Here is a 57,671-nt window from a genome sequence, read left to right as displayed (position 1 = left end):
GAGCCGTGGCGGCGACGCTGGCCACTGGCGATCGCGGTGCGATCGGGGATGACGATGCGGAGGCGATGCGTCGGTCGGGTCTTGCGCATCTCCTGTCGATCAGTGGTCTGCACGTTACCGCCGTGGTCGGCGCGACAATGATATTGGTGCTGCGGTTGCTGGCGCTGATTCCCGGTCTGGCACTGCGTGTACGGCTTCCGCTGGTCGCGGCGGCGGCAGGTGCGCTGGCGGCGGTGGGATATACCTGGCTGACGGGGGCGCAGGTGCCGACGATACGATCGTGCATCGCGGCGCTGCTGGTGCTGGCGGCGCTGGCGTTGGGGCGCGAGGCGATTACGCTGCGTCTTGTCGCGGCGGGGGCGCTGGTCGTGTTGATCGCGCTGCCCGAATCGCTTGCCGGGCCCAGCTTTCAACTGAGCTTTGCCGCGGTGACGGCGATCGTGGCGCTGCACGAACATCGCGCCGTACAGAGATGGTTTGCGCGGCGTGAAGAGCGCTGGCCGGCGCGCCTCGCCAGGGGGCTATTGTCGCTGCTGCTGACCGGTATGGTGGTCGAATTCGCGCTGATGCCGATCGCGCTGTATCATTTTCACAAGGCGGGACTGTACGGCGCGGCGGCCAATATCGTCGCTATCCCGCTGACGACATTCGTCATTATGCCGGCCGAGGCACTGGCGCTGCTGTTTGATACAGTGGGACTGGGCGCGCCCTTCTGGTGGATTACCGGTGAAGCGCTGCATTTGTTGCTGGCGCTTGCCCATGCCACCGCAGGCGCGCCCGGTGCGGTGGCCGCGATGCCGGTGATGCCGTCGGGCGCGTTTGCCGCAATGGTCGGCGGCGGGCTGTGGGTGGCGCTCTGGCGAACCCGCTGGCGCTGGCTGGGCGTGGCCCCGGTGGCGGTGGGTGCGTTATGGGCGGCGCTTACCCCTGCGCCGGATATGCTGGTTTCGGCGGACGGGAGCCATCTTGCCGTTCGGACCGCCAATGACGAGATGGCACTGCTTCGCGAGCGGTCGGGCGATTATATTCGCGATGCCTTTGCCGCCACCGCCGGGTTCGAAGGCGACCTTACCCCGATTTCCGATCTGCCAGATGCGCGGTGCAGCAAGGACGTGTGCACTTTTCGGCAGAAATCGGGTGAAAGAAGCTGGACGATTCTTGCGACGGGAAGCGATTATCTGGTTCCGCGCAAAGCGTTGCAGCCCGCCTGTGCCGCCTCCGACATTGTGGTTTCCGATCGCCGGCTACCGCGCTGGTGCCGTCCGCGCTGGCTGATGCTTGATCGGCGAACGCTTGCGGCGACCGGCGGCGTCGCAATCAGCCTGATCGACAAGTCACTGCGCACCACGCGGCTGGGATCGGGCGACCATCCATGGGCCAATCCCCCGACGGTGATGCCGCCGCGCCCGTCGAAACGGACGCAGGCGAACCCTTAATAGCGGCGCAGCAACCCCGACAGTTTGCCCTGGATGCGAACCTGATCGGCGCCATAGCGTTGCGGATCATAGCTGCGATTGGCGGGATCGAGCCGGATCATCGCGCCTTCGCGGTGGAAATATTTCAGTGTCGCTTCATTTTCATCGACCAGCGCGACCACGATTTCGCCATCGCGTGCAACGTCGGTGCGGCGGATGAGTGCATAATCGCCGTCGAGAATCCCCGCTTCGACCATCGAATCGCCCGCGACTTCAAGCGCATAATGTTCGCCCGAACCGAGCAGCGCAGCCGGGACAGGCAGCATCTGCGCGCCTTCCAGCGCTTCGATCGGAACCCCGGCGGCGATGCGGCCGTGCAGCGGAATTTCGATGACGTCGTTGGCCGGTTGCGGCAGCGATGGCGTAGCGGCGGCCGGTTTGGACACCACGGCGGCGGAGGTGCGTGCGGCGCCCGAACGTTCGGGCATCTTCAACACCTCAAGCGCGCGCGCGCGATTGGGCAGACGGCGCAGAAAACCGCGCTCTTCAAGCGCACTGATCAGGCGGTGGACACCCGATTTCGACTTCAGGTCGAGCGCTTCCTTCATCTCCTCGAACGACGGGGAAACCCCGGTTTCGTTGAGGCGGTCGGCAATGAAACAGATCAGCTCGTGCTGTTTGCGCGTGAGCATGGGCGCCCTCCGTTGGGAACAGACGAAGAACTTCTAGGCAACGCCCGCGAACAAGTCAAGCGAGGGGAAGGATTTCCACCGAGTCGCCTTTCGCCCGGGGCGGATCATGCGGCGCACGGACGATCAGGCAGTCGGCGCGCGCTAGCGTTCGCTGCATCGACGAATCCTGAATTGCCGCGGCATGGACCGCCCCGTCGATGCGAGCGGCACGCATGTAATCGGTGCGTTCGCCATTGGCGGGGAGGTCCTCGCCCAGCGTAGCGACGGTGGTGCGCGGCGTGGTGTCGTTCGCGCCGCCGATGGCGGCAATCAGCGGGCGGAGGAACAAAGTGGCGGTGACGAAAGCGGAAACCGGATTGCCCGGCAGGCCGAGCACCACGGTGTCGCGCATCGTCCCCGCCATCATCGGCTTTCCGGGGCGAAGCGCGATGCGCCAGAAATCGATATTCGCGCCGCACGCCTCCAGCGCGGGGCGGACGAGATCATGGTCGCCGACCGACGCGCCGCCCGTCGTGACGAGGATGTCGGCATCAACCCCGCCGAACGCGCGTTCAAGGTCGGCGCTCGAATCGGGCAGAATGCCGAGGTCGATCACGTCGCACGGCAGATCGGCGATTAACGCGGCGAGCATCGTGCCGTTCGATTCGGGAAGCTGGCCGGGGCGAAGCTCACTGCCCGGCGGCACCAGTTCGTCGCCGGTGGCGGCGATGGCGACCCGCGCGGGTCGGCGCACAGGAAGGTCGCCATGGCCGCCTACCGCCGCGAGCGCCAACCGAGCAGGGCTTAGCCGCTCCCCGGCCGCGATCAGGCGGTCGCCTTGCGAAAAATCCAGTCCGCGCGGGCGGACGTTCCGCCCCCGATGCCCCGGCCCTTCGCCGTCGAGATAGAGCATGTCGCCGTCGCGACGTGCCTCTTCCTGCACCATCACCGTGTCGGTGCCGGGGGGCAGCGCCGCGCCGGTGAAAATGCGCACCGCCTGTCCTGTTTCGATTTTGGTATCATGCGGATGGCCCGCCGCGCTTTCGCCGACCACGCGCCACGGGCCGGGCAGGTCGGCATGGCGGATCGCATAACCGTCCATCGCAGAAAGATCGGTTTCGGGCTGGGTGCGGCGCGCGATAATGTCCTCTGCCGCCCAGCGCCCGGCGGCATCCTGCAGCGCGACCCGTTCGATTGCGGCGGGGGCGGCAAGCGCGAGCAGGCGGGCATATGCTTCGGCGACGGGGAGGAGCGGGGTGGTCATGCGCGCTGCTTGGCAGATTGAACGCGTATAGGACAGGGGGGCGCTGGTAACGAAGGCTTTGGGGCAGGGCTATGCGACTTTAACGGCGTGGCGCGCCGCGTCAGGCGGCTTGCCAGTCGCCCGACTTGCCGCCTTTTTTGGACAGAAGGCGAATGCCTTCGATTATCATGCCCTTATCGACCGCTTTTGCCATGTCGTATATGGTCAGCAAGGTGATGTTGACGGCAGTGAGCGCCTCCATCTCCACGCCGGTCTTGCCATCGGTGGCGGCGGTCGCGGTGGCGGTTACCCCGGTTTCGGTGAAGGCGAGGTCGATGGCAATCCGGGTGAGCGGCAGCGGGTGGCACAGCGGGATAAGCTCGCTGGTCTTCTTCGCCGCCTGAATCCCGGCGATGCGCGCCACCGCAAACACATCGCCCTTCGCCACGGCACCGTCGCGGATCGCGGAAAGCGCTTGTGCTGACATGGCGATGTGGCCGGTGGCGACGGCTTCGCGGGTGGTAACCGCCTTACCTCCGACATCGACCATGTGCGCGGCGCCGGAGGCATCGAGGTGAGTGAGATTGGCCATGAAGTGCGGAAAATCCGTTCGTGCTGAGCGTGTCCAGGCACGCTATTTGGCCACGGCGGCAGGAGAAAGAAAGGGCGGTCGCTTCGACTTCGCATGACGTAAGCGCGGCAGGGTCAGCCGATCAGGATGCGCGTTGCGGTTTCCACGTCGTCCTGTCGCATCAGGGCTTCACCGATGAGAAAGCAGCGGACGCCATGTTCGGCCATCGCGTCCAGGTCGGCGCGGGTGGTCAGGCCCGATTCCGCGACGAAGGTACAGTCGCTCGGCGCGCTGCTCACCAGTTCATAGGTGTGCTGAAAATCGACCGAGAAGTCTTTGAGATTTCGATTGTTCACGCCGATAAGGCGGGACTTCAGCCTCAGTGCGCGATCCATTTCATCGGCATCGTGCACTTCGACCAGCGCGTCCATGCCATGTTCAATCGCGGCGGCTTCGATCTCCGCCATCTGCGCATCGTCCAGCGCGGCGACGATGATAAGGATCGCATCGGCTCCCATCGCGCGTGCTTCGGCCACCTGCCAGGGATCGACCATGAAATCCTTGCGCAGCACGGGGATGTCACACGCGGCACGCGCTGCCTTTAAATACTCGGCGCTGCCTTGAAACCAGCGTTCGTCGGTCAGGACGGAGAGGCAGGCGGCGCCGCCCGCGGCATAGGCGCGGGCATGGGCTGGGGGATCGAAGTTCTTTCGGATCAATCCCTTGGAAGGCGATGCTTTCTTGACTTCTGCAATCAGGCCATAGCCGGTCGCGGCCTTTGCATCGAGCGCGGCGCGAAATCCGCGTGGGGCCGTTTGCGCCGCGATTCGTTCGCGCAAGCTGGTATCGCCGGTACGCGCCTTGGCTGCGATGACCTCAGCGCGCTTGGTTTCCAGTATCCGGTCGAGCATCGTGGTCATATATGAGCGATCCAGCGGTCGAGAAGCGAATCGGCAAGGCCGCTGTCGAGCGCCTCGGCAGCTTGTCCGGCCCCTTCGGTCAGCGATGCCGCACGGTTGGCGACCATCAGCGCGGCGGCGGCGTTGAGCAGCACCGCGTCACGATAGGGGCCGGACTCGCCTTTCAGCAGCGCACGCAGCGCGGCGGCATTGTACTTCGCATCCCCGCCGCGAATGGTGGTGAGCGGATGCACGGCAAGTCCGGCATTAGCAGGCGTTACACGGTCGGGCAGGCGTGCCTGACCAATGCTGGCGACGACGCTCGCCCCTTCGCAGGAAAGTTCGTCGAGACCCTCTTCGCCGGCGACGACTGCGGATGCTTCGGTGCCGAGCGCGGCGAGCGCAGCGGCGTAGACCGGAACATAATCGGGGCGCGCTATGCCGATAAGCTGACGCGTCACCCGCGCCGGATTGGCGAGCGGCCCCATCAGGTTGAAGATCGTTCGGCGCGCGATCTTGCGGCGGATTGGCGCGATGCGGGCCATTGCCGGGTGATGATTCACCGCGAAAAGGAATGCGATGCCGAGTTCGTCGAGCGTCGCCTGCGCATTGGCGGCCGCGCGATCGAGGTCGAGGCCAAGCGCTTCAAGGGTATCGGCAGCGCCCGATTTGCTGGAAGCGGCGCGGTTGCCGTGCTTGGCAACCGGAACGCCGCACGCCGCGACTACCAGACTGACCGCGGTTGAGACATTGAGCGTATGATGCCCGTCGCCGCCGGTGCCGCACACGTCGATCGCGCCCTCGGGTGCCTGTACGGGGATCATCCGGTCACGCAGTGCGCGTGCAGCCTCGGCAATCTCGATCGCGGTTTCACCGCGTTCGGACAGCGTGGTAAGAAACGCGATGATGTCGGCTTCCCCGGCACTTCCGTCGAGAATGGCCGCGAATGCCTCGCCTGCGCTTTCGTGCGACAGCGGCGTCGAGGCATCGGGAAGGACGGCCAGGCGGGTCATTCCGGAAGGTCGGCCTTCATCCCCGCGATCTTCAGAAAATTGGCGAGCAGGGCATGGCCATGTTCGGTCGCGATGCTTTCGGGGTGGAACTGAACGCCGTGAATGGGGAGCGATTCGTGACGAAAGCCCATCACGCTGGCATCGGCGGCGGTGGCGTTGACGCGCAGGCAGGGTGGCGTATCGGCAACGATCAGCGAATGATAGCGGGTGGCGGTAAACGGGCTGGGCAGTGCTTCGAACAGGCCGGTTCCGTCATGGTCGACCGGGCAGGTCTTCCCGTGCATCAATCCGCCGCGCACCACGCGTCCGCCGAAATGCTGTCCGATCGCCTGGTGGCCCAGGCATACGCCCATCAGCGGCTTGCCAGCATCGGCGCATGCGGCCACCAGGTCTAGGCTGATGCCCGCTTCGTTGGGCGTGCACGGGCCGGGCGAAATCAGGAATGCCTCGGCACCGCTCGCCAGCGCTTCGGCCGCGGTAAGCGCATCGTTGCGTTCGACGCGGACCTGCGCCCCCAATTCCATCAGATAATGGACCAGGTTCCAAGTGAAGCTGTCGTAATTGTCGACGACCAGGATCATGACCGGTGCCATAACGCTGCCTTGTTCCAGTGCAAGCCCCGGCGATGGAGCATTTGCGGACATCGGCCGTTCAGTTTTCGACGGGCACAGGCTGGTTAGCCGCGAACGGAAAAGGAAATGCGATGCAGCGGATGCTGTTTTTACTGGGTATGGCGGTTGCGCTGCCAGGCCATGCAATGGCGCAGGAAAAGTCGGAACCGCCGCACACGATTCGCAGCATCACCCTGTACGGCGATGAAAAATGCCCGCAGCCCAAGGACAAGGACGAAATCGTCGTTTGTTCGAACATGGGTGATTCGCCGTATCGTATCCCCAAGCAGTTGCGCGGCACGCCGCCCGATGTCCCGCACCAGAGCTGGGCAAACCGCGCCGCGATGACCGAAGAGGCGGGGCGGCATAATATTCCCAACAGCTGTTCGGCAGTGGGGACAGACGGTCAGACCGGATGCACCGCCCAGATGCTGAGCGAGTGGCGCGCGGCGCGCAAGGAAATCGAGGATTCGGAGAATGCGGGCCGCTGATCCGCGTTACTGGCCGTAATCGCCTTCGCCCGCTCGGCGAACCGCTTCGCGCGCCGCGGCCAGCAGGGCACCGGCCTTTGCCTCGCATTCGCGCTGTTCATTGGCCGGGTCCGAATCGGCGACGATACCGGCGCCTGCCTGAACATGCATCACGCCGTCCTTCACGATCGCGGTTCGCAGCACGATGCAAGAATCCATCGAGCCATCGGGAGAAAAATATCCCACAGCGCCTGCATAAGCGCCGCGTTTTTCGGGCTCCAGTTCGGCGATGATCTGACACGCGCGCACCTTCGGCGCGCCGCTGACGGTGCCTGCGGGAAAGCCTGCGTAAAGCGCATCAAGCGAATCGCGATCGTTGCGCAGCGTGCCGACCACATTCGACACGATGTGCATCACATGGCTATAAAATTCGACCGTATAGCTTTCGGTTACGCGCACGCTGCCTGACTGCGCCACGCGTCCGGTATCGTTGCGGCCCAGATCGAGCAGCATCAGATGTTCGGCGCGCTCCTTCGGATCGGCGAGCAGGCTGGCGCGGTTCGCTTCGTCTTCGGCCGCGGTTCGCCCGCGCGGGCGGGTGCCCGCGATCGGCCGGATGGTGATTTCGCCGTCGCGCGCGCGGACCAGAATTTCGGGGCTGGACCCGGTGAGCGAAAATCCCGGCAGGTCGAGATGATAGAGAAACGGCGAGGGATTGATCCGGCGAAGCGCGCGGTACAGTTCGAACGGAGGAAGCGGGAAGGGCGCGGTAAACCGCTGCGCGAGAACCACCTGAAAGATATCGCCCGCAGCAATATAATCCTTCGCCGCCGCCACCATTTCGCCATAGCGTCCGTCGGCGAGTTGCGGCCGCAGCGCCGGTTCGGGCACATCAGCGCGTGGTGCAGGCGGAAGCTTCGTCGTGGCGAGCCGCGCCGCAGTCGCTTCGAGTCGCCCGGCCGCTTCATCCGCGATCGCTTCCGCCGCCCGGTCGCCATCGGGCCAGGCGGGCGCGACCAGATACAGCGCATCGGCGAGGCGATCGAACACCAGTAATACTGTCGGACGAACGAACAATATGTCGGGCAGGCCAAGCGGGTCGCTGGCCGGTATCGCCAGCTTCTCGATCAGTCCGATCGTTTCATATCCGAAATAACCAACCAGTAGCGCAAGGGCACGCGGCAAGCCATCGGGCACGTCGGCGCGGCAGGATATGACAAGGTCGCGCAGCGCGGCAAGCGTAGGCTTTTCGCATGCGGTGAAGGCATCGCGATCGATCAGCCATCGTCGGTTGATCTGCGCACTGCCGCCTTGCGCGCGAAAGATGAGATCGGGGGCAAGGCCAAGCAGGCTGTGGCGGCCGCGCACCGACCCGCCTTCAACCGATTCGAGCAGGAAATCGCCGCGGTCCGGTTCCATCAGACGCAGCGCGGCGGCAACCGGGGTTTCGGTGTCGGCGATGCGCCGCTGCCAGAGGAGCGCCGGTTTGCCCGATTTCAGGCGGGCAATCGCATCATCGCGTCCGTTCACCACCGCCGGTCAGTCCGCCGCCGATGCGTTGCCGCCCAGTTCGGTGCTGATCTTGGCAACCGCCTGCGGGTTCTGCTTCACGCCGACATCGCGCCGGACCGCGCGGGCGAACTGATCGGCAAGTTCGTTGCCGATAATCGTTCCCAGTCCCTGCTGCGTGCCGTTGACCAGATCCTTGTTGTCCGATGCGTCCTTGCGGTCGATCTTGTCGAGCTTCACGACGAAATACCCCTGATTGTCCGGCGCCTGAATCAGCTTGGCATCGCCTTCGGTCATCGAAAACAGCATCACCACGGGCGGGGGCACCTTGCCCTGTTGGCGGGCGAGATCGCCGCGGGCAAGATCCACCTTTTGCGGCGGGGGCGCGGCGACGCCGCTATCGCGAACGGCCTGCGCGACCGATGTCCCCTTCTTGATCTTGGCCACCGCATCGGCAGCGAGCTTGCGCGCCTTTTCGGAAGCGCGATGTGCGATCAGGTCGCTTTCGACCTGCTGTTTGATGGCGTTGAGCGGCTTTGCCTGTTTTTGAACGACATTGCCCAGCGCCACGAGCGCGAAGCCGCCATCATCGCCCACCTGAACGAGTTGCGGCGAATCGCCCTGTTGCGCGGCGAAGCCCGCTTCGATGACGTGCGACAGCTGGGGGGCGGGCGCCTGATCCGGATTTTCGGGGTTGGTGCCGTTGGCAAGCACCGGCGGCGTTTTCGCCGCTTTGAGCGCACCATTGTCCTTGACGAGTTCATCAAAGGTCGAACCGTCAAGAATACCGTCGTTGATCTTGTCCTGAAGGTCGGCCAGCGCCTGCTGCACCTTTTGCTGCTTCAGTTCGCCGGTGAGTTCCGGCCGCGCTTCGGCAAGCGATTTGCCCGGCACGTTCACTACGCCGGTGACCTTGCCCACATACCAGCCCAGCGCCGCCTTGACCGGTCCGATCGCGCCGCCTTCCTTTGCCTTGAACGCAGCGGCGGCAAGCTCGTCCGAACTCTGCTTGGCAAGGTCGGCCTGCGTGGCGGTGTCGAAATGGCTCGCTTCCAGCCCGATCGCCTTGGCTGCCGCGTCGACCGATGTGCCCGACGCGATCTTCTGGGCGACCTGCTGCGCCTGTTTCTGGTCGGAAACCACCACTGCCTGCACAGTGCGTTTCTGCGTTGCCTGAAAGCGCGCTCCGGCCGCCTTGTATGCCTGCGCAATTTCCACATCGCTTGGCTGCGCCTGGCCGGCAACGCTGTCGGGCGTGACGATCGCATATCGGATCACCCGGCGCTGCGGGATCGTATAATCAGCGATGTTCTGTTTGTAATACGCCTGAATCTGCTTGTCGTCGGGCTTATCGCCCTGCGCAAGCGCGGCGGTGGGGATCAGGCCGATCGTGCCGTGCCGTTCTTCCAGCAGCAGCGCGGCGTATGGCAGCGCAATTTGTTTGGGAAATTGCCGCGCCCCGGCGGTGGGGGCCATCAGCCATTGGGCCATCAGTTCGCGGCGAATGTCGCCGCGCACCTGATCGGCAGTGATACCGCGCGCTTTCAGAAGCTGGTCGAACTGTTCCTGGCTGAACTTGCCGTCAATGCCCTGAAACGCGGGGATGCTGGCGATTTCGCCATCCACGACCTTCTGCGAAACGACCATGCCGGAATCATGGCCGAATTTATCGAGCGCGATGCTGTTAACCACCTGACCCAGCACCTGATCGACGCCGCCCTGTGCAATGAACTGCGCCATGGTGATGTCGGGATTGCGCTGGCGGGCGCTATCGACGGCCTGTTGAATACGTTCGCGGAACTCGTTGGTCGTTACTGCTTCGCCGCCTACTTTCGCCACCGTGTCGGCGGCGGGCGCGCCGCCGGTCATCGACGAACCGATGCTGGTGAGCCCGAAGGCGAGCGCGATCACCACCAGGCCGGTCATCGTGACGATCACGCCCACTTTTGAATGGGTGAGGCGACGAAGGAAACTGAGCATGAAGTGCCTTTGATGAAAGGAATCCGGATCGAAGCGCCGCTTTAGGGCGGTGGGCGTCCGCCTTCAAGCTTGTGCCGCGCGCACCCGGCGTTAGGGGTAGGGCCATCATAGCGGGGAGAGCAAATATATGGCGCGCCGGAAGTTCGTCGTCGGAAACTGGAAAATGCACGGGTTGCACGATCAGCTTCCCGAAATCGGTGCGATCGCGAAAGCCGCCGCCGATGCGCCGGGCATCGATACCGCGCTGTGCGTTCCCTTCACGCTGATCGAACGCGCGGCGACGGTGGCGGGACATATGCCGATCGGAGCGCAGGATGTGCACGCGGCCCAAAAAGGCGCGCATACCGGCTGCATCTCCGCCGCGATGGTGCGCGAAGCCGGCGCGCGCCTTACGCTGGTCGGCCATTCCGAACGGCGTGCCGATCAGCACGAAACGAGCCATGACGCATGGGCGAAGGCGGTCGCCGCGCATGAGGCCGGGCTGGACGTGATCCTGTGCGTCGGGGAGACGGAGGCGGAGCACGATGCCGGCCGCGCCGAACGGGTGGTGCAGGCGCAGATCGAAAAATCGGTGCCCGATCTGGCGCAGGCGGGCTGGTTCACGCTCGCCTATGAACCGCGCTGGGCAATCGGCACCGGACGCACGCCGCAGCCGGAGGATATCGCCGCGATGCATGCGATCGCGCGGGCCAAGCTGCGCCGGATGATCGGCGAGCAGGCGGATGCCATCCGCATCCTGTACGGCGGGTCGGTGACCGGCGCCAATGCGGGCGATATCTTGTCGATGGACGATGTCGACGGGGCGCTGGTCGGCGGGGCCAGCCTGACGGCCGATAAGTTCGTGCCGATTATCGAGGCGGCGTCGAAGCTCGGATGAGACCCTCGCGTGGCCGCGACGCCTTTACGATCAGACCGGATATCGTTCCTTTAACATGGCATATGCCGCGCGCAGGCCATAGGCGTCACCGCCCTTGGGCCTGCCGGGCTTCGCGCCGGGCCGCCATGCAAAAACATCGAGATGCGCCCAAGGCGTGTTTTCGGGCACGAATCGACGGAGGAACAGCGCAGCGGTAACCGCGCCCGCAAAGCCGCCTTCGGGCGCGTTGACCAGATCGGCGATATCGCTTTTCAGCATCTCGTCATATCCATCCCATAGCGGCATTCGCCATAGCGGGTCGCTTTGCGCATCGGCCGCACGCAGCAATGCCTCAGCAAGCGTATCGTCGTTTACGAAGGTGGCGGGAAGATCGGGGCCGAGCGCCACACGCGCGGCGCCGGTGAGCGTTGCGAAATCGACGATCAGTTCGGGCGTTGCCTCCCCGGCGCGGGTAAGCGCGTCACCGAGAATCAGCCGCCCCTCCGCATCGGTATTGGTATTTTCAACCGTCAGCCCCTTGCGGGTGCGCAGTACGTCACCGGGACGGAAGGAATCACTGGACACCGAATTTTCGACCGCCGGAACCAGCAGATGTAGTCGCACCGGCAGCTTTGCCGCCATGATGAGGTCGGCAAGCGCGATGGCGTGCGCTGCGCCGCCCATATCCTTTTTCATCAATTTCATGCCAGAACCGGGCTTTATATTCAGCCCGCCGGTGTCGAAGCACACACCCTTGCCCACGATCGCGATGCGCGGGTGCGCGGCATCGCCCCATTCGAGTTCGATCAGCCGCGGTTCGCGTCCTTCGCCCGCTGCCTGACCGACCGCCTGAATCATCGGATAGCCCTTCGCAAGGTCCTCTCCGGCAGTGACGAAAAGCGTGGCGCCATGTTCGATCGACAGCGCCTTGATCCGTGTTTCAAGATCGGCAGGGCCAAGGTCGCCAGCGGGTGTGTTGACGAGGTCGCGCACCGTCGCGGTCGCCTGCGCCAGCCGAACGGTTTCCTCGATCCGTGCCGGTTCGCCGGTCAGCAGGATTCGCGGCCCGGTTTTTCCCTCGTCCTTGCGATAACGTTCAAAACGGTACTGGCCGGTGAGCCAGCCCAACATGGCCGGACCTGGCTCTTGCCCCTCCACCCGATACTGTCCTTCAGGCAGGGTTTCGGCGCATTTCGCGAGGCACCAGGGGGTGAGCGCCTTCGCATCGGCGACCACTGTGACCACCGACCATTCGTCCGGGCGCTCGCCGGGCAGGATCGCACTCGCGTTGATTGACGGACGCAATTTTTGCGCCGCCACCGCGGTGCGATGCCGCTGTGGCTGAATACCCAGCCAGCTGTCGAACGTCTCCTTGTCGACAAGGTGGATGGCATGCGCGGGTTGTCCGCGGTCGGGCTGGAGAAGAGAGGAAAGATCGGTCATTAGACCAATCTATGGATCCACCTGCCTTCAGGATAGAGCGCGTACAGAAATTTCGCGATAACGGAACATCCCGGCGAGATAACGGTTCGTCGGGACTTGGGGCCCGGCCAATCCTGACCGGAACCGTTCAGAAAATCCGGAGTCGCCTGTGACCAATTCCGCCCTGACCGCAAGGGGAAATCCCAGCATTGCAGGCTGGATTGTCGGTGTGATTGTCGCACTGATCGGACTGGTGCTTGGCATTGGCGGCGCGTGGCTCGCCGTGCTTGGCGGATCGCTATATTATGTCCTCACCGGCATTGCGATGCTGGTCGCCGGCTTCTGGCTGGTCCGGGGCCGGATGATCGGTGGCTGGCTGTACCTCGGCGTGGTGGCGCTCACCATCCTCTGGTCGTTCTGGGAAGTGGGCATGGATGCATGGGCGCACGTCCCCCGCGATGTCGCCCCGCTGATCCTTTCGGTCGCGGTGGTCCTCGCCATGGCCACGCTGACCACGCGACCGGGCCGGTGGAAGCGCGCCGGTATCGGCGTTGCCATCGTGCTGATCTTCATGGCGGGTGAATTCACAATCCTGGGCATGAGCGGCGGCAACGGCGTTCTGGCGGCCATGCCAGCGCCGCAGGGACAGGGAATGCGCGATCCCTCCGCGATGCAGATCGGATCGGACTGGCCTGCTTATGGCGGCACCAACGCAGCGCGGCGCTATTCCCGGCTGACCCAGATCAACGCCGCGAATGTGGGCAAGCTGAAGCGCGCATGGGTCGCGCATACCGGCGACCTGCCGGACGATATGGGCGACAACAAGTACGGCGCGGAAACCACGCCGCTGAAGATCGGCAACCGGCTGTATCTATGTTCGGCGACGAACAAGATGCTCGCGCTCGATGCGGCGTCGGGCAAGACCGTTTGGACCTATGACCCCAAGGTGGGCAAGGACTGGATTCCCTATACCGCCGCCTGCCGCGGCGTTGCCTATTACCGTAACCCTCAGGCTCAGGCAGGCGATGCCTGTGCCGAGCGGGTGATCGAAGGCACGCTGGATGGCCGGTTGATCGCCGTCGATACCCGCACCGGCAGGCCGTGTCAGGATTTCGGCAATAATGGATCGGTCGATATCAAAAAGGGCATGGGTGCGGTGATCCCCGGCATGGTGGCGATTTCGGCGGTGCCGACGATCGTCGACGGCGTGGTCGTCACCGGGCATGAAGTGCTGGACGGGCAGAATGCCAAAGCGCCCTCCGGCGTGATTCAGGGGTTCGACGCGGTGACCGGAAAGCTGGACTGGGCATGGGACATGACCCATCCGGACTGGACCGGCTATCCGCCCGATGGCCAGACATGGACGCGTGGCTCGCCTAATAGCTGGACCACATTTTCAGGCGATAATCAGCTTGGCCTTGTCTATGTGCCGATGGGGAACGCTGGCGTCGATTATGTCAGCGGCTATCGCACCAAACCGATGACCCAGTTTTCTTCCGCTCTCGTCGCGATCGACGTGAAGACGGGCAAGCCCAAATGGACGTTCCAGACGGTGAAGAAGGATGTCTGGGACTATGATCTGGGCGCGCAGGGAACGCTGGTCGACTGGCCGGTGGGATCGTCGGGGCAAGGTTCGGTTCCGGCGATCATATTGCCTTCAAAACAAGGCGATATATACGTTCTCGACCGCCGCAATGGTCGCCCCCTGACCCCGGTCGCCGAATATCATGCGCCGAGCGGCGGCGTTGAACCGGCCGAACGCGCCACGGTGCAGCCGGTTTCGGGGTGGCACACGCTGCGCAAGGCGCCGCTTATCGAAAAGAACATGTGGGGCATGTCACCGATCGATCAGATGGTGTGCCGCATCAATTTCAAGCGGGCGAGTTACAAGGGGTATCTGACCCCGCCGACCGTGGACAAGCATTTCATCGAATATCCCGGCTATAATGGCGGTACCGATTGGGGCGGGATCGCGGTCGATCCGATGCGCGGTGTCATTATCGCCAATTACAATGACATGCCCAATTACGATAGGCTGCTGACTCGCGAGCAGGCCGACAAGCTGGGCCTGAAACCGCATGGTTCCGGGCCGAGCAAAGGCGGTGCGGGCGAGGCGGGGCCGCAGGTCAATACGCCGTACGCGATCGATGTGAATGCGGGCTGGCAGATGCCGACCGGACTGCTTTGCAAGGAACCGCCCTATGGCGGGATCCGCGCGATCGATATGCGCACGGGCAAGACGATCTGGGACCATCCGCTGGGCGAAGCGCGCAATAATGGTCCGTTCGGCATCCCCTCGCACCTGCCGATCACTATCGGGACGCCGAACAATGGCGGCACGGTGGTGACGGCAGGCGGCGTGGCGTTCGTCGCGGCAACGACCGACAATCTGATCCGCGCGATCGACATGCGCACGGGCAAGATATTGTGGAAGGACGTGCTGCCCGGCGGCGGACAGGCGACGCCGATGACGTATCAGGTCGGCGGCAAGCAATATCTGGTCATCATGGCGGGCGGACATCACTTCATGAAAACACCGGTCAGCGATGCGCTGGTCGCCTATGCGCTTCCCGGCTGACGGACAGTAAAAGAAATAAAAAAAGCCCGGTGCCGCAAGACCACGGCACCGGGCTTTTTCATGCGTGCGGGGAGGGTGTTATCCCGCCGGCATCACGAGATATTGTTCGAATTTGCCCTCGCTGCCCGGCTCCGCATAGGTGACCAGCAACAGTTCCTTGTCGGGATAGGTGATGACGTAATTGCGGTTCACATAGCCGCCGCGAAGTTTCGGGCCGCCGCGCGCTTCGAAACTTTCGGGCTTGCCGAGCGGGGCCAGGCTGGAAGCATAATCGCCCACCGCCTGATCGGTGAAATAATAATCGGCGTCTTTTGTCAGCATCGTGCGGTCGATGCTGCCCGATTGCAGGTCCGCATAGAGCTTTTTGGCGAGATCGAGCCGGTGGCCCTCGACCGCCGCATTGCTGTCGCCGGGGAGCAGCAGGTCCATGATGCCGTCGGTGATCGTGCCGGTCGCGCGGCCGAAATCGGCATTGTCGAGCGCCACCACGGCAAATCCCTGATCGGGGATGACGGTATTGCTCGACAGGAAGCCGACTGCTTCGCCGCCATGGCTGACGACCTTGTGGCCATTGCGTTCGCCGATCGAAACGCCAAGGCCATAACCGGTCGGGCTGCCGTCGGTCAGGCGAACGACTTTTTCCTGCTCCTCCCAGTCGGAAGCGGGCAGCACCGCACGGTTGATGCGCGCAATGTCCCACCGGGCAAGGTCGCTGGCGGTCATCGACAATTCACCCGCCGCCCACAGCCAGTTTTTGCCCGGTGCGTCTTCGGCGCGGACCGGCCCCAGCGCATAGCGGTGATAGCCGGTGGGAAAGCCGGGGCCGTATGCTGTGTCCTGATTGACCGGGTGCATGTCGAGCGGCTGAAAGATGTTCTTGCGCAGAAAGGTCAGCAGGTCCTCGCCCGACACCTTTTCGATGATCAGCCCCGCAACGACATAGCCGGTGTTCGAATATTGCCATTGGCTACCCGGCGCGAAATCGAGCGGTTTTTTCGCCCATTGGTCGAGGATTTTCTGCGGCGTGGTGTCATGACTCATCTGTTCGGGGCTGTAATCCTGCGGCCAATAATCCTGGATGCCCGAGGTGTGGCTTAAAAGCTGGCGGATCGTGATCTTGTCGGCGTCGGTGATGTCGGGAAAATATTTCGATACCTTGTCATCCAGGCTGAGCTTGCCCTGATCCTCCAGCATCAGCATCGCGGCGGCGGTGAACTGTTTGGAGATTGACGCGATCTGGTAGCGCGCATCGGGAGTCGTCTTTTTGACGTTCGGCCCCTGATTGCCATAGGCTTTGGCGTAGACGATCTTGCCGCCCCGCACGACGGCGATCGATGCGGACGGCACTTCGCTGGATGCGAGCGCGTCTGAAACGATCTTGTCCACTTTCGTCTGCTGATCGGCGGTGAGCGCCTGCGCCAGCACGGGAAGGGGAGTGAAGGCCAGCAGCGTGGCGGCGATGCGCGCGGTGCGGCGCGCGAAGGGGAGGGGTTTGCTCATGACTCCATACCCTGCCGATTTGCGCGTGGGCTTCAACCGGTAAAGCGTTCCACCAGCGCGGCCGCCGCCGCATCGACCTGTTGCCAGGTGCGTGCAAAGCCGTCCGCACCGCCATAATAGGGATCGGCGACCGGCTGTCCCTCTAGCCCCGGCACCATGTCGAGCAGGAGTCCGAGATGCGCATCGTGCGTTTCAGGTGCGAAGCGGCGCAGATTTGCGAGGTTTTCGTCGTCGAGCGCGAAGATATGGGTGAAGCGGGCGAAGTCGACAGGCGCTACCTGACGCCCGCGAAGGGTGGAGATGTCGACGCCGTGGTTCAGCGTCTCGGCCTGTGCGCGCTCGTCCGGAGGTTCGCCGACATGCCAGCCGCCGGTACCCGCCGAATCGACGATAAGGTCGAGCCCCGCGGCTTGCGCGCGCGCCCGAAGCGCGCCCTCCGCCATTGGAGAGCGACAAATATTGCCGAGGCAGACGAAGAGGATTGTGGGGCGCTGGTTCATGGCATGGGCTATGCCATGGGCCTCCCCGTCAACACACCCCGTTCGCACCGGACCAGTCGAAATGTGACTCTTTCTTGGCACCGAGAAAGGCGGTGCTTCGACAGCTCAGCACTAACGGTTGAAAATCGTCATCGCGGGCGGCGTGGCTGCGCGGCAAACCAGATTTCGCGTTATAAACCGACGGTTGTTGGATCGCCGCGTCGCTTCGCTCCTCGCGATGACAAAGGGGGGCTATTGCGCGACCGGTGCGCCGAACAGGTCGTGGTCGTCGGCGTCCTCGATCTCGACTGCGACGATGTGACCTTCGCTGAGGTGCCCTGCATCACGCAGATGGACTTCGCCGTCGATTTCGGGGGCGTCGGCCTGACTGCGGCCCGATGCGCCGCCGGTTTCGGCATCGACCGCATCGATAATGACGTCGAGCGTGCGGCCGATCTTTGCCTGTAGTTTGGCGGCAGAGATGGCGGCAGTTTTTTCCATCAGCCGGGCGTAGCGTTCTTCCTTCACTTCCTCCGGCACTGCGCCGGGAAGATCGTTGGCGACCGCGCCTTCGACGGGTTCGAAGCGGAAAGCGCCGACACGGTCGAGCTGCGCTTCGTCGAGCCAGTCCATCAGATATTGGAAATCCTCCTCCGTCTCACCGGGGAAGCCGACGACGAAGGTCGATCGGATCGCGATGTCGGGGCAGATTTCGCGCCATTGTTTCAGCCGACCGAGCACCTTTGCCTCATTGGCGGGGCGCTTCATCGCCTTTAGCACATCGCGCGCGGCATGCTGGAAGGGGATGTCGAGATAGGGGAGCACCAGCCCTTCGGCCATCAGCGGAATGACGCTGTCGACATGCGGATAGGGATAAACATAGTGAAGGCGCACCCATGGCGCGATCTTGCCCAGTTCGCGGGCGAGGTCGGTCATGTGGGGGACGACTTCGCTGCCCTTCCACTGGCGCGGCTCCTTGCGGATGTCGATGCCGTACGCGCTGGTATCCTGGCTGATGACCAGCAATTCCTTGGTGCCCGCAGCGACCAGCTTTTCGGCTTCGCGCAGGATTGCATCGGGGCGGCGGCTGACCAGATCGCCGCGAAGCGCCGGGATGATGCAAAAGGCGCAGCGATGGTTGCAGCCTTCCGAAATCTTCAGATAGCTGTAATGGCGCGGCGTGAGCTTCAGCCCGCTGTCGGGCACAAGGTTCAGATAGGCGCTGGGCGGCATCGGCGCTGCGGTGTGGACGGCGCCGACCACCTCTTCATATTGATGCGCGCCGGTGACCGCGAGCACTTGCGGGAAGCGGTCGCGAATTACCTCCGCTTCCTTGCCCATGCACCCGGTTACGATCACGCGGCCGTTTTCGGAGATGGCCTCGCCGATCGCCTCAAGGCTCTCTTCCTTCGCCGAATCGAGAAAGCCGCAGGTGTTGACGAGGACGACGTCCGCACCGGCATAGTCGCCCGACAGCTGATAGCCGTCGGAGCGCAGCTTTGTCAGGATCCGTTCGCTGTCGACCAGATTCTTGGGACAGCCGAGCGAAACCATCCCCACCTTGGGGGCCTCGGGAAGTTTGGTTGCCATGATTGGCGCGCGATGTAGCGAATTTGGCGGAAAAATCCAGTGGGCTTGGAAAAGCGCCCGGACGATTCAGTCGGGCCTGCGCCGGACTACTTCCACGATCAGATCGCCCGCCTGAAGCGCGGTGCATTCGGGGTCAGTGAACCCATAGGGTTTGCCATCGCGATAGATACGCATGCCAAGGCCCGTCGAGATGGCGGACAGCGGTTTGCCGATTTCTTCCGGCGCTGCAGCGCGCTCGTTCATCGCGACGCTGCCGCGGACCGAGGCGAGATCGGTGATATAGTCCGCGATATGGCGGCTGCCGGAAGAGCCGGCGAGCAACAACCCTGCGAAGCTGACCGGGTTGATGACCGTGGAAGCCCCCGCCTGACGCGCGGGAAGTTCGTTATCCTCCGCTTTCACGATAACGCTTACCGGCAAATCCGGAGCAAGATGGCGGGCGGTGAGCGTTATCAGGATCGAGGTATCGTCGCGTCCCGCCGCGACGATCATCGAACGCGCGCGCGAAAGTTTCAGGTCTTCCAGCGTCGCATCGCGGGTGGCATCGCCCTGAAGCACGTTGCAGCCGAGCGCTTCGGCGCGGGCGGCGGCGTCGGTATCGCATTCGATGACCACGATCTGACGCGGATCGGTGCCGCGCGCGATCAATTCATCGACCGCTTCAGAGCCCGTAGTTCCGAACCCGGCGACCACGACATGCCCGTTCAGGTTCCGCTGGATCAGCGACATGCGCCATCTCTCCCATGTGCGCTTGAGAACGAAATTATACGCGCTGCCCAGAAACAGCAGCACCGCGAACACGCGGATCGGCGTCACCACCAGCGCATCGAACATGCGCGCCCGCTCTGTAACCGGTGCGATGTCGCCATAGCCGGTCGTGGTGATCGATATCATCGTGAAATAGATGACGTCGAGGAAACTTACCTCGCCATCATAGGAATCGCGCAGGCCTTCGCGATCGAACCAGTGGACCGCGACGGCCAGGCCCAGCAGCGCAAGCACGCCGAGTACGCGCCATCCGATCGACAGCCACACCGGCATTGACGATCTGCGCTTCAGCGTGGCGGGCGTGCGGGGGTTCGGCATGGATTGGTCAGGCCGTGGCGTTCCGGTTCAGGGGGCGGGCGTCAGGCGATCGATCCCGCCGAGATAGGGCCGCAGCACTTCGGGGACGGCAACCGACCCGTCCGCCTGCTGATAATTTTCGACGATCGCGACAAGCGTTCGCCCGACCGCGAGACCCGATCCGTTGAGCGTGTGGACGAAGCGGCTCTGCTTTTCGCCCTCGGCGCGGAAACGGGCATTCATCCGGCGTGCCTGGAAATCGGTGCAGGTCGAGCAGCTCGAAATCTCACGATAGCGATCCTGCCCCGGCAGCCAGACTTCGAGGTCATAGGTGCGCGCGGCGGTGAATCCCATATCGCCGGTGCACAGCTTCATCCGGCGAAAGGCGAGGCCGATTTTGATCAGCATCCCTTCGGCACACCCCGTCATGCGTTCATGCTCTTCCTCGGACTGATCGGGGGTGGTGATCGACACCATCTCGACCTTTTCGAACTGGTGCTGGCGGATAAGACCGCGCGTGTCGCGTCCGGCAGCGCCCGCCTCGGACCGGAAACATGGCGTAAGCGCGCAGAAGCGCAGCGGCAGCGCCTGCGCCGACAAAATCTGGTCGCGCACGATATTGGTCAGGCTGACCTCAGCGGTGGGAATGAGCCAGCGGCCGTCGGTCGTGCGGAACAGGTCCTCGGCGAATTTGGGAAGCTGGCCGGTGCCGAACACCGCCTCGTCGCGCACGAGGAGCGGGGGCACGACCTGTTCATAACCGTGTTCGTCGGCAAGTGTATCGAGCATGAACTGGCCGAGCGCGCGGTGCAGCTTTGCCACGCCCCCCCGGAGCAGGGTGAACCGCGCACCGGCAATCGCCACCCCGGTTTCGAAATCCATGCCGAGCGCCGGGCCGATGGCGTCGTGTTCCTTCACTGCAAAATCGAACGCTGGCTTTTCGCCATGGGTCGCGACAAGCTCGTTCTCCGCCTCATCGCTTCCATCGGGCACATCGGCATAGGGAAGGTTGGGGAGCGCGTCGAGCGCGGCTTCGAGCGCTTCGCTGACCTCCCGCTCCTCGGCCTCCAGCCGGGGGAGGCGTTCCTTCAGCGCGCCGACTTCCGCCATCAGCGATTGCGCCTTCTCCTCGTCCTTTTGCGCCTTGGCGGCGCCGATGGCTTTCGACGCTTCGTTGCGTCGCGCTTGCCCTGTCTGAAGCTCGGTCACGATCGCGCGGCGGCGTTCGTCGAGCGCGACCAGCCGGGCGGCGATTGGTTCTGCGCCGCGCCGGGCGAGCGCTTCGTCAAATCCTTCGGGGTTTTCGCGAATGGTTCGAATGTCGTGCATGGGCAAAGGCTATGGCGGCGGTGCGCGTCGCGCGCAACCCGGCACGCAGTGCGCGCGTTGGGAAGGGCAGAAGTGTACCGAGTTTAAGGAGAAAGCGAATATGCGCATCCCACACGACGCGTTCGTGGTAATCGCCGATGGCCGAAAGATGTTGTTCCTTCGCAATGATGGCGACGACGAACATCCCAATCTGGTGGTCGAACGCAAACGCACGCAGGAAAATCCGCCGGATCGCGACCAGTCGACCGATTCCCCAGGCACCACCTTTTCCAGCTATGGCCATGGCCGCAGTTCGTACGAGGAAACCGATTTTCACCAGCTGGAGGAAGACCGCTTCGCGGCGGAAACAGCGGATTTATTGAAAAAACGGGCGCTGAACAATGATTTCGAATCGCTGATTATCGCGGCGCCGCCAAGAACACTGGGTGAATTACGCAAGCATTATCACAAGGAAGTCGAACAGCGGCTGACCGGCGAGCTTGACAAGGACCTCACCGGCCATCCGCTTGACGAGATCGAGAAGCTGCTGGTGAAGAGCTGAAGTCGGGACGCTGTTCCGGCATTTAAAAAAACCGCCGCGCAGGGTATTCCGCGCGGCGGTTTTTTAATGCCGGGCTGCATTGATTTAAACCCGTCGCGACGCAACCTCGTCGTTGCGAGGTCCCGCAAGAGGCGGCAATCCGGACAGCGCCATTAACCGATGGGCGCGGAGTCGCTGCGCCTCGCGCAATGACAAGGCGATCAAAGTGTCAAGGCTCGGTATCGGCATCCCTTCGGGGGAACGGGCCGGTTTTACTATTACGCCGCCTGCTTCTTGTTTCCGCGCTTCATTAACCGTTTGCGGCCGATCAGCGCGGCAGCCGCAGCGCCGAACAATAGCACCATTGGCGGGGCAGGAACCGGCTGCGGGCCGCCGCTGCTGGAACTGCCGCCCGGCGGTGGACCACCATGGTGATGGCCGCCCTTGCCGCCCCAGCCGCCGTTCGAACTCCAGCCCCATTGGCCCTGACCCTGTCCTTGCCCCTGACCCTGTCCCTGGCCCTGATTTTGGTCCTGTTCCTGGGACTGGTCCTGTGATTGATCCTGATTCTGGGACTGATCGTTCGCGTTGGAATTATTGTTTTCGTTATTGTTTGAATTGTCGTTGCTGTTGTTGTTCGTGTTGTCGTTCGAATTGTTGCTGGAATTGTCGACGTCGACATCGACATTCACGTCGCCAGTGCCCCCGCTGGAGGTGCTCGACGTGCTTGAGGTGGAGGAAATGACGATACCGCCGCCGCTGCTCGATCCGCCAAAAAATCCACCCGCGAAAAATCCGCCGCCGAAACCGCCGCTCGCCCCGTAATATCCGCCGCCGCCCGGCGAACTGCCGCCGCCCGAAACGACCGGCATCTGACCGCTGGAGCCGTAGCTGTTGCCTTGATATTCGGCGGGGGGCAGGGGGATCGGGGTTGGCTTGCTTGCAACCGTTATCACCTGCGGGGTGCAACTGGTCTGCGTAGTCGTGGTCGTCGTCTTGCGGCGCAGGATACGCTTGTCGGCATGGGCGGTCGCCACCCCCTTGCGCAGGATGCGTTTCTTGTGGACTTTCTTGACCGCGATCCTGTGCGGGGAGCTGTCGACGGCATGAACCGCGCCGCCACCGATAATGGCGCCGCCGCAAGCGCATGCGCATAATTTGGCAAGGGCCATTCTAACAGACATTCGCGCTCACTCTTCCCGTTGCGCCGAATTGCGGCCCCTGTAGGAGCGGTCCACGGCTGGTCAGCACGCAAGGTGCAAATCAAACCCTTTATACGCAAGAGTATTAACCAGTCCTTAGAAATAGCTATCGATTTTTGCTGCGTATAAATAAGCGCTATTATGGTTAATGTCCCATCACGACACAAATAAACCCGTATTTTAACCATCATAATTGACGAATTGGATCGAGTCCTCCGGTGGTTCCGATTCGCCGGCTCGGCCATGGCCGGTGATTCGAGCGTGACCAGCCACGACCGGCGAAACAAATCGCAACTTGTGAAGCCGGTCCTGCGCAAGTATAGGCCGCCTCGGGCAAAGGTGATCCGCTGGTGCCCGGGAATGGGGCCCGGATCGGATTGGAGAGCTGTTATGGCGACCGTTTTGGGCGAACGCGAAGAATCCGCGAAACCCGTGTTTACCGCTGCGGAAGACGGATATCGGCCCGGCGCCGACGAACCGTTCATGAATGACCGGCAACTCGATTATTTCCGCCGCAAACTCATTGCATGGAAAGACGCGATCTATCGTGAGGCGCAGGACACCCTGTCGCAGCTTCAGTCGGAATCGTTGCGCGAATCGGATTTGACCGATCGAGCGTCCAGTGAAACCGACTGGTCGATCGAACTGCGGACTCGCGATCGCCAGCGAAAGCTGATTGCGAAGATCGATGCCGCGCTTCGCCGTATCGAAGAGGGTGAATATGGGTATTGCGAAGTGACCGGCGATCCCATCTCGCTCGGCCGGCTGGAAGCGCGACCGATCGCGACGATGACGGTCGAGGCGCAGGAACGGCACGAACGCAACGAACGCGTATCGCGCGAGGATTGATACCGGCGCGTTAACGATTTCGACAAGGGTTTCTGGTCTAACAGCGAAGCTGGAGAAACAAACTGGTTTCGGGCAACGCGATGGAACGTATTTCCGGCGATTCGTTCGTCGACCTCAGTCAGGAAGATTTCGCGCAGCAACGCAATGCCGCGCGTGACAGCCTGCTTTTGCGGGCGCTGATGCGACACGCCGGCCTTTCCGAACCGGTTCAGGTGCGCGTGCGCAACCTGTCGGCCGGCGGATTGATGGCGGAATATGCCGAACCGCTGAACATCGGCGCGAAAGTCGAAATCGACGTGCGCGGAATCGGCTGGGTTCAGGGAAGCGTTGCTTGGGCCACCGATGGGCGGATCGGCGTTGCCTTCGATAACGAAATAGATCCGAAGGCGGCGCGAAAGCCCGTCGGTGGCGGAACGCACACTCCGGTTTACGTGAAACCGCCGCTGCGCAACAGCTGACGGCTTCAGCCGGATATGCCGGAACCGGCGCTGGGTTTCAGAACCGCGCCATTTCCTCTTTCACGCGCAATTTCTGACGTTTGAGCTCGGCCAGCAGAAGCTGGTCCGGCATCGGCCGGTGCGACTCGTCGGAAATGCGACGATCCAGTACGCTATGCTTGCTCTCTAGCGACGAAATGTGCGGATTTTGCATCGTAAAAGTCCCTCCTTCGTCCAGTTGGGGGATCGATTAAACCACGCTTCGCGAGGAAAGTCGCGCGGCAAGATTGATCGTCACGATGATCCGTGCAGAAACGGTTACCAGATGCATCCGGGAGATTGCGAGGGTGAGTGAGGAGGAATTGCGTCGGCGGCTGGAGCAGCTTCGTATCGCCCATCGCGATCTGGATGCAGCGATCGACGCCATCGTCGCCACCGGCGCGCCCGACCAACTTCGCATCGCCCGGCTGAAGCGGCAGAAGCTGCGTTTGCGCGATGATATCGCGATGATCGAGGATCAGATCATCCCCGACATCATCGCCTGACGGCAACCGGTCCGATTTGGGACGGCGACGCCTTTGCGCAATTTTACCGGTTCCGCTTTTCGCGCAGTTCTGGCAATTAAATAGCATGCACGAGCCGGAAGCGACCGCGCGGATTCACCGCCGTCTGATCGATTCACTCTATACCGAGGCGATGCTGCTTGCCGATGAAGCGCGCGCCTATTTCGATGAGGTCGGCAGGGAGGAGCGGCACGGTCTGGACCCGATGGCGCGGGTGACGTTTTCGTGCGAATCGCTGAAAGTCACCACGCGATTGATGCACATCATCGCATGGCTGCTGACCCAGCGCGCGGTACTGGTCGGCGAACTGGCCGAACGCGACGCGCTTGATCCATCGCGGCGGCTGGGTGCAGCACCGCAGAGCGACATGGAGGCGGTGTACCGGATGCCCGAAACCGCGCGTCGTCTGGTGTTCGCCAGCATGGACTTGCATCGCCGGGTCGCTATTCAAGATGCGGCACAGGCTGGCGAAATGGACAATATGCGAAGCCCGGCCCGCGCGATGATGGACCGCCTCAACCACGCATTCTGAGCAAGGGCGATCAGCTGGCGATCCGCGTCTGGGCAGCGCGATATTCGGTTTCCAGCTTGGCGACCATATCGGCGACGGGCGAAACCTTTTCGATCAGGCCGATACCCTGTCCGGCTCCCCAGATGTCGCGCCACGCCTTTTTGGCGGAATTGCCGCCCGACCCGAAATCCATCTTGCTGGGATCGCTTTCGGGAAGATGGTCGGGATCAAGCCCCGCTTTCTCGATCGAGGAACGGAGGTAATTGCCGTGCACGCCGGTGAACAGGTTCGTGTAGACGATATCGTCGGCATGGCCTTCGACAATGCCCTGTTTGTAATCGGGCGTGGCATTGGCCTCCTCCGCCGCAATGAAGACCGACCCCATATAGGCAAGGTCCGCGCCCATCGCTCGCGCGGCCAGTACCGCGCCGCCATTGCCGATCGCGCCCGACAGGATAATCGGCCCGTCGAACCAGGCGCGCACTTCCTGAACAAAGGCGAGCGGGTTCAGCTTGCCCGCATGTCCGCCCGCCCCGGCCGCGACGAGGATCAGGCCATCGGCGCCCTTTTCAACCGCCTTGTGCGCGAATTTGTCGTTGATGACGTCGTGCAGGGTAATGCCGCCCCAACCATGCACCGCCTGATTGACTTCTTCGCGCGCGCCGAGCGAGGTGATGACGATAGGCACCTGCCATTTGGCGCAGGTTTCCATATCCGCCTGAAGCCGGTCGTTGGAGCGGTGAACGATCTGATTGACCGCGAAGGGCGCCGCCGGCCTGTCAGGATTGTCGCGGTTCCACTGCGACAGTTCTTCGGTAATCCGGTGAAGCCATTCGTCGAGCTGGCTTTGCGGCCGGGCGTTTAGCGCCGGAAAAGAGCCGACAATGCCTGCCTTGCACTGGGCGATTACCAGTTCAGGCCCCGATACGATGAACATCGGCGAGGCAATGACCGGAAGGCGAAGCGTATCGAAGATCGGGGGAAGGGCCATAATGCGTTTCTTACCGAAACCTATTGCGCTGTCCAGTCGATGCGTTTCAGCCCCGTCGCACATTTTCGCGCCTTTTCGACATAATGCGCGGCGGACAGTTTGAGCATCGTGGCGGCATTGTCGTCCAGCTTCTTCACCGCGCGCGCGGGACTGCCGAGGATCAGGCTGCCCGGTTCGAACGTCTTGCCCTCGGTCACCAGCGCGCCCGCGCCGATAATGCAGTCATGCGGGATGACGGCATGGTTCAGGATGATCGCGCCCATGCCCACCAGCACCCGGTCGTGCAGCGTACAGCCATGAAGGACGGCATGATGGCCCACCGTGCAGTCCTCGCCCAGCGTGAGCGGGACGCCCGCATCCGAATGAAGCATCGCGCTTTCCTGAATATTGGTGCGCGCCCCGATAATCATCGGGGTATTGTCCCCGCGGATGCACGCGCCGAACCACACGCTTGCGCTGTCGCCCAGTCGGACATCGCCGATCAGGTCGGCGCTTGGCGCGACCCACGCGTTTTCCGCGAGGACGGGGCATTGTCCTTCGAGTTCGTAGAGCGGCATCAATCTTCTCCTCATTCCTGCGGCGGAGGTTTCCCCGACAAATCCTGTCGCGCCGTTGTCGCGCTGCGCCGTGCGGGCGGCAAGTGCGGTTGTCATAAGCAAAAAATAGCGCACGCCGCCGATCGGCACGGCACCTTTTGCCGCGCGGCGCATTGATCTGATGTCGCCGGATGGATTTTCGACCCGGCGACATGCAGCGATCGATGAAGGCGAGGGGTAGATGACGCAAGGCGACGAACTGGAACAGCGTATCCGTGACCGGGCCTATGCCATCTGGCAGGAAGAAGGCGAACCACACGGCCGATCCGAAGAGCATTGGGCGAAAGCGCGAGCTGAATTCGAGAATGCGGTTGCCAAGGGTGCGAAATCCCCGCCGAAATCGCGTGCCCCCGAAGCGCCGGCGAAGCCCGTAAAGGCGAAATCTGCACATAAAAAGGCGGCAACATCCAAGCCCGCCACCACAGCCGCGCCGAAACGTAAAACGCGCGTCCAGACGAAGGATTGACCGGCCTTCCGCGCTCGCGCCGGGCGGAGAGAGCCCCGACGCGTCCCCCCAATCTTTTCGCATCAGCCAATCGGGAGCCGATATTGCCTTCCTTTCCCCAACGCATTGTCTCAGCGCCGTCGTTCGCGATCGACGGTGAGCGTTTTGAAAAAGTGGTCGAGGCATCGGGCGCGCAAGCGATCCTTCTTGGCGAGCGAATTTCGCTGTTTGGCGACGAGGCCAGGACGTTGATCGACCAGCTGAGCGGTGTTGCAGAGCGGGTCCCTGCGGTGATGATCGATGTCGATCCGACGCGCTTTCCGCTCGATCACTCGCTGGTACAATCGCACCCTGAATTGTTCGCGATTCGCCGGACGGCGGGGGCGGGCGCCATCGTCGATCCGCGCCGAGCGATGCCAGCGACGGGGGAGGCGCTTGCCCGTTTGCGCGTACCCGACACGGCAGACCTGCTTGGCGAAGCGATTATCGAGCGGCTCGATGCGTTTATCGCCGCTGGTGCGCGCGGATTTCGGCTAAGCGCAGCCGAAAGGGTTAGTGTGGCGCTGATTGAGCGGCTTTCGTCTGCCATGGCGGACCGTGGCGTGTCGCTGATCGCTGGGCCGATGGCAGACCGGCAGGGCGGTGTCCGGCTTGCACATGCGGGACTTGACGCGCTTGTCAGTTCCTATGGGTGGTGGGATCTGAGTGCTTCCTGGATGGTAGAAGAGGTCGAGGCGCTTCGCGAGGCCGCGCCGTTGATTGCCGAGTTTTCCTCTGACCACCCCCGGGCGGAAGCTGCGCTCACGCTGCTGCCGATCGCGGCGGATGGTGCGATTATCCCGATCGAATGGACTGAAAGCGATACCCGGTTGAGAGCAGTGCGCGGCGCGTTCTCGGCGTTCGACACCGTTTCGCCCATACGCGGCGCGTTGCGTCAGGCGAGTGCGCCGGGCGACGCGATAACCGTGCTGGTGCGTGCCGAAAGCAGTGACCCTCGTCAGGCGGGTACGTCCATTGTCGGATTGGTCTGCAATGCGCAATCGGACCAGCCGATTCCCGCTGCGGCGGCGCTGCTGCAATCGGCTGGCGGCTTTTCGGGGACCTTCACTGGATCGGACGGCGGCGAGGCTTCGTCAACGCTGCGTGCGGGAGAGGCATGTCTGTTGCGCGCGCATGCGACCTCGGCGATCACCCCCTCGGCGGCGGCGCGCGGCGATGCCATGGCAGCGAGGACTTGGCCTCGGCTGGTAATCGACGCGGTGACGCCGCGTGTCGAGGGCGGCGATTTTGTGGTGAAGCGCGTGGTCGGCGATCTGGTGACGGTTGAAGCGGATGTCTTTGCCGACGGGCACGAGCAACTTGCAGCCGAATTGCAATGGCGCGGCGCTGACGAAAGTGAATGGCGGCGGGTTCGCATGGACGCGCTGGGCAACGATCGGTGGCGGGCGACCTTTGTGCCCGATCGATTGGGCGCGCATGTGTTCCGTGTCGTGGGATGGCTCGACCGGTTCAGCGGGTTCACGCGCGATTTCCGTAAAAAGCTGATCGCAGGCGTTGCGCAGCCGGTGGATTATAGTGAGGGGTTGGCGCTGATAGGCGGTGCTGCGGAACGCGCGCCGGCAGCGCTTGGTAAAGAATTGCAGGCACTGGTCGAGCGGATCGAGCAGGTGGACGCCGACAGTCAGGCGGAACTGCTGCTTGATCATGAAACCGCGCGGCTGATGGATCAGGCCGATGACCGGCCGCACACGCATTCCTCGCCGGAGCAGCGGCTCGATGCCGAACGGCTCGCGGCGCGTTTTTCAAGCTGGTACGAACTCTTTCCCCGTTCGATGACCGACGACAAGGCGCGGCACGGCACCTTTGTCGATGTCCTCGACCGGTTGCCCGCTATCCGCGACATGGGGTTCGACACATTATATTTCCCGCCGATTCATCCGATCGGCAAGACGAACCGCAAGGGGCCGAACAACACGCTGACGCCCGGACCCGATGATCCGGGAAGCCCCTATGCGATCGGCAGCGAATATGGCGGCCATGATGCGATCCACCCCGAACTCGGCAGTTTCGAGGATTTCGACCGCCTGATCGCCGTCGCGCATGAACATGGGTTGGAGATCGCGCTCGACTTCGCGATCCAGTGCGCCCCCGATCATCCCTGGTTGAAGGAACATCCCGGCTGGTTTGCATGGCGGCCCGACGGCAGCATGAAATATGCTGAAAACCCGCCCAAGAAATACCAGGACATCGTCAATGTCGACTTCTACGGCCCGGATGCGGTTCCCGCTCTGTGGATCGCGCTTCGCGATGTTGTGCTGCTATGGGTCGATCACGGCGTAAAGACGTTTCGCGTCGACAATCCGCACACCAAGCCGCTGCCGTTCTGGGAATGGATGATTGCCGAAGTCCGCGCGGAGCATCCCGACGTGATCTTCCTTGCCGAGGCGTTCACCCGGCCGACAATGATGTATCGCCTTGCCAAGGTGGGATTTTCGCAAAGCTACACCTATTTCACATGGCGCGATACGAAGCATGACCTGATCGAATATATTACCGAACTGACGACGACCGCGCCCAAGGAATTCTACCGGCCGCATTTCTTCGTCAACACGCCAGATATCAATCCATCTTTCCTACAAAATTCGGGAAGGGCGGGTTTTCGTATTCGGGCAGTGCTGGCCGCGACCCTCTCGGGACTGTTCGGCGTCTATTCGGGGTTCGAACTGTGCGAAAGCGCGCCGCTCGCGCCGGGCAAGGAAGAATATCTCGACAGCGAAAAGTACGAAATCCGGCCGCGCGATTACGAAGCGCCGGGCAATATCATCGCCGACATCACGACGCTCAATCGGCTGCGGCGCGCCTATCCGGCATTGCAGACCCATCTCAACACGCAATTCCATCCGGCATATGACGACAATATCATCTGGTATGCAAAACCCGCGGCTGATGGCGGGTCGATGATCATGGTGATGGTCAATCTGGATCCGCACCATGTGCACGAATGCGATTTCGAAGTGCCGTTGTGGAAGTTCGGCCTGTCGGACGATGCCGGCGTCGCAGTGGAGGACCTGGCCGAGGGCCACCGTTTCACCTGGCACGGCAAGACCCAGCATATTCGCATCGCGCCCGATGAACCCTATCGCATCTGGCGGATCGCACCGGAGATGACGGCATGAACGCCCCCGAAACGATGCCCGCAACGATGAGCGCCACGTTCAGCCAGGCGGACGATCCGCAATGGTACAAGGATGCGGTGATCTATCAGGTTCATGTGAAGTCCTTTTTCGACGCCAATGACGACGGTATCGGGGATTTCGCGGGGCTGATGCGAAAGCTGGATTATATCGCCGATCTGGGCGTCACCGCGATCTGGTTGCTTCCCTTTTATCCCAGCCCGCGCCGGGACGACGGCTATGACATTGCCGAATATCGCGACGTCAGTCCCGATTACGGCACGATGGACGAGGTGCGCGCCTTTATCGACGCGGCGCATGATCGCGGCATCCGTATCATCACCGAACTGGTCATCAACCACACGTCCGACCAGCATCCCTGGTTTCAGGCCGCGCGCAAGGCGCCGCCGGGAAGTCCGGAACGCGATTTCTACGTCTGGTCGGACAATGACCAGCTATATTCGGGTACGCGGATCATTTTCCTCGACACCGAAAAATCGAACTGGTCTTGGGATGAGGAAGCGCGCGCCTTTTACTGGCACCGCTTTTATTCGCACCAGCCCGACCTCAATTTCGATAATCCGGCGGTGTTAAAGGAAGTTCTGTCGGTCATGCATTTTTGGCTCGACGCCGGGATCGACGGGCTTCGCCTCGATGCCATTCCCTATTTGATCGAGCGCGATGGCACCTCGAATGAGAATCTTTCCGAAACGCACGATGTCCTGAAGAAAATCCGCGCCGATCTCGATGCGCATTATCCCGGCCGGATGCTGCTGGCAGAGGCCAATATGTGGCCCGAGGATACGCAAGCCTATTTCGGCGAAGGCGATGAATGCCATATGGCGTTCCACTTTCCGCTGATGCCACGCATGTACATGGCGGTCGCGCAGGAGGATCGCTTTCCGATCACCGACATCATGCGTCAGACCCCGGACATTCCCGAAGCCGCGCAATGGGCGATCTTCCTTCGCAACCATGACGAACTGACGCTGGAAATGGTGACCGACGCCGAGCGCGATTACCTTTGGAATACTTATGCCGCGGACCGGCGCGCGCGGATCAATCTGGGCATTCGCCGCCGTCTGGCGCCATTGATGGAGCGCGACCGGCGTCGGATCGAACTGATGCACGCGCTGCTGCTCACCATGCCGGGAACGCCGGTGCTCTATTATGGTGATGAGATCGGGATGGGCGACAATGTCTTCCTCGGCGATCGCGACGGGGTCCGGACCCCGATGCAATGGTCGGTCGATCGCAATGGCGGCTTTTCGCGCGCCGATCCGCCGACGCTCGCGCTGCCGCCGATCATGGACCCGGTCTATGGCTATCAGGCGGTGAACGTGGAGGCGCAGGAACGCGACCGCCATTCGCTGCTCAACTGGCTGAAGCGGATGCTGGCCGTTCGCGGTGCGCACAGCGCCTTCGGGCGCGGCGCGCAGCGTTTCCTTCGCCCCGCCAACCGTAAGGTACTCGCTTATCTTCGCGAATATGACGGGGAGACCATTTTGTGCGTCGCGAACCTGTCGCGTACTGCACAGGCAGTCGAACTGAACCTGCACGAATTCGCCGGTCGCACGCCGGTCGAGATGTCGGGCGAAGAAGCCTTTCCGAAGATCGGGCAGCTCCCCTATCTGCTCACCCTGCCGCCCTATGGCTTTTCCTGGTTCATGCTGTCGGAAGAAGCTGCGGCCCCGGACTGGGCCAGCGCTGCGCCGGGGGATGCGGTCGAACGATACACCTTTGTGTTACGACCCGAATTGAGCGACATCGCGCTTGGCGCCAATCGCGGCGTTCTTGAGAATGACGTTCTGCCCGATTATGTGGGCGAGCGCCGCTGGTTCGGTGCAAAGGACGAAGCGATTACGCGCGTCACGCTGAACCGCGCGACCCCGCTTCCGCATTCGGATGACCTGTTGCTCGGCGAAATCTCGGTCGCGACCGATGGGGGCGAGGCGACCTATATGCTGCCCTTCGGCATCGCATGGGAAGGCGAACAGCATGGCCGGTTCGCATCGAACCTGGCGATTGCGCGGGTCAGGCGGGGGCGCAATGTCGGTCTGCTGACCGACGGATTTGCGCTTTCGTCCTTTGCCGATGCCGTTTTCACCGCAATGCGTGAAGAGACTATGGTCCCGGTCGAGGGTGGCGAAATCCGCTTCGCTGCCGAAGGTGCTTTCGATGTCGATCCGGGCGACGAGGCCGAATGGATCGCCGCCGAACAGTCGAACAGCACCATGATCGTCGGGCACAAGGCGGTGTTGAAACTGCTGCGAAAGGTCGCGCCGGGCATTCATCCTGATGTGGAAATGGTCCGCTATCTCACCAAACAGGGGTTCGCCAACGTGCCGCCCATCATGGGCACCGTTGTGCGCAGCGATCAGGACGAACGTACACTGCTGATGCTGGCGCAACGCTTTGTCTATAATCAGGGCGATTGCTGGCAATGGATGCTGGGTGCGCTGGAACGTGCGGCGAGCGATGCCGAAGCCAGTTTCGCCAATGCGGAGGATTTCGCCGGTAACACCGGTCGCCGTCTGGCCGAAATGCACGCGCTTCTGGCAAAAGACAGCGACGATCCTTCATTCGCGCCGGTGGCGATGACCGCTGAGGAGGCGACGCGTCTTGGCGAACGGGTGACGGCGCAATTCGACGATGCTTTGGCCCGGCTGAAGAGCAACGAACGGCTTGATGAAGCGCAAACGGCGGGCGTGGAATTTCTGTCCGAACACCGCGATGCCCTTGCGCAGCGTATCGACGGGCTGGCCGGAGAGGCCGTCGGGCGGCAGCGCACGCGTATTCATGGCGACCTGCATCTGGGCCAGATACTGGTCGCCGGGAACGAGGCGATGTTCATCGATTTCGAAGGCGAACCCGCGCGTCCGATCGCCGAGCGCCGTGCCAAGGACCTGGCGCTTCGCGACGTGGCGGGCCTGCTCCGCTCGCTCGACTATGCAGCGTCGGTCGCCGAGCGCGACCTGCCCGCCGCCGCCGAACCGTGGGGCGAGCAGGCGGGACAGGCGATCGCCCAATTTCGCGAACGCACGATCGCTGCGTTCAACACCGGATATTTCGGGGAGGGCGCGGCCCCGGACCCGCTGCTCGACCTCTTCCTGCTGGAAAAGGCGGCGTATGAGGTCGGCTATGAAGCCGCCAACCGCCCCGACTGGATCGGCGTGCCCGCAACCGCACTTGCGCAGGTTGCCGCCCGGCTGATCGGAAAGGAACTGCCATGACCGCGCACGACACTTTATTCGCCGGTGCCGCATCGGCGCTGCTGGAAGGACGGCTCGACGATCCGTTCGCCTTTCTCGGCCCGCATGGCGAAGGGGCGGAGCGCGTCGTCCGCACGTTTCAGCCGGGTGCCGAGGCGGTCGCGATGATCGGCCCGGATGGCGCCGTAATTGCCGATATGGAGGAGGTCGCGCCCGGCATGTTTGTCGGGCCACCGGGCGATCAAGGACGCTATCGGCTGCGTATCGCATGGCCCGGCGGTGTGGTGCAGGAGGTGGAGGACGCCTATTCCTTCGGCACGGTGGTCGGCGATCTCGATCTGCACCTTTTTGCGGAAGGCCGTCATTTCGATCTGGCGCGCGCACTGGGGGCAAACCTGCGCGTCATGGATGGGGTGGCAGGTGTCGCGTTCGCCGTATGGGCTCCGAATGCAAAACGCGTGTCGGTCGTCGGCGATTTCAACAGCTGGGACGGGCGCAGACACCCGATGCGGCTTCGCCATGGTGCAGGGGTGTGGGAATTGTTCCTGCCCGGACTAGGCGTGGGCGAACGATACAAGTTCGAAATTGCGGGCGCCCATGGCGGGCTGGTGCAAAAGGCCGATCCGCTCGCCCGTCAGACCGAGAAGCCGCCTGAAACCGCGTCGGTGGTTGCCGCCGACCCGGATTTCCGCTGGACCGACGAAGACTGGATGGCCGAACGCGGCGCGCGCCACGGTGTCGATGCACCCATCACAATTTATGAGGTTCATGCCGGATCGTGGATGGCCGCGACCGGCGAGCAGGGTGGATCGCTTGACTGGGCGGGAATGGCCGACCGATTGATCCCCTACGTTGCCGAAATGGGCTTCACCCATGTCGAGCTGCTGCCGATCATGGAGCACCCGTTCGGCGGGTCCTGGGGATATCAGCCGCTGTCGCAATTCGCGCCCTCCGCACGGTTCGGCACGCCGGAGGATTTCGCGCGCTTTGTCGACGCTGCGCACCGGGCGGGCGTTGGTGTGATCCTTGATTGGGTTCCGGCGCACTTTCCCACCGACGTGCATGGACTGGCGACGTTCGACGGCACGCATCTGTATGAACATGCCGACCCGCGCGAGGGGTTTCATCAGGACTGGAACACGTTGATCTATAATCTGGGTCGGCGCGAGGTATCGGGGTTCCTTCTGGCTTCCGCGCTGTGGTGGCTCGAAACCTTCCATATCGACGGGCTTCGTGTCGATGCGGTGGCGTCGATGCTGTACCGCGATTACAGCCGCAAGGCGGATGAGTGGGTGCCCAATATTTATGGCGGGCGCGAGAACCTGGAATCGGTGGCGTTCCTTCAGCACATGAATGCGGTGGTCGCCGAACGCTGCCCCGGCGCAATGACGATCGCAGAGGAATCCACCGCATGGCCTGGCGTGACAACGCCGGTTCCCGACGGTGGCCTTGGCTTTTCATACAAATGGAACATGGGCTGGATGCACGATTCGCTGCAATATATCGAGCATGACCCCGTGCATCGGCGCTGGCATCATGACGAACTGAGCTTCAGCATCGTCTATGCCTATTCCGAAAAGTTCGTGCTGCCGATCAGTCATGACGAGGTGGTCCACGGCAAGGGATCGCTGCTCGGCAAGATGCCGGGCGATGACTGGCGCAAGCGCGCGAACCTGCGGGCCTATCTGTCATTCATGTGGACACATCCGGGCAAGAAGCTGCTCTTCATGGGCTGCGAACTGGGACAGCCGGGTGAGTGGAATCATGACGAACCGCTTCCTTGGGGCCTGCTCGACAATCCCGATCATGCCGGCATCCAGCGGCTCGTGCGCGATCTGAACTGTGTATATGGCGAGGAGCCGGCACTGCATGCGCGCGACAGCGATCCGCGCGGCTTTACATGGATTGTCGGCAACGACGCCGACAATTCAGTGTTCACCTTTGCCCGTTTCGGCGACGGCGATGCCGCGCCGGTTGTAGTGATGCTGAACCTCACCCCCGAACCGCGCACCGGATATTGCACGGGGATGCCGCGCGTCGGCTTCTGGAAGGAAATCTTCAACAGCGACGCCGAACTATATGGCGGCAGTAACATGGGCAATGGCGGTGGCGTCACGGCGGCTGAGGAGCCCGCCCATGGTCAGCCCGCTAGCGCTGTCGTCACCCTGCCGCCACTGGCCGCGGTTGTTCTGCGTTTCGAAGAGGTGCGTTCTTGACCCAGTTTCCCGACCGCCTTTCCGGCGGCTCACCCTATCCGCTGGGCGCTACGTTCGACGGTTTGGGCGTCAACTTCGCCGTCTTTTCCGCGAACGCCGAAATGATCGAGCTGTGCATTTACGATCCGACCGGGCGGCGGGAGATTGCTCGGTTCGAACTGCCTGAATGGACCGACGAGGTCTGGCACGGCTATCTTCCCGATGCCCGGCCGGGCCTTTTGTACGGCTATCGTGCGCATGGCCGCTATGCGCCTGAGGAGGGGCACAGGTTCAATCCACATAAGCTGCTGATCGACCCCTATGCCCGCGAATTGTCGGGTCAGATCCGCTGGACCGATTCACTTCACGGCTATCGCCTTCGCTCGTCACGCAAGGATTTGAGCTTCGATCGGCGCGACAGCGCGGGATCGGTGCCAAAAAGCGTGGTGACGATGGATAATTTCGACTGGTCGGGCGACGTCAGGCCGCGCACGCCATGGTCGGAAACGGTGATCTATGAAGCGCATGTAAAGGGACTGACAAAGCTGATGCAGGATGTCGCGCCGGGCGAACGCGGCACGTTCACCGGTCTGTCGCATCCGCGTGTGATCGATCATTTGAAAAAACTGGGGGTGACCGCGGTCGAACTGCTTCCGGTTCACGCCTTTGCGCAGGACCAGTTTTTGCAGGAAAAGCGGCTGCACAATTATTGGGGCTATTCGACGCTCGGCTTTTTCGCGCCCGAACGCCGATATCTGGCGAATGGCGACGCCAATGATTTCCGCATGACGGTGCGCCAGTTGCACGCGGCGGGGATCGAGGTCATTCTCGACGTGGTCTACAACCACACCTGCGAAGGCAGCGAACTTGGCCCCACGCTATCGTGGCGCGGGCTGGACAACGCGACCTATTACCGGTTGCAGCAGGACAATCCGCGCTACTGCGTCAACGATACCGGCACGGGTAATACGATGAACCTGTCGCGTGCGCGGGTAATCCAGATGGTGGCCGATTCGCTACGCTATTGGGCGACGTCGTTCGGGGTGGACGGGTTTCGGTTCGACCTTGGCCTGACGCTGGGGCGCACCGATCATGGTTTCGATCCCGGCGCGGGTTTTTTCGACGTGCTGCGACAGGACCCCGTTCTTGGCCAGTTGAAGCTGATTACCGAGCCATGGGATATCGGCCTTGGCGGCTATGCGCTGGGCGGCTTCCCACCGGGCTTTGCTGAATGGAACGACAAATATCGTGACACGGTGCGCCGCTACTGGCGCGGCGATCCGGCGCAGCGCGGCGAACTGGCCGCGCGCCTGTCGGGGTCGGGCGACCTGTTCGACCGGCGGGCGCGTCGCCCATGGGCAAGCGTGAATTATCTTGCCAGCCATGACGGCTACCCGCTTGCCGATATCACCGCCTATGAGCAGCGTCATAACGAGGCGAACGGCGAAGATAATCGCGACGGCCATGGCGAGAATTTCTCGCGCAACTGGGGCGCGGAAGGTTCCACGGACGATGCCGGAATCAACGCCGTGCGTGCGCGGGTTCGCCGATCGATGCTGGTCACGCTCTTTTCCTCGCTCGGCACGCCGATGCTGCTGGCGGGCGATGAATTCGGACGAAGCCAGGGCGGCAACAACAACGCCTATTGTCAGGATAATGAGATAAGCTGGCTCGACTGGGAGCAGCTTGAAACCGACGAAGGCAGGGCGCTGTTCGAATTTACCCGACGCGCGATCGCGCTTCGCAAGCAATACACCATGCTGCGCGCTCCGATGTTCCTGTACGGCGAGGATTCACCGGGGCATGGGGTGAACGATATCGAATGGTTCGACGAACGCGGCGAACAACTGTCGATCGACGATTGGAATAATCCCGAAGGCCGGGCGCTTGCGATGCGGCGGGCGATCCGCCTTGACGACGGGCGGGTCGAGGCGCTGACATTGTTGTTAAACGCGTCCGAGGAGGAACTGGCGTTTCAGCTGCCCCCCGCACCCGATGTTCCGCGCACGGTGTTGCTGGACAGCGCAAGGCCCGAAGCCGAACCGTTCGAAATCGAACATCGCTATGACGTGGCCGGGCATGGCGCGGTGCTGGTCAGCTGGACGACACAGGACGATCGGGGATGACCCGCTGGGGGACCCAACCGCTTTCCGACGGCCTAACGCGCTTTCGGCTGTGGGTGCCCGATCGCGAAGAGGTGACGCTGCTTCGCGAGGGCGAAGCGCCGGCGGCGATGACGCGGGACGCCAATGGCTGGTTCTCGGTCGACGCGGACGCGCCAGCGGGGACGCGCTACCGTTTCGACCTTGGCGATATTCAGGTGCCCGACCCAGCGTCGCGGGCCCAGTCTGGCGGCGTTCATGGCTGGAGCGTGGTGACCGATCCGCACGGCCATCACTGGCGCAGCGATGCATGGCGCGGGCGGCCCTGGTGCGAAGCGGTGATCGAGGAAGTACACGCCGGTGCCGAGGGTGGGTTCGACGCGCTTCGCGAACGATTGCCGGAGATCGCGGATATGGGGATCACCGCGATCGAACTGATGCCGGTTGCCGCGTTTTCGGGATCGCGAAACTGGGGCTATGACGGCGTACTGCCCTATGCCCCTGCCGAAAGCTATGGGACGCCCGATGCGCTGAAGGCGCTTATCGACCGGGCGCACGGCCTGGGCCTGATGGTGTTTCTGGACGTGGTTTATAACCATTTCGGCCCGGACGGAAATTATCTGGGTGCCTATGCGAGCGGCTTTTTCAATCCCGATCGCAATACGCCATGGGGTGCGGGAATCGATTTCGACGCCGAACACGTCCGCCGCTTTTTTATCGACAATGCGCGAATGTGGATCGAAGAGTATCGCTTCGACGGACTTCGCTTCGATGCGGTTCATGCGATCGGGGACGACGGGTTTCTGGATGCCATGGCCGCCGAATTGCGCGAGGCGGCAGGTGACCGACATCTTCACCTGATTCTGGAAAACGAACGCAACGATGCCGAGCGGTTGCGCCATGATCGCTATGACGCGCAGTGGAACGACGATTTCCATAACACGCTGCATGTTCTGCTGACCGGCGAGCGCGAGGCCTATTATGGCGATTTCGCCGACCGGCCGACCGACAAAATGGCGCGATGCCTGAACGAAGGATTTGTGTATCAGGGGGAAGGGTCGCCGAACCATGATGGCGCGCCGCGCGGATCGCCGAGCGGCGATCTTTCGCCCACAGCCTTTGTTTCCTTCCTGCAAAATCATGACCAGATCGGCAATCGCGCGATGGGCGAGCGGCTGACGGTGCTTGCCGATGCGGAAAAGCTGCGCGCCGCCACGGCGTTGCTGATTCTGTGCCCGCAAATCCCGATGCTGTTCATGGGCGATTATGCAGGAAGCGAGACGCCGTTTCTGTTTTTCACCGATTTTCACGATGAACTGGCGGACGCGGTTCGCGAGGGCAGGCGGCGGGAGTTTGCGCGCTTTGCGGCCTTTCAGGACGAAAGCGCGCGCGCTAAAATCCCCGACCCCAATGCGGCGGAAACCTTCGAAGCGTCGCGCCCGCGCCCCGGCCCCCAAAGCGCGGCATGGCAGGAGCTGTATCGCGCGCTGATCGCGCTTCGGCACGAGGTGATCGTCCCGCGGCTAGACAGCGCATCGGGGGCTGGCAGCGAAGTGCTGGGCGACGGGGCCGTAGTCGCGCGCTGGCGAATGGGCGATGGCGCATTACTGACTCTGGCCATCAATTTGGGGGACGCGCCGGTTTGCTTCCCAGAAGCTGGTGGCGAGGCAATTTTCACGCTTGGCAAAGCCGGCGATCCGGCTAGTTTTTCGGCGTGGGTAACGCCATGACGCCGCTGTACCGTCTGGCAATTGCCGCAGGGTTGCAAATCGATTGGGAGGACGCGGCTGGAAAGGCGCAGCGCGTTTCCGACAATTCGTTGCGGCGTATTCTGATTGCGCTGGGCCACCCGGCCGAAACCGATGTCGACATCGAGCGCAGCCTGACGGCAATCGAAATGCCGCACGGGCATGACTTCATCACCGCCGATGTCGGGGAAAGTTTCAGCATACCGGGGGATACAGGGCGCGAAATCGAGCTTGAGCTGGAGGACGGATATGCTTCACCGGTTTCAGTAAGCCGAACGGCACAAGGGCTGCGTATCGGCCCGATCATGGTTCCGGGCTATCACCGGCTTCACCTTGGCGGGCGCACGATCACACTGGCGATCGCGCCGGAGCGCTGTCCGGCAATTTCCGATTTCGCACCCGATCGGCGGGCATGGGGTGCGGCGGTGCAGGTTCCGGCGCTGCGCGATGAACAACCGCGCGCCTTTGGCGATTTCGCCTCGCTGGCATCGTCGGCGCGCGCGTTCGCGTCGAAAGGGGCCGACGCCATGGCGATTAGCCCGACCCATGCGCTATTCCCCGCCGATCCCTCGCGCTTCAGCCCCTATGCGCCGTCGAGCCGCCTGTTCCACAACATACTGTTTGGCGATCCGGCGCTTGCGGGTGGCGAAATACCTCCAACGGTCGGTGGCGACCTGATCGATTGGGAAGCGGCGGTTCCCGAACGGCTTGCGGCGCTTCGCACTGCCTTTGCCGGGCGAAGCGAGGCGATTGGGCGGGCGGTTTTTGACTATCGCAAACGCAGTGGGCGCGCGTTGGAGCGCCACGCGACCTTCGATGCGCTGCACACGCATTTCTTCGCGCAGGGCTCGCGCGGCTGGCAGGATTGGCCGAGCGCGTATCACGATCCCGACGGTGAAGCGGTTGCGGCGTTCGCCCGCGATCATGCGCACGAGATCGACTTTTACGCCTTTGCCCAATGGCTGGCGGAGGAAAGCCTGCAACGCGCGCAATCGAGCGCGCGCGATGCGGGAATGGCGATCGGGCTGATCTCTGATCTTGCGGTCGGGATGGACGGCGGAGGAAGCCATGCATGGAGCCGCCCGGAGGACTTGCTTACCGGGCTGTCGATCGGCGCGCCGCCGGACCCGCTGGGGCCGCAGGGGCAGGATTGGGGGATTGCCGGTTTTGCGCCAGACGCGTTGCGCCGAACCGGCTTTCGCGGTTTCATCGACACGCTGCGCGCCGCGATCGGCAGCACCGGCGGCATCCGGATCGATCATGTTCTTGGCCTGAGCCGCTTATGGGTGGTTCCGCATGGCGCGCGCTCGGCCGAGGGGGCATATCTCACCATGCCGCTGGACGATATGCTGCGCCTGATCGCGCTGGAAGCTACCCGTGCGAATGCAATCGTGATCGGAGAGGATCTGGGCACCGTACCAGAGGGGCTTCGCCCGAAACTGGCGCGGCGCGGGCTGATGGGCATGCGCGTATTGTGGTTTGAACGCGATGAGGACGGCGCCTTTCTTGCCCCGGATCGCTGGCAGGCGGATGCGGTCGCGATGACCGGTACGCACGACACGCCAACGGCGGCCGGTTGGTGGCAGGGCCGCGACATCGACTGGCGCGACAAGCTGGGCGCGACGCAGGCGGATAGCGCGAAAGCGCGCGAGGACCGCGCCGACGAACGCGATCGGCTGTGGCAGGCATTCAGCGATGCCGACATTGCCGAGGGGAGCGAACCCGAACCCACGGACGGCGCGGTGGTTGCCAATGCCGCGCTGGCCTTTGTCGGTGCGACGCCATGCAAGCTGGCAATCGTTCCGCTGGAGGATGTCGCCGCGCTGGTCGAGCAGCCCAACCTGCCCGGTACGACCGATGAACATCCCAACTGGCGCCGTCGCGCTCCGCAGCCGGCCGCCATGTTGCTCAACCGGCCGGATATTGCCGCGCGGGTCGAACGATTGAACAAGGAACGGCGCACATGATCCCCCGCGCAACCTATCGCCTGCAATTTCATCGTGATTTCACCTTTGCCGATGCACAGGCGCTGGTCCCCTATCTCGACAGGCTGGGCATCAGCCATGTTTATGCTTCCCCGATCACTACGGCGCGAAGCGGATCGACCCATGGCTATGATGTCGTCGATCCGACGCGGATTAATCCCGAACTGGGCGGAGAGGCAGCATTTCGTTCACTCGTCGCGACGCTTAGGGCGCGCGGTATGGGAATTATCATCGACATCGTTCCCAACCATATGGGTGTCGCCGGGGGAGAGAACGCCTGGTGGAACGATGTGCTGCGACGCGGCCGGGAAAGCGACTATGCCGATTTCTTCGACATTGACTGGCAAGAGAGACTGGTTCTGCCAATCCTCGGCGCGCCGTTGAAGGAAGTGCTGGCGGACGGACAGATACGCGTCGATAATGACGGCGATACCCCGTTTCTTTCTATTTACGGCGAACATCGCATCCCGATCCGGCCAGAGGATCATGCCGCGGCGCGATCGGTGGATGGAAGGGCTGTGCTATTCGAACTGATCGAACGGCAACATTACCGGCTTGCCTGGTGGCGCGCGGCGAACGACGAACTCAACTGGCGACGCTTTTTCACCATCAACGATCTGGCAGGGCTTCGGGTTGAGGATGCCGGCGTGTTCGAAGCGACACACGCGCTGTATTTCCGGCTGTTCGGCGAAGGAATGATCGACGGGGTGCGGATCGATCATATCGACGGGCTGAGCGATCCCGCCGCCTATCTGCATCGCCTGCGCGAACGGTTTGACGCCATTTCGCAGCGTGAGGGCAAGGCGGATGCGCCCGCTTATATTGTGGTCGAAAAGATCCTCGCCCCCGGCGAAGCGTTGCCGTCCGATTGGCCGATCGCGGGCACCAGCGGCTATGACTTCATGGCCGATGTGACGGCGCTGCTCCATGATCCGGCGGGTGAAGCGCCGCTGAGCCAGTTGTGGCAGGCGATGAGCGGTGCGGATGGCGATTTTCACGAAGCTGAACTTACGGCGCGCCGCGAAATGCTGTCCTGGGGGTTTTCGGGGCAGATCAACGGGTGCGTCGCCGCGTTCAAGGCACTCGCGGACAGTAGTGACGCGGGCGCGGGGATCACAAGCGCGATGCTGCGTCGTGCCATTGAACGGGCGATTTGGGTGTTCCCCGTCTATCGCACCTATGGCCCGGACGCGCCGCCAAGCGATGCCAGCGTGCGCGACACCGTTCGAGAGCGCGCGGCGCGCTTTACCCCGCCGGGCGAGGCACAAGTGCTCGACATGCTGCTCGAATGGCTGGCCGGCGAAGGGCAGGGGGACGCGACGCTGAGGAGCGAAGCCGTCCGGCGCTTCCAGCAATTATCGGCTCCGATCGCTGCCAAGGCGGTCGAGGATACCGCCTTTTACCGCTATGGCAGGCTTCTTTCGCTCAACGATGTCGGGTCCGATGCCGGTCGCTTTGGGATGACCCCGGACGCTTTTTTCGACACTGTCGCTGCGCGCGCCGAGCTTTTCCCCGACGCGATGCTGACCACCGCGACGCACGACCATAAGCGCGGCGAGGACAGCAGGGCGCGGCTTGCGGTTTTGAGTGAAGTGCCCGATTTGTGGCGTCAGCGCGTTGTGGGCTGGGAAAAGATGCTGGGGCAGTCGGGGAGCGACGTCACCCCCGCCGACCGGCTGATGCTGTATCAGGCGCTTTATGCGGCTATGCCCGACGGGCTTGCCAGCAACGATCGCGACGGGCTTTTGGCATTCGCAGATCGCGTTTCGGCATGGCAAATAAAGGCGCTTCGCGAAGGAAAGCGCCGCTCGTCCTGGGCCGCGCCGGACGAATCGTATGAGGCGCGCTGTACGGCGCTGATCGATGTGTTGCTCGATCCTGACCGTTCGAGCGAGTTTCTGACGGACCTTGGCGAGTTCATCGGCATGATGGCGGCCCCCGCATTGGCGGCGTCGCTGGCGCAGACGGGATTGCGCTGCCTGCTGCCCGGTATTCCTGATTGCTATCAGGGGGCCGAACTATCCGACCTCAGCATGGTCGATCCGGACAATCGCCGTCCGGTCGATTATGCCCTGCGGCAGGCGGTACTGGAGGGAGAAGCGCAAGCCCCCGGCGATGCCAAGCTGCATCTGATCCGAGACCTGCTGAATCTGCGCAGGGACCATGCCGATCTGTTCGCAAGCGGCGGGATGGAGCGGTTGGCGGTGCGCGGTCCGCGGGCGGGCCATGTGCTGGCCTTTTCACGGCATAACAGTGATCGGCGGCTGGTCGCCGCGGTCGCACTCCACCTGACGCCCGAATTGATCGGAAAGGCCGGGCCGGTGGCGGATTCCGGATGGTGGGGAGATACAATGATACTATCCCCCGGCGAGGAAACGCATCTGGCAAGCGCGATGTTTGAGAAACTACCCGTTTTTGCTTCGGTTGATATCGAGCAACGATAGCGGCCTGCTTGCGGGTGAGCATGGGCCTGATATAGTGGGACGATCTTAGCGATATATTTTCAAACACATAGCCCGTCAGAAGGAGCGACCCGATGAGTGACCGTGAGAATTTCTCCGTCTCACGCCGCGAGGTGATGGCGGGCGGGGCCGCCACGGCGGCCGCAACCGCGATCCCTCCGGCGCAGGCGCGGGCGCAGCAGCCTCCCGATACCGTCCCGACCATGCCGGTGGCGTTTCAGGTCAATGGTAAGCAGGTCAAGCTGGACGTTGATACAAGGACGACGCTGCTCGATACGCTTCGCGAACATCTAAAGCTGACCGGAACGAAAAAGGGCTGCGATCACGGCCAGTGTGGCGCGTGCACGGTGATGGTGAACGGCGTTCGGGTGAACAGCTGCCTCAGCCTGGCGGTGATGCACGAAGGCGACGAGGTCACGACGATCGAGGGGCTGGGCCAGCCCGACAATCTGCATCCGATGCAGGCAGCGTTCGTGAAGCATGACGGCTATCAATGCGGATATTGCACGCCGGGCCAGATTTGTTCGGCGGTTTCGGTGCTCGAGGAAATCGGCAAGGGCATTCCCAGCCATGTAACCGAGGATCTGACCGGTCCGATGCGCGCCACGCGCGATGAGATGCGGGAGCGGATGAGCGGCAACATCTGCCGCTGCGGCGCATATTCGAACATTTCGGACGCGATGTCCGAAGTCGCGGAGGGCTGAACCCATGCGAGCTTTTACCTATGAACGCGCCGGCGATCCGGCGGGTGCGGCGAAGGCAGTGGCCGCGACCAAGGGCGCAAAGTTCATCGCCGGCGGGACGAACCTGCTTGACCTGATGAAGCTGGAAATCGAAGCGCCAACGCATCTGGTCGACGTTCAGGACCTTGGCCTCGATAAAATTGAGGACACCGATGAGGGCGGGCTGCGCATCGGAACGCTGGTCAGCAACACCACGCTGTCGGCGCATCCGCGCGTTCGGCAAGATTATGCCGTGCTGACCCGCGCGATACAGGCAGGCGCATCGGGCCAGCTTCGCAACAAGGCGACGACCGGCGGCAATTTGCTCCAGCGGACGCGCTGCCCGTATTTCTATGATCCTAACATGCCATGTAACAAGCGCCGCCCCGGGAGCGGATGCGCGGCGATCAACGGCGCGTCGCGCCAGCTTGGCGTAATCGGCACGTCGGACAAGTGCATCGCCACCTATCCCGGCGACATGGCGGTTGCGATGCGGTTGCTGGACGCGGTGGTGGAGACGGTGAAGCCGGGCGGCGACACGCGCGCCATTCGAATCGCCGATTTCCATCGCCTGTGGGGCGACACGCCGCATATCGAAACGGTGCTGGAACCCGGCGAGATGATAACCGCGGTCACGCTGCCGCGACCGCTGGGCGGGAAGCATGTATATCACAAGGTTCGCGACCGCAGGTCCTATGCCTTTGCGCTGGTTTCAGTGGCGGCGGTGATCCAGCCCGACGGAACGGGCCGTGTCGCGTTCGGTGGGATGGCTCCCAGGCCATGGCGGGTGGAAGCAGCCGATGCGCTGCTGCCGCGCGGCGCAAAGGCGGTGATCGAGCGCGCCTTCGCTGATGCCCGGCCGACACCCGACAATGCCTTTAAAATTCCGCTTGCCGAGCGAACGCTCGCCGGCGTGATCGCCGAAGCAAGGAGCTGACCGTCATGGAATTCAACGCACCTGCGGGCAAAAACCTGTTCGACACGGCCAAGGTGGTCGGGAAAGCCACGCCGCGTATCGACGGACCGTTGAAAACCACCGGCACCGCCCCCTATGCCTATGAACGCCATGATGTCGTTGCGGGTCAGGCCTATGGCTGGATCGTCGGGTCGGCGATCGCAAAGGGCCGCATCACCTCGATGGATGTCGAGGATGCCCGCAATGCGCCGGGCGTTATCGCGGTCATTGCTGCCCCGGAAACGAAGCCTGTAGGCACGTCGCAATATAACCATGCGCCGCTGTTCGGCGGAAATGAAATCGCCCATTATCATCAGGCGATTGCGTGCGTGGTTGCCGAAACGTTCGAGCAGGCGTGCGCCGCAGCGCATCTGATCCGCACCCGCTATCAACGCAGCGACGGCGATTACGACCTTGCCAAGGCAAAACCGGACGCGCCGCTTGCCGATGGTGACAAGGCCCCGCACACACAGGGGGATTTCGACGCGGCGTATAAGGCAGCGCCCGTAACCATCGACGCCACCTATCACACGCCCGATGAAAGCCATGCAATGATGGAGCCGCATGCCACCATCGCGTCGTGGGAGGGCGAGAAGCTGACCGTGTGGACATCGAACCAGATGATCCAGTGGGGGAAGGAAGCGCTGGGCAAGATATTGGGGATCGACCCCGAAAATATCCGGCTCGATTCGCCGTATATCGGCGGTGGTTTCGGCGGCAAGCTGTTCATCCGGGCCGATGCGGTGCTTGCCGCGCTGGCATCGAAAGCGGCGCGCCGTCCGGTGAAGATCGCGCTGCAACGCCCGCTGATGTTCAACAACACCACCCATCGCCCGGCGACTATCCAGCGTATTCGGCTGGGTGCGCGCAGTGACGGCACGATCACCGCGATCGCGCACGAAAACTGGTCGGGCAATATAACCGGCACCGATGGTGAGAACGGAACCGCGCAGACGCCCAAGCTGTATTCGGGCGACAATCGGATGACTGCCAATTACATCGCGACGCTTCACCTTCCCGAAGGCAACGCAATGCGCGCGCCGGGTGAGGCGGCGGGGCATCTGGCGCTGGAGGTCGCGATGGACGAATTGGCCGATGCGCTGAAAATGTGTCCGGTCGAACTGCGTTTACGCAACGATCCCGCCGCGCAGGTGCCCGGCAATCCGAAGAAGCGGTTTTCCGAACGAAACCTTGCCCGCTGCCTGCGCGAAGGCGCAGAGCGGTTCGGCTGGTCGAAGCGCAAGGGAGAACCCGGTCAGGTGAGCGAGGGACGCTGGCTGATCGGCATGGGCGTCGCGGCCGGATATCGCGGCGCACCGATCCGCAAATCCGCCGCGCGCGTCCGGTTGGAGCAGGACGGCATGCTGGTCGTCGAAACCGATATGACCGATATCGGCACCGGCAGCTATACGATCATCGCGCAGACGGCGGCGGAAACCATGGGAATGCCGCTGGAAAAGGTGCGCGTCGAACTGGGTGATTCGCGGTTTCCGGTCTCATCGGGATCGGGCGGTCAATGGGGTGCGGCAAGCGCCACCGCCGGGGTCTATGCCGCGTGCGTCAACCTGCGCCGCGCGGTCGGCGAGAAGCTGGGTTTCGATGGCGACAGCGCCACCTTCGCCGATGGGAATGTCCGGGCAGGCGATCGCAACTTCGCGCTACGCGATGCGGGCATGCTTAGCGCCGATGGCAAAATGACCTATGGCGATTTCCAGAAGGAGTACGATCTGGGCACCTATGCGGGCCATTTCTGTGAGGTTGCGGTCGATCGCTATACTGGCGAATCGCACATTCGCCGTCTGCTTTCGGTTTGCGATGCCGGTCGCATCCTGAACCCGCTATCGGCGCGCAGTCAGGTGATCGGCGCGATGGTGATGTCCGCCGGGGCGGCGTTGATGGAGGAACTGACCGTCGACGCGCGCTTCGGCTATTTCGTCAACCACGATCTGGCCCAGTATGAGGTGCCCGTGCACGCGGATATTCCGCATCAGGATGTCGTGTTTCTCGACACGCTGGACCCGGTGATGTCGCCGATCAAGGCGAAGGGAGTCGGCGAGTTGGGGATTTGCGGACCCGGAGCGGCGGTGGCGAACGCGATCTACAACGCTACCGGCGTGCGCGTGCGCGAATATCCGATTACGCTGGACAAATATCTCGACCGTCTTCCGCAGGTCGCTTGAAGCGCTTTTCACCCAGTTCAGGCGTTTCGGGACCGGATTATTTGGCGATTTGCAGCGTCGCGACGGCGTCGGGCGCATCGCGTAATTTCAGGAAAAGCGTGCCGTCGGGAGCCGCGGGCGTCTGAATGCTGCTGGTGGTGAACCCGTCGGGTACTTTGGCTGCATCGCTGAAATTCTTGTTCGCCGCGATGCTTTCGATCAGGAACAGGCGCTTGCCCGTCAGCGTGCAGTGAACGACCGATGCGCAATCGACCGAGCTGATTTCGGGAAGCCGCACCAGTGTGGCGAGCGGCACCCAGTCCGATGCGGTGTCGCCACGCACCAGCCGGAAGCGGATCGGGCCTCGCACCACGGGTCCCAAGGATGCGCGCGGGGTGAAAGATACGATGCCGGTCTGGCCGTCCTGCAGATCATAGCCCTTGCCTGTGGTCAGCATGGCCGTGGCGGCCCCCTTCGCATCGGCAACCTCAATCTTTTCATCGCCGGTCAGGCTTTGGCCATCGGCGAGGTGAAACGCGAAGGTCATATCTGCATCCTGTGCAATGATGTTTTCCGAGCTCAGTTCGATCGGCAGCGATTGGGTATCGCTTGGCGGATGTGCGGATATGCGCAGCAGCGAAATTTGCGGGCGCGGTGAAGCGATGACGGTATCGACCTTCATGTGCCGTCCCCCGGCCATGGCGACCTGTGCATGGAGCCGCTGTCCGGCGGAAAGGCGCTCCACCGATGCGCTATCACTGGCATTCAGCGTCAATCGGTCCGTTTTTCCATCGCGCGACAACGTGCCGGGCTTGAACATGACATCGCCCAGCGTAACACTGCGCACCTGATCGAGGCGTGTGCCGTCAAGGATTGCCTGATCGTCACCCGCGTGCAGCGTAAGCCGGTCGATACGGCCCGCCTCATCAAGCGCGGGCAGCGTAACGGTCTGTGGCTCTTCGACGCCTTTCGCGTCGATCGTCAGGGTAACGGGGCCGGGCGATGCCTTTGACAGCGGCAGATCGAGTGCGATCGTCCGCGCGTCTGATAGCGACCACTTCACGGGCTGCGCGCCACCGCTTCCCTGACGCATCTCGACACTGGTCACGCAGGCAGCGGCCCCGCCGTCAAGTATAAGGTTATTATCGCGTCCCACCACCAGCGAGGCGTTTTCCCGTGTCTTCCATGCGCCCACATTCGGGTTGGACAGCGAAAAAACCGGCCCGTCGAACGGCGTGAAGCCCCAGTCGCCGTGAACCTGTGCCTTGATCGTCGAATCGACCCCTTCAAGCGGGAGGGGGCCGCGAACCACGAAACCGCCGGATCGTGCGTCCGGGACCAGTGGCACCGTGACCATCCCGCCGTCCTGTTTTTCCAGCCGCAGGGTCAGATTGCGCGCGTAATGCGTGGCATATACCAACGGTGCTCCTTCCATAGGGAGGACCAGGCCGGTCGCGGCGCACAGCGGCTGATCGGCATTGACGGGGCGCAACGGCGGTGGGGTAGGGGCCTCCACTGCGGGCAGGGCGGCAACCATGACAGAGGTAGGTTTCCCAAACGAAAGCGGTGCGTTCAGCAGCAGGTCGCCCTTGCCGTCGTTCAGTTGGGAAAGCGCTGGGATATATTGCAGTTCGGTCGACTGAAACGCCCCGAAAATACGGAAAATGTCACGAACCACGCCGATATACGAACTGTAATATCCGCTTCCGCCCTGCGGCGTCGCGCTCAACTGAAAAGCGAGATCGGTCGGCGCGCCCACCAGCGTCGATGTCAGCGCCGAACTGTGCGTATCCGAAAGCAGCATCGTTTCACGGTCATCGGTAAGGCACGCCGCCTGCACATCAACCGGCTGGCGAAGGCAATCGCTGTTCAGCTTGATCGACAGGCTGCGGGTGAGCGCCTGCGATGTGTCGGCGATTTTTTTCGGATCATCGCGTTCCACCGCGCGGACATCGCGCAGAAACGCATCGAGCCGTGCCCGGTCGAGCGATGCCTGATTCAGTTCCTTGGTTGCGCGAACGAACGTGCCGGGCCGTTTGCGCACGGTGTCGATCACCGCATCCACATCGCCGCCGTCTTCGGGCATTACGAACACCGCAACCTGATGCGCTCCGGCAGGGACGATCAACGAAAGGCTGTTTTTCTTGCGCTCCCAGCTTTTGGCATCATGGAACCAGTCCCTGGGCGGGCGATCGGTCACGCCGCGCAGGAACGCGGCAATCAGCCGATAGCGGGTCGATTGTTCGGCCTGCCGGTCGAGCTTTATCGAAATCCGGTCGCCTTCACTGAGGTTCGGAACCCATTCGACCGGCAGCGTCACGCCATCATGCGTCACCGCGACATGCAGTCGCGGACCCGCCAGATCGAAAGGCGACGATTTCGCCCATGCCGGCGCGGCCGCGCTTAGCGCGCAAAGCGGCAAAAGCGGTAGACACAGCGAACGCACGAAATGGTTCATCCCAACCCCTTGGCACAGCAAGCCATGCCTCATCGCGCGATGCCATGTCGAGAATGAGGCAGGCGGCCCGCCTAACGCACGAAAGCCGCCAGCGTCTCCCTTCGCTCTGTTAGAGGCGGCAATATCGACGAGGGTTGCTATTGCAAATAACTATCAATATTAGCGATGCTGAACGGGATATCCGATTCTGCAAAGGGGGAAAGATTATGCGGCGGATTGCCGGGATACTGTTTTTGGGTGCGGCGTGGCCGGCGATGGCGCAGGCGCAATCGACCGATGCCGAGGAGAGCAAAACCAGTGATACCGGGCAGGATCGGCAGGAAATCGTCGTTACCGCCACGGGCCTCTCTACCGCGACGTCCACGACCAAGACAGACACGCCGTTAATTGAATCTCCCCAGACGATTTCGGTGATCAGCCGGGAGGAGATCGACCTTCGCGCCTCGCCCAATATCGCTGACGCATTGGCCTATACCGCCGGTGTTCAGCCCGAAGCGTTCGGAATGGACAGCCGGGTCGACGAAGTTTCGGTGCGTGGGTTCGGCGCGGGCGGATTTTCGTCGAACAACAATTTCGTCGACGGGCTTCGCCTGCCCTCGGGCGGGCAATGGACGCGGCCGGGCTTCGATCCCTTCGCCTTGCAGCAGATCGAGGTTCTGAAAGGGCCGTCAAGCGTGCTGTACGGCCAGACCGCGCCGGGCGGAATCGTCAATATCGTCACGAAACGACCCACCGCCGTTCCGCATGGCGAGGTACAGTTTCAGGGGATCGGCTATACCGACCTTGGCCGTTGGAATTTTCAGGGCGCTGCCGATGCCGGCGGACCGCTGACGTCTGACGGAACGTTGCGCGGCAGGATCGTGGGACTTGCCCGCTATGGCGAGACGCAACTTGATGGCACCAAGAACGGCCGTTACTATATTTCGCCCAGCCTGACCTGGGCGCCCGACGATAATACCACCTGGACACTGCTGGGCCAGTATCAGCGCGACGAAGGCGGCGCGACGTTCCAGTTCCTGCCCGCCACCGGATCGCTGAACCCGACAAACGGCGGCTATATCAAGAATGATGCGTATCTGGGCGAACCGGGCTGGAACGTGTTTGATCGCAACCAGTATCTCGCGGCATCGTTTTTCGAACACCGGTTTGGCGATCACATAACCGTCCGCAACAACAGCCGCTATACCCATATCGACACGCTGTACCGCGTGGTGGTGCTGTCCGGTGATACGGTCACCGATTGCACGCAAGCCGCCTATGCAAGCTATGCGGGGTGCATCGACGGCCAGACCATCGGCCGCCGCGCGGTGGAAGGGCGCGGCGAAACCGACGGGTTCGCGACCGATACCCAAATTGAAGTGAAACTGAACACCGGTGCGGTGCGCCATACATTGCTCGGCGGTGTCGATTATTTCCACACCGACTGGTCGCACGAGCGCGATCTGGTTAGCCTTCCCGGCTATCCGCGCGGACAGGTTTCGCCGCTGCTCGACATCTTCGATCCGCAACCGCGCGGGACGCAGGGCTTTGCCGAAAACATGGCACCGCAAATCTATACCGACACGCTCAGTCATCAGACCGGTGTGTACGGCCAGGATCAGGTGGCGATCGGAAACCTGCGCGTGGCGGTCGGCGGGCGGTACGACTGGGCCAAGGATGATACCTACAACCCGCTCACCGATGTGCGGTACATCACCAGCTCCGACGATTTCACCTGGCGCGCGGGCGCGGTCTATCTGTTCGACAATGGTCTCGCGCCCTATTTCAGCTATTCGCAGTCCTTCCAGCCGCAGGTGAGCGATCCTTCGTCAAGCGCGGACGGCGAACCCTTCGTGCCGACCACCGGCGACCAGTATGAAGGCGGTGTCCGCTATCAGAAGGGGCGCAACATCTATGTGACGCTCAGCGGATATCAGATTACCCAGCAGAATGTCGTGACGACCGATCCGGCGGGAACGCTGTGCGGAAATTCGATCTGTTCTGTGCAGACTGGCGAAGCCCGCATTCGCGGCGTTGAGCTGGAGGGCAGGGCGTCGCTTCCGTTCGGCACCACGCTGATCCTCAGCGCATCGCGGCAGTGGAGCAAGATCACCGAGAGCAATACGGCGGCGGAACAGGGTAAGGATCTGCCCCAGGTGCCCGACTGGCTGGCGTCCGCGTTCGTCAGCCATAGCGTTGAAAACGGCGCGCTTGCCGGGCTCGGTTTTGGTGGTGGCGTTCGCTACACCGGCAATAGCTTTGGTACGACCGACAACCGGCTGGCAATTCCCGACTATACGCTGTTCGACCTGTTTCTGCGCTATGATCTGGGCAAGGCGGATCCGGCAATGCAGGGCCTGTCGCTGTCGATCAACGGTCGCAACATCGCGGACAAACGCTTCGTCGCCACCTGCACCTTCGAATCCGCCTGCTATTACGGGCAGGGACGCAGCGTGACCGCGCGCATTCAGTTCAAATGGTGACGGGCGCGCTGCGGCGGACAGCATTGATTGGGGAGGTACGGTGACGCTGGAGTTCGTTCTTCCTGCCGCCGGGGTGGCATTGACCGCGTTTGCCGCGATGCTGCTTTATTTTGCCTCGCCGCATCAACGGCTCGTCCCGCCACATGGACAAGCGCGCATTTTTGCGGCGCTGGGCGTGACCGGGCTGATTGCTGCGCTGGCGATCCTGCTCGGCTGGGCAGGGCGGGCGAGCGCTGTTTTCATGCTGTTCACCATCGCCATGCTGGTGTGGACCATCGTGCCGTTGTTCGCGGCATGGTGGCGGCGGACGAAAGAAGCGCGATGAAAACGCAACTCACCGCGCGCGACTGGTTCGGCAAGGCGAGCGCCGGACTGGTCCTCGGCTTCGTTATCGCGCTCGGCGTATCGGGGTTGGTCAGCCTCGCGCTCGGCGTTGGCGATGCGTATTTCTCGACCACCGGGCAGTTTACCATGTGGCTGATCGCGCCGGTCTGGAGCCTCATCCTTGCCTTTTGCTTCCTGTTCCGCTCGGGGCTGCGGGCATGGGTGTTGCTCGGCATCGTCGCGCTCATCGCCTGGGCAGCGCTCTATGTTTTGGGAGGGACCGCGCTGTGAAAGTACGCAGCGACATCATCCGCATGTACAAGGAAGTGCATGGCTGGGTCGGTATTATCTCCGGCCTGGCGCTGTTCATCGCTTTCTTCGCGGGCGCGCTGACCATGTTTGAACAGCCGATTGCACGCTGGGCATCGGCGCCGGTCAAGCTGGCGCCGCCGCCCTCGCTCGCGGAGACGCCGAAGCTGGTTGAGGCGGTGCTGAAGGCGCATCCCGAAGCGGCGAAGAACTATACCATCCATCTGACGACCGGGCCGGATGTGCCCGGCAGGGTCAGCTGGTCCCCCGGTCCGCCGCGCGGCGAGCATGGTCCGCAGGAAACCTTCTACGCCGGTTTCGCCGCTGACGGCACGCTTCAGGTGACGAGCGACGGCCCCTCTCCGGTGGCGGACTTCATTGATATATTGCACCAGCAGGTCGGTCTGCCGTTCAGCCACGACGTTTCGATGCCGATCATGGGCGCGATCGCGCTGCTCTATGTCATTGCTCTCGTTTCGGGCGTCATCATCCTGCTGCCCAAGATCGTGCGTGAATTGTTCACCGTGCGTGTCGGCTCCAACGTCAAGCGCATGTGGCTCGACGTCCACAACGTGCTGGGCGTGCTCAGCCTGCCGTTCCATCTGATCATGGCGCTGACGTCGGTCGTGTTCGCCTTTCACGACCAGTTTTACGATGCGCAGTCGCTTGCATTTTCCAAAGCCGAAGCGCCGCCCGCCCGATCCGCCGCGCCGCCATCGCCCGAAACCCGGTCGTTGCTCACACCTGTGCAGGCGGTCAAACGGATAAAGGCGCAGGCACCGGGGTTCACGCCCATAATGCTGACCTATGGCAAGGGGCGGGGCGGGGCGGCGACACTGCTCGTCCGCGGGACCGATCCACGCTATGCAATGCGCGGTCCGGCCTTCAGCCTTGCGTTCCTTGATCCGTATGATGGCCGGATTACTGGCAAGGATTATATGCCGGGCATGCAGGATGGCTGGGGCGCGACGATTACCAGTTTCTTCGCGCTGCATTTCGGCAGCTTCGGCGGCGTGACGATCCGATGGGCTTATTTCCTGCTGGGGATGGCGGGCGCATTCCTGTTTTACACCGGCAACCTTCTGTGGATCGAATCGCGCCGTCGAAAGGAGCGCAAGGCAGGTGCAGTGGTGCAGACACGCGCTACCCGTATCCTCGCCAGCCTGACGCTGGGAATACCGCTTGGCTGCGTATCGGGAATTGCGATCTCAATGGCGGGTGCCCGACTTGGGCTGGTCGCCACATATGCCGGGATCAGCGCGTTATATTACCTGGTCTTTATTGGGATCACCGCATGGGCGCTGATGCGCGGGGCGGCAAAATCCGGCGGCGAATTGTTGCTGGTCACTGCTGCGGCGATTGCGACTGTATCGCTCAGCGATTTGTGTGCAGGTGGAGAACCGGCGTATCTGCTGAATTTGACGGCGCTTTCGCTCGCCGCCGGCATATTGATCCTGCGCAGCCATGCCGTTCGGCGTTCTGCCAGGGGGCCACGCGACAGCGTCTGGTCGGCAAGGCAGCCACTCAGCAACTGAACACCGCGCCGAGATGAAGATGCGGCAGGGGGATAGTTCCGGACAGAGTGGGCGGAAAATCGGAGCAGTTGCCGTTCTTTATGTTGCTAATGATAGTCGGTCGCATTAAAGTCGGTATTCGATAGCCAAGGGGAACCGGACATGGCCTATATCGAAACGATCAAACCTGCATCGGCGCAGGACGATATCGTCGTTCAGGCGCTGCGCTGCTATTGCGGCAATCGGAATGGACCGATGCTCCCAGTCATGACGGCGTTCGCCGACGCCCACCATGTCGGGGCGCATGCGGTAATCGCCCTGACCAGCGTTTTCGAACTGGCCGAGGCCTGTCTGGGCCGTCCGCTGGTCGCGGAACCGGAAACCGCAAAATGGTTGAGCGATGACGAGGAAGCGATGCTCCTGTTGCTCGCCAGCGTCGGTGATGTCGGTTCGCATTGCGGAAGCGCGGCCGTGCCGCATGGGCTTCCGGGGGCGCTTGCCTGGGCCGTGCGTACTGCCAATCGGTTGTGCGGACGGCAATGCACCGATGTTTTGCGTGAGCGCGCTTCCTGCCCCTTCGACAGCTGACGTTCAGCCCTGTCCTTATCATCGGAGATGCCTTTATGTACGCTTATCTGGATCGGCGGGTGTCCGACCTTGCCGAAGCCGATCGCTTCATGCTTTCCGCCATGCGGCAATGGGTCGGCGCAGCGCGTAGCGGGCGCTGTCTGTGTGCCACATTGTCGGCCGGGTTCGACGCACGCGGCGTGAAGGATGTGCTGAACGATTTCGGCAGCGCGATGGCGATGCTGGATCGCAGCGGCATCACCCGGTTTCGCTTTGCGCCCGCCTGTTGCCGCCGGGTGACGGACGACGAGGCGCGATTGCTTACCCTGTTCGCGTTCGGCCGGGGTGGGGACCCTGCGCGCCTGTGGTCGATATGCGCCAGCCTGGTCGCGGACGCGGCGGTGCCCCGGTTGCACGCAGCGGTTGAGACCATTGGGGCAGTGCTGATGGAGGACCCCGCATGAATTTGGAACGACGCCTACCGCATCTCATCGCCGAGCATCCCGCGTTTCATACCGTAGCGGTGACGGCGGTACGGCATTGGAACGAACACCTGTTTTCCTTTTCGGTGGCTCGTCCCGCTTCATTCCGTTTCCGGTCGGGCGAATTCGTCATGCTCGGCCTGCCTCAGGAGAACGGCAAGCCGCTGATGCGTGCCTATTCGATCGCCAGCCCCGCCTGGGCAGACAATCTTGATTTCCTGTCGATCAAGGTACCGGAAGGCCCGCTGACGTCGCGGCTGCAATCGGTTCGGCCGGGCGACCAGCTATATCTGGGCCGGAAGCCCACCGGCACGCTGGTTGCTGACGCGCTGCTGGGCGGGAAGCGGTTGTTTCTGCTTTCGACCGGAACCGGCCTTGCGCCGTTTTTAAGCCTCGCGCGCGACCCCGAAATCTATACCCGCTTTGAACAGGTAATCCTTGTCCATTCGGTGCGCCGGGTCAGCGACCTTGCCTTTCACGACGATCAGGTCGCGCTATGGGCTGGCGATCCGCTGATCCGCGAAGAGGCGGCGCTGCAATTCCATTATGTGCCGACCGTTACCCGCGAACCGTTCCACACGTCTGGCCGTATCGGAGCGCTTGCCCAGAGCGGTGACCTGTTTCCGCTGGCGCTGGAAGGACCGCGGCGTTTCCACCCCGAAGGAGACCGGATAATGCTGTGCGGATCAACCGCGATGATCCGCGACACCGCCGCCATGCTGGAGCAAGCGGGATTCGTCGAAGGGTCCAACTCGCGCCCGGCAAGCTATGTGATCGAACGCGCGTTTGTCGATTGATGATGTTTGTATTGCAAGCTCCGTAGCAAACACAGAGCTTAGCTGGAGCGCAGTAAACCAACAGCGGTAAGCGCCTGGTGAGGACGACGTCGATTGGGCCAGCTCGATTTGGCAGGCAAGGCCGAGGTATCCACTCGTCAGCTATCATTACAGTTGCAATTTGGTTTTGAGGTGAGCCGGTTTTGCTGCGGCTTGATGAGCTCGCCTTCAGCATGACCAGGCGATGATGCAGGCAGGCTCGATCTGGCGTTGAGCGAGTTTGACGGCGATGCGCCGGACCTCCTGAACGGACCAGCGGATCAACTCCTGATGGCGGGCATCTTCGGTCTTTTTGGGGGCGTGGTGTTGTTGGCGCGGTATCGGACTACAGCCATCATGGCAAAGGCGAGCAGCACCAGCGAGACGTGGCGATGCCAGCCGTGCCAGGATCGCGTCTCGTTATGGTCGAGGCCGAGTTCATTCTTGGCGGTCTCGAAGCTGTCTTCGATCGCCCAGCGATGGCCTTCGACGGAAACAAGCGTCGGTATTCCTGTCCCGGCCGGACACCAGGTCGCGAAGAAGGCGAGATCGCCGTCGCTGATATTGCGACGGATCAGGAGGCCTCGGGTCCAAAGGCCCGTCTTCGTCTCATCATAGTCTTCGGCATCGAGATCGGCGAGTTCGCAATAGGCCCAGTCGTGAAGCCGGGCGCCTTTCGTGCCCTCACCGGCGGACAGGCGCTGCCATGCCT

At 62.7% G+C, this 57,671-nt stretch carries 46 protein-coding genes and 1 pseudogene (1 of these 47 running past the window's edge); 27 read left to right on the top strand and 20 right to left on the bottom strand.

The annotated features are described in order from the left end of the window. Nucleotides 1-1,436 carry the 3' portion of a ComEC/Rec2 family competence protein gene (locus tag KY084_RS00235; RefSeq protein ID WP_425516705.1) on the top strand. The gene continues 688 nt to the left of window position 1, outside the view, so only the last 1,436 of its 2,124 coding nucleotides appear in the window; its start codon lies beyond the left edge, outside the window; its stop codon occupies nucleotides 1,434-1,436. Here KY084_RS00235 and lexA read toward each other — a convergent pair. The 6 genes from lexA to KY084_RS00205 form a co-directional block, all read right to left on the bottom strand. Continuing rightward, nucleotides 1,433-2,107 carry a transcriptional repressor LexA gene (lexA, locus tag KY084_RS00230; RefSeq protein ID WP_219236433.1) on the bottom strand — a complete coding sequence of 225 codons (675 nt, stop codon included), beginning with the start codon at nucleotides 2,105-2,107 and terminating at the stop codon, nucleotides 1,433-1,435. The genes KY084_RS00235 and lexA overlap by 4 nt on opposite strands. Nucleotides 2,108-2,162: 55 nt before the next feature. Next, nucleotides 2,163-3,350: a molybdopterin molybdotransferase MoeA gene (locus KY084_RS00225; protein ID WP_219236432.1), complete on the bottom strand. Its 1,188-nt coding sequence runs from the start codon at nucleotides 3,348-3,350 to the stop codon at nucleotides 2,163-2,165. A gap of 100 nt (nucleotides 3,351-3,450) precedes the next feature. Beyond that, complete coding sequence (gene moaC / locus KY084_RS00220) at nucleotides 3,451-3,921, bottom strand: cyclic pyranopterin monophosphate synthase MoaC (protein WP_219236431.1); 471 nt, start codon at nucleotides 3,919-3,921, stop codon at nucleotides 3,451-3,453. A gap of 113 nt (nucleotides 3,922-4,034) precedes the next feature. Beyond that, nucleotides 4,035-4,820 carry an indole-3-glycerol phosphate synthase TrpC gene (gene trpC / locus KY084_RS00215; RefSeq protein WP_219236430.1) on the bottom strand — a complete coding sequence of 262 codons (786 nt, stop codon included), beginning with the start codon at nucleotides 4,818-4,820 and terminating at the stop codon, nucleotides 4,035-4,037. Continuing rightward, nucleotides 4,817-5,812 carry an anthranilate phosphoribosyltransferase gene (gene trpD, locus KY084_RS00210; protein WP_219236429.1) on the bottom strand — a complete coding sequence of 332 codons (996 nt, stop codon included), beginning with the start codon at nucleotides 5,810-5,812 and terminating at the stop codon, nucleotides 4,817-4,819. The genes trpC and trpD overlap by 4 nt, the downstream gene beginning before the upstream one ends. Further along, on the bottom strand, nucleotides 5,809-6,393 hold the full coding sequence (locus KY084_RS00205) for an anthranilate synthase component II (RefSeq protein WP_219236428.1): 585 nt from the start codon (nucleotides 6,391-6,393) through the stop codon (nucleotides 5,809-5,811). Before KY084_RS00205 ends, trpD begins: the two co-directional genes overlap by 4 nt. 122 nt (nucleotides 6,394-6,515) lie before the next feature. On the opposite strand from KY084_RS00205, the gene KY084_RS00200 reads away from it, so the two are divergent. Next, nucleotides 6,516-6,914: a hypothetical protein gene (locus tag KY084_RS00200; RefSeq protein WP_246586742.1), complete on the top strand. Its 399-nt coding sequence runs from the start codon at nucleotides 6,516-6,518 to the stop codon at nucleotides 6,912-6,914. A 6-nt stretch (nucleotides 6,915-6,920) separates the two neighbouring features. Here KY084_RS00200 and trpE read toward each other — a convergent pair whose 3' ends face one another. Together trpE and KY084_RS00190 are read right to left on the bottom strand one after the other, a co-directional pair. Then, a complete protein-coding gene (trpE, locus tag KY084_RS00195; protein ID WP_343227917.1) occupies nucleotides 6,921-8,423 on the bottom strand; it encodes an anthranilate synthase component I in 1,503 nt (500 codons plus the stop codon). Nucleotides 8,424-8,432: 9 nt separating this feature from the next. Continuing rightward, nucleotides 8,433-10,382, bottom strand: coding sequence for a peptidylprolyl isomerase (locus KY084_RS00190; RefSeq protein ID WP_219236426.1), 1,950 nt, complete (start codon nucleotides 10,380-10,382; stop codon nucleotides 8,433-8,435). Nucleotides 10,383-10,509: 127 nt separating this feature from the next. On the opposite strand from KY084_RS00190, the gene tpiA reads away from it, so the two are divergent. After that, complete coding sequence (tpiA, locus tag KY084_RS00185) at nucleotides 10,510-11,259, top strand: triose-phosphate isomerase (protein ID WP_219236425.1); 750 nt, start codon at nucleotides 10,510-10,512, stop codon at nucleotides 11,257-11,259. Between the two features lie 30 nt (nucleotides 11,260-11,289). Here the strand turns inward: tpiA and KY084_RS00180 are convergent, their stop codons facing one another. Next, nucleotides 11,290-12,681 (bottom strand): leucyl aminopeptidase family protein, encoded by a 1,392-nt coding sequence (locus tag KY084_RS00180; protein WP_219236424.1) that lies wholly within the window; start codon nucleotides 12,679-12,681, stop codon nucleotides 11,290-11,292. Nucleotides 12,682-12,829: 148 nt separating this feature from the next. Here KY084_RS00180 and KY084_RS00175 point away from each other — a divergent pair, with 148 nt between their 5' ends. Beyond that, the gene (locus KY084_RS00175) at nucleotides 12,830-15,238 is read left to right on the top strand and encodes a membrane-bound PQQ-dependent dehydrogenase, glucose/quinate/shikimate family (protein WP_343227916.1); all 2,409 of its coding nucleotides are present in this window, start codon (nucleotides 12,830-12,832) and stop codon (nucleotides 15,236-15,238) included. A gap of 78 nt (nucleotides 15,239-15,316) precedes the next feature. Here KY084_RS00175 and KY084_RS00170 read toward each other — a convergent pair whose 3' ends face one another. From KY084_RS00170 to serS, 5 genes are all read right to left on the bottom strand, one after another. After that, nucleotides 15,317-16,738 carry a serine hydrolase domain-containing protein gene (locus KY084_RS00170; protein WP_219236423.1) on the bottom strand — a complete coding sequence of 474 codons (1,422 nt, stop codon included), beginning with the start codon at nucleotides 16,736-16,738 and terminating at the stop codon, nucleotides 15,317-15,319. A 32-nt stretch (nucleotides 16,739-16,770) separates the two neighbouring features. Next, entirely contained in the window at nucleotides 16,771-17,238 is a 468-nt protein-coding gene (locus tag KY084_RS00165) for a low molecular weight protein-tyrosine-phosphatase (RefSeq protein WP_219236422.1), read from the bottom strand. Between the two features lie 231 nt (nucleotides 17,239-17,469). Then, nucleotides 17,470-18,807 (bottom strand): 30S ribosomal protein S12 methylthiotransferase RimO, encoded by a 1,338-nt coding sequence (gene rimO / locus KY084_RS00160; protein WP_219236421.1) that lies wholly within the window; start codon nucleotides 18,805-18,807, stop codon nucleotides 17,470-17,472. A gap of 66 nt (nucleotides 18,808-18,873) precedes the next feature. Further along, entirely contained in the window at nucleotides 18,874-19,893 is a 1,020-nt protein-coding gene (locus tag KY084_RS00155; RefSeq protein ID WP_219236420.1) for a potassium channel family protein, read from the bottom strand. A gap of 27 nt (nucleotides 19,894-19,920) precedes the next feature. Next, nucleotides 19,921-21,201, bottom strand: coding sequence for a serine--tRNA ligase (gene serS, locus KY084_RS00150; RefSeq protein WP_219236419.1), 1,281 nt, complete (start codon nucleotides 21,199-21,201; stop codon nucleotides 19,921-19,923). Nucleotides 21,202-21,301: 100 nt separating this feature from the next. Here serS and KY084_RS00145 point away from each other — a divergent pair, with 100 nt between their 5' ends. Further along, nucleotides 21,302-21,742 (top strand): host attachment family protein, encoded by a 441-nt coding sequence (locus KY084_RS00145; RefSeq protein WP_219236418.1) that lies wholly within the window; start codon nucleotides 21,302-21,304, stop codon nucleotides 21,740-21,742. Nucleotides 21,743-21,999: 257 nt separating this feature from the next. Here KY084_RS00145 and KY084_RS00140 read toward each other — a convergent pair whose 3' ends face one another. Further along, a complete protein-coding gene (locus tag KY084_RS00140) occupies nucleotides 22,000-22,905 on the bottom strand; it encodes a hypothetical protein (protein WP_219236417.1) in 906 nt (301 codons plus the stop codon). Between the two features lie 408 nt (nucleotides 22,906-23,313). Here KY084_RS00140 and dksA point away from each other — a divergent pair, with 408 nt between their 5' ends. Both dksA and KY084_RS00130 read left to right on the top strand, forming a co-directional pair. Then, on the top strand, nucleotides 23,314-23,772 hold the full coding sequence (gene dksA / locus KY084_RS00135; protein WP_219236416.1) for an RNA polymerase-binding protein DksA: 459 nt from the start codon (nucleotides 23,314-23,316) through the stop codon (nucleotides 23,770-23,772). 80 nt (nucleotides 23,773-23,852) lie between these two features. After that, a complete protein-coding gene (locus KY084_RS00130) occupies nucleotides 23,853-24,230 on the top strand; it encodes a PilZ domain-containing protein (RefSeq protein WP_219236415.1) in 378 nt (125 codons plus the stop codon). Between the two features lie 37 nt (nucleotides 24,231-24,267). Here KY084_RS00130 and KY084_RS00125 read toward each other — a convergent pair whose 3' ends face one another. Continuing rightward, nucleotides 24,268-24,423: a YdcH family protein gene (locus tag KY084_RS00125; protein ID WP_219236414.1), complete on the bottom strand. Its 156-nt coding sequence runs from the start codon at nucleotides 24,421-24,423 to the stop codon at nucleotides 24,268-24,270. A 133-nt stretch (nucleotides 24,424-24,556) separates the two neighbouring features. On the opposite strand from KY084_RS00125, the gene KY084_RS00120 reads away from it, so the two are divergent. Beyond that, nucleotides 24,557-24,754: a YdcH family protein gene (locus KY084_RS00120; protein WP_219236743.1), complete on the top strand. Its 198-nt coding sequence runs from the start codon at nucleotides 24,557-24,559 to the stop codon at nucleotides 24,752-24,754. Between the two features lie 85 nt (nucleotides 24,755-24,839). Beyond that, a complete protein-coding gene (locus KY084_RS00115; RefSeq protein WP_219236413.1) occupies nucleotides 24,840-25,304 on the top strand; it encodes a DUF1465 family protein in 465 nt (154 codons plus the stop codon). 10 nt (nucleotides 25,305-25,314) lie between these two features. Here the strand turns inward: KY084_RS00115 and KY084_RS00110 are convergent, their stop codons facing one another. Then, nucleotides 25,315-26,274: an NAD(P)H-dependent flavin oxidoreductase gene (locus KY084_RS00110; RefSeq protein ID WP_219236412.1), complete on the bottom strand. Its 960-nt coding sequence runs from the start codon at nucleotides 26,272-26,274 to the stop codon at nucleotides 25,315-25,317. 20 nt (nucleotides 26,275-26,294) lie between these two features. Then, complete coding sequence (locus tag KY084_RS00105; RefSeq protein ID WP_219236411.1) at nucleotides 26,295-26,831, bottom strand: gamma carbonic anhydrase family protein; 537 nt, start codon at nucleotides 26,829-26,831, stop codon at nucleotides 26,295-26,297. A 220-nt stretch (nucleotides 26,832-27,051) separates the two neighbouring features. Here KY084_RS00105 and KY084_RS00100 point away from each other — a divergent pair, with 220 nt between their 5' ends. The 11 genes from KY084_RS00100 to paoC all read left to right on the top strand — a co-directional run bounded on the left by KY084_RS00100 (nucleotide 27,052) and on the right by paoC (nucleotide 48,049). Continuing rightward, a complete protein-coding gene (locus KY084_RS00100; protein ID WP_219236410.1) occupies nucleotides 27,052-27,336 on the top strand; it encodes a DUF2934 domain-containing protein in 285 nt (94 codons plus the stop codon). 83 nt (nucleotides 27,337-27,419) lie between these two features. Continuing rightward, nucleotides 27,420-30,491: an alpha-1,4-glucan--maltose-1-phosphate maltosyltransferase gene (locus tag KY084_RS00095; protein WP_219236409.1), complete on the top strand. Its 3,072-nt coding sequence runs from the start codon at nucleotides 27,420-27,422 to the stop codon at nucleotides 30,489-30,491. Beyond that, nucleotides 30,488-33,721, top strand: a complete 3,234-nt coding sequence (treS, locus tag KY084_RS00090) for a maltose alpha-D-glucosyltransferase (RefSeq protein WP_219236408.1) — start codon at nucleotides 30,488-30,490, stop codon at nucleotides 33,719-33,721. The genes KY084_RS00095 and treS overlap by 4 nt, the downstream gene beginning before the upstream one ends. Beyond that, on the top strand, nucleotides 33,718-35,916 hold the full coding sequence (gene glgB / locus KY084_RS00085; RefSeq protein WP_219236407.1) for a 1,4-alpha-glucan branching protein GlgB: 2,199 nt from the start codon (nucleotides 33,718-33,720) through the stop codon (nucleotides 35,914-35,916). Before treS ends, glgB begins: the two co-directional genes overlap by 4 nt. Then, a complete protein-coding gene (gene glgX / locus KY084_RS00080; RefSeq protein WP_219236406.1) occupies nucleotides 35,913-38,021 on the top strand; it encodes a glycogen debranching protein GlgX in 2,109 nt (702 codons plus the stop codon). The genes glgB and glgX overlap by 4 nt, the downstream gene beginning before the upstream one ends. Next, complete coding sequence (gene treZ, locus KY084_RS00075) at nucleotides 38,018-39,727, top strand: malto-oligosyltrehalose trehalohydrolase (RefSeq protein ID WP_219236405.1); 1,710 nt, start codon at nucleotides 38,018-38,020, stop codon at nucleotides 39,725-39,727. The genes glgX and treZ overlap by 4 nt, the downstream gene beginning before the upstream one ends. Next, on the top strand, nucleotides 39,724-41,712 hold the full coding sequence (gene malQ, locus KY084_RS00070) for a 4-alpha-glucanotransferase (RefSeq protein WP_219236404.1): 1,989 nt from the start codon (nucleotides 39,724-39,726) through the stop codon (nucleotides 41,710-41,712). Before treZ ends, malQ begins: the two co-directional genes overlap by 4 nt. Then, nucleotides 41,709-44,174 carry a malto-oligosyltrehalose synthase gene (gene treY, locus KY084_RS00065; RefSeq protein ID WP_219236403.1) on the top strand — a complete coding sequence of 822 codons (2,466 nt, stop codon included), beginning with the start codon at nucleotides 41,709-41,711 and terminating at the stop codon, nucleotides 44,172-44,174. The genes malQ and treY overlap by 4 nt, the downstream gene beginning before the upstream one ends. A gap of 92 nt (nucleotides 44,175-44,266) precedes the next feature. Next, a complete protein-coding gene (gene paoA, locus KY084_RS00060) occupies nucleotides 44,267-44,896 on the top strand; it encodes an aldehyde dehydrogenase iron-sulfur subunit PaoA (protein ID WP_219236402.1) in 630 nt (209 codons plus the stop codon). Nucleotides 44,897-44,900: 4 nt separating this feature from the next. After that, entirely contained in the window at nucleotides 44,901-45,851 is a 951-nt protein-coding gene (locus tag KY084_RS00055) for an FAD binding domain-containing protein (protein ID WP_219236401.1), read from the top strand. 5 nt (nucleotides 45,852-45,856) lie between these two features. Continuing rightward, nucleotides 45,857-48,049, top strand: coding sequence for an aldehyde oxidoreductase molybdenum-binding subunit PaoC (gene paoC / locus KY084_RS00050; protein ID WP_219236400.1), 2,193 nt, complete (start codon nucleotides 45,857-45,859; stop codon nucleotides 48,047-48,049). 37 nt (nucleotides 48,050-48,086) lie between these two features. Here the strand turns inward: paoC and KY084_RS00045 are convergent, their stop codons facing one another. Further along, entirely contained in the window at nucleotides 48,087-50,486 is a 2,400-nt protein-coding gene (locus KY084_RS00045) for a hypothetical protein (protein ID WP_219236399.1), read from the bottom strand. Between the two features lie 206 nt (nucleotides 50,487-50,692). Between KY084_RS00045 and KY084_RS00040 the strand changes: the two genes are divergently transcribed. From KY084_RS00040 to KY084_RS00010, 7 genes are all read left to right on the top strand, one after another. Next, a complete protein-coding gene (locus tag KY084_RS00040) occupies nucleotides 50,693-52,948 on the top strand; it encodes a TonB-dependent siderophore receptor (protein ID WP_219236398.1) in 2,256 nt (751 codons plus the stop codon). 40 nt (nucleotides 52,949-52,988) lie between these two features. Continuing rightward, complete coding sequence (locus KY084_RS00035; RefSeq protein WP_219236397.1) at nucleotides 52,989-53,273, top strand: hypothetical protein; 285 nt, start codon at nucleotides 52,989-52,991, stop codon at nucleotides 53,271-53,273. After that, entirely contained in the window at nucleotides 53,270-53,563 is a 294-nt protein-coding gene (locus KY084_RS00030) for a hypothetical protein (RefSeq protein WP_219236396.1), read from the top strand. Before KY084_RS00035 ends, KY084_RS00030 begins: the two co-directional genes overlap by 4 nt. Beyond that, a complete protein-coding gene (locus KY084_RS00025; protein ID WP_219236395.1) occupies nucleotides 53,560-55,116 on the top strand; it encodes a PepSY-associated TM helix domain-containing protein in 1,557 nt (518 codons plus the stop codon). The genes KY084_RS00030 and KY084_RS00025 overlap by 4 nt, the downstream gene beginning before the upstream one ends. Nucleotides 55,117-55,257: 141 nt before the next feature. After that, nucleotides 55,258-55,683, top strand: coding sequence for a hypothetical protein (locus tag KY084_RS00020; RefSeq protein WP_219236394.1), 426 nt, complete (start codon nucleotides 55,258-55,260; stop codon nucleotides 55,681-55,683). 35 nt (nucleotides 55,684-55,718) lie between these two features. After that, nucleotides 55,719-56,126: a hypothetical protein gene (locus tag KY084_RS00015; protein WP_219236393.1), complete on the top strand. Its 408-nt coding sequence runs from the start codon at nucleotides 55,719-55,721 to the stop codon at nucleotides 56,124-56,126. After that, entirely contained in the window at nucleotides 56,123-56,941 is an 819-nt protein-coding gene (locus KY084_RS00010; protein ID WP_219236392.1) for a ferredoxin--NADP reductase, read from the top strand. Before KY084_RS00015 ends, KY084_RS00010 begins: the two co-directional genes overlap by 4 nt. Before the next feature lie 299 nt (nucleotides 56,942-57,240). On the opposite strand, the pseudogene KY084_RS00005 reads toward KY084_RS00010, so the two are convergent. After that, nucleotides 57,241-57,671 (bottom strand): annotated as a pseudogene (locus KY084_RS00005) (IS701 family transposase); the annotation flags it as partial.

This window comes from Stakelama flava, from assembly GCF_019351405.1.
Lineage (GTDB): Bacteria > Pseudomonadota > Alphaproteobacteria > Sphingomonadales > Sphingomonadaceae > Sphingomonas > Sphingomonas flava_A.
This window is presented reverse-complemented; position numbering and strand designations above follow the sequence as displayed.

What these genes read in the sequence shown, in the direction of transcription:
- lexA (WP_219236433.1), bottom strand. Translation starts at nt 2,107, where the DNA reads ATGCTCACGCGCAAACAGCACGAGCTGATCTGTTTCATTGCCGACCGC.
- KY084_RS00225 (WP_219236432.1), bottom strand. Translation starts at nt 3,350, where the DNA reads ATGACCACCCCGCTCCTCCCCGTCGCCGAAGCATATGCCCGCCTGCTC.
- moaC (WP_219236431.1), bottom strand. Translation starts at nt 3,921, where the DNA reads ATGGCCAATCTCACTCACCTCGATGCCTCCGGCGCCGCGCACATGGTC.
- trpC (WP_219236430.1), bottom strand. Translation starts at nt 4,820, where the DNA reads ATGACCACGATGCTCGACCGGATACTGGAAACCAAGCGCGCTGAGGTC.
- trpD (WP_219236429.1), bottom strand. Translation starts at nt 5,812, where the DNA reads ATGACCCGCCTGGCCGTCCTTCCCGATGCCTCGACGCCGCTGTCGCAC.
- KY084_RS00205 (WP_219236428.1), bottom strand. Translation starts at nt 6,393, where the DNA reads ATGATCCTGGTCGTCGACAATTACGACAGCTTCACTTGGAACCTGGTC.
- KY084_RS00200 (WP_246586742.1), top strand. Translation starts at nt 6,516, where the DNA reads ATGCAGCGGATGCTGTTTTTACTGGGTATGGCGGTTGCGCTGCCAGGC.
- KY084_RS00190 (WP_219236426.1), bottom strand. Translation starts at nt 10,382, where the DNA reads ATGCTCAGTTTCCTTCGTCGCCTCACCCATTCAAAAGTGGGCGTGATC.
- tpiA (WP_219236425.1), top strand. Translation starts at nt 10,510, where the DNA reads ATGGCGCGCCGGAAGTTCGTCGTCGGAAACTGGAAAATGCACGGGTTG.
- KY084_RS00180 (WP_219236424.1), bottom strand. Translation starts at nt 12,681, where the DNA reads ATGACCGATCTTTCCTCTCTTCTCCAGCCCGACCGCGGACAACCCGCG.
- KY084_RS00170 (WP_219236423.1), bottom strand. Translation starts at nt 16,738, where the DNA reads ATGAGCAAACCCCTCCCCTTCGCGCGCCGCACCGCGCGCATCGCCGCC.
- KY084_RS00165 (WP_219236422.1), bottom strand. Translation starts at nt 17,238, where the DNA reads ATGAACCAGCGCCCCACAATCCTCTTCGTCTGCCTCGGCAATATTTGT.
- rimO (WP_219236421.1), bottom strand. Translation starts at nt 18,807, where the DNA reads ATGGCAACCAAACTTCCCGAGGCCCCCAAGGTGGGGATGGTTTCGCTC.
- KY084_RS00155 (WP_219236420.1), bottom strand. Translation starts at nt 19,893, where the DNA reads ATGCCGAACCCCCGCACGCCCGCCACGCTGAAGCGCAGATCGTCAATG.
- serS (WP_219236419.1), bottom strand. Translation starts at nt 21,201, where the DNA reads ATGCACGACATTCGAACCATTCGCGAAAACCCCGAAGGATTTGACGAA.
- KY084_RS00145 (WP_219236418.1), top strand. Translation starts at nt 21,302, where the DNA reads ATGCGCATCCCACACGACGCGTTCGTGGTAATCGCCGATGGCCGAAAG.
- KY084_RS00140 (WP_219236417.1), bottom strand. Translation starts at nt 22,905, where the DNA reads ATGTCTGTTAGAATGGCCCTTGCCAAATTATGCGCATGCGCTTGCGGC.
- dksA (WP_219236416.1), top strand. Translation starts at nt 23,314, where the DNA reads ATGGCGACCGTTTTGGGCGAACGCGAAGAATCCGCGAAACCCGTGTTT.
- KY084_RS00130 (WP_219236415.1), top strand. Translation starts at nt 23,853, where the DNA reads ATGGAACGTATTTCCGGCGATTCGTTCGTCGACCTCAGTCAGGAAGAT.
- KY084_RS00125 (WP_219236414.1), bottom strand. Translation starts at nt 24,423, where the DNA reads ATGCAAAATCCGCACATTTCGTCGCTAGAGAGCAAGCATAGCGTACTG.
- KY084_RS00115 (WP_219236413.1), top strand. Translation starts at nt 24,840, where the DNA reads ATGCACGAGCCGGAAGCGACCGCGCGGATTCACCGCCGTCTGATCGAT.
- KY084_RS00110 (WP_219236412.1), bottom strand. Translation starts at nt 26,274, where the DNA reads ATGGCCCTTCCCCCGATCTTCGATACGCTTCGCCTTCCGGTCATTGCC.
- KY084_RS00105 (WP_219236411.1), bottom strand. Translation starts at nt 26,831, where the DNA reads ATGCCGCTCTACGAACTCGAAGGACAATGCCCCGTCCTCGCGGAAAAC.
- KY084_RS00100 (WP_219236410.1), top strand. Translation starts at nt 27,052, where the DNA reads ATGACGCAAGGCGACGAACTGGAACAGCGTATCCGTGACCGGGCCTAT.
- treS (WP_219236408.1), top strand. Translation starts at nt 30,488, where the DNA reads ATGAACGCCCCCGAAACGATGCCCGCAACGATGAGCGCCACGTTCAGC.
- glgB (WP_219236407.1), top strand. Translation starts at nt 33,718, where the DNA reads ATGACCGCGCACGACACTTTATTCGCCGGTGCCGCATCGGCGCTGCTG.
- treZ (WP_219236405.1), top strand. Translation starts at nt 38,018, where the DNA reads ATGACCCGCTGGGGGACCCAACCGCTTTCCGACGGCCTAACGCGCTTT.
- malQ (WP_219236404.1), top strand. Translation starts at nt 39,724, where the DNA reads ATGACGCCGCTGTACCGTCTGGCAATTGCCGCAGGGTTGCAAATCGAT.
- treY (WP_219236403.1), top strand. Translation starts at nt 41,709, where the DNA reads ATGATCCCCCGCGCAACCTATCGCCTGCAATTTCATCGTGATTTCACC.
- paoA (WP_219236402.1), top strand. Translation starts at nt 44,267, where the DNA reads ATGAGTGACCGTGAGAATTTCTCCGTCTCACGCCGCGAGGTGATGGCG.
- KY084_RS00055 (WP_219236401.1), top strand. Translation starts at nt 44,901, where the DNA reads ATGCGAGCTTTTACCTATGAACGCGCCGGCGATCCGGCGGGTGCGGCG.
- paoC (WP_219236400.1), top strand. Translation starts at nt 45,857, where the DNA reads ATGGAATTCAACGCACCTGCGGGCAAAAACCTGTTCGACACGGCCAAG.
- KY084_RS00045 (WP_219236399.1), bottom strand. Translation starts at nt 50,486, where the DNA reads ATGAACCATTTCGTGCGTTCGCTGTGTCTACCGCTTTTGCCGCTTTGC.
- KY084_RS00040 (WP_219236398.1), top strand. Translation starts at nt 50,693, where the DNA reads ATGCGGCGGATTGCCGGGATACTGTTTTTGGGTGCGGCGTGGCCGGCG.
- KY084_RS00030 (WP_219236396.1), top strand. Translation starts at nt 53,270, where the DNA reads ATGAAAACGCAACTCACCGCGCGCGACTGGTTCGGCAAGGCGAGCGCC.
- KY084_RS00020 (WP_219236394.1), top strand. Translation starts at nt 55,258, where the DNA reads ATGGCCTATATCGAAACGATCAAACCTGCATCGGCGCAGGACGATATC.
- KY084_RS00015 (WP_219236393.1), top strand. Translation starts at nt 55,719, where the DNA reads ATGTACGCTTATCTGGATCGGCGGGTGTCCGACCTTGCCGAAGCCGAT.
- KY084_RS00010 (WP_219236392.1), top strand. Translation starts at nt 56,123, where the DNA reads ATGAATTTGGAACGACGCCTACCGCATCTCATCGCCGAGCATCCCGCG.